Origin of the sequence: Planococcus rifietoensis, from assembly GCF_001465795.2 — a bacterium.
GTDB classification, from domain to species: domain Bacteria; phylum Bacillota; class Bacilli; order Bacillales_A; family Planococcaceae; genus Planococcus; species Planococcus rifietoensis.
On record NZ_CP013659.2, the window covers coordinates 1,566,502 to 1,623,645 of the forward strand.

Consider the following 57,144-nt stretch of genomic DNA (forward strand, 5'->3'; position numbering starts at 1 on the left):
GCCCCGCGGTGCATCGTCCAGCGTGAATGAAGCTGCGGCCAGTCAAAGCTTTTGCCATTATAAGAAAAAATGACCGAATCCTGGGCTTGCCACAAATTCGACTCATAGAGAAAAGCCGCCTCTTGCGACGGATCCGGCATGATCCATTGGGTCATTTCAAAGCCGCCCGGTTTTCGTTCCAATACGCCGATCAGGAAAATATATGCCCCCGTGCCACCAAGCCCTGTCGTTTCCGTATCGAAAAACACCAAAGGAGCCTCTTCCGAAAGTTTGAACGGATGATCATACTCGGTGTTCTGCCATGCTTCAAGCACGCGGTCGAGTTCGCCCAGCACGACATTGCCGTGACGGTAATCAAGCGGATATGCGATTTTCTTCTCAAACACAAAACCGAATTTATTTTCCTTTAAGGTCAATCCGATTTTTTTCCATTGCAGTTCGTGAGACGGCCGTACAGGAGTCGTTTGCGCTTTTCGGGCTGCCGGTTTTTTATTCAGCATGCCTTTCATCTGCATCAACTTGTTTTCAAAAGACATACGCTCACCCCTCTTTCTCCAATTCCACGAGCAATTCGATGACGCGCCCTTTCATATCCATCGCTGCATCCTGAGCGCCGATGCACGACGGACAACCGTCGAAGCATGGGCATTCCGTGACGTGCTGGCGCGCTTTTTCAAGCAGCGGCTGCCATAACTCATAGATGCGCTCGCTGATGCCGATGCCGCCTGGGTAGGAATCGTGAATGAAAAATGACGGCTGATCGTTATGCGGCGATTTCACTTGAGGCACGACATGGACGTCCCTCCGGTCACATTGCACGAATATTGGGATAAAGCTTTCGATTGCATAAGCCGCGCCGGTCATCATATCCGACAAATCCGAATCGCTGAAATCCGCAGGCTTGTCGAAGCTGAGCCAAGTCGATGAAGTATGCAATTCTTCTGCTGGGAGTGAAATTGGCCCAGAGCCGATATTGTCATGCGTATCGAAACGGATTTTCTTGAAAATTGTCGGCATGGCCAGAACCGCCACATCGCCGTAATACACATTGGATTGATGCAGTTTCCGGTGCTTGTCTTCGCTGATCACTTTTAATTCAATCGCGAGATTCGCGTCGGTGAAATAATCGACATCCACTTCGCGCACATACGCTTTTTTTTCTTCCCAGTCCAAAATCTCCACTTGGAACTGAGTGCCTTGGTGAAGGTAGATCGCTTCTTCGTGCAAAAGTGTCATGGCGCTGAAGCGGTCCATCTCGCCGATGACTTTCGTATCGGCCGGAACCGATTGATCGACGATGACGACGTTTTCCTGTGTCGCCGAGCGCAAGGAAATATCGTGCGCCGGGAAACGGTCGCTCATCCAATGCCAACGGTCTGATGTCCGGACGAGAACCCCTTCTTCCTGAAGATATTCAAGCAAGGCCTGGACATCAAATTCCCCGTACATATCATCTGTCGAAAACGGCAGTTCAAACGAGGCGCATTTCAAATGATCCATCAAGATGATGATGTTCTCCGGATGGATGCGCGCTTCTTCCGGTGATTGGTCGAGAAGATATTCCGGATGGTTGATGATGTATTGATCGAGCGCTGTCGACTGGGCAACATAGACGACGAGCGATTCGTCCTGGCGTCTGCCTGCACGGCCTGCCTGCTGCCATGCGCTCGCGATATTGCCTGGATAGCCGGTCATGATGCACGCCTGCAATTGGCCGATGTCGACACCGAGTTCGAGTGCATTAGTCGATACAACACATTGGATGGAACCGTCGCGCAAGCCTTTTTCGATGGCGCGCCGCTCCGAAGGCAAATAACCGCCGCGGTAGCCTTTAATCGATTCGTCCTGCAACTTATATTTCGTAATTTCGTTTAAATAAGTTACCAGCATTTCCACGCGCACGCGGCTTTTGGCAAAAACGATCGTTTGGACACCTTGCTTGACAAGATATGTCGCCAAATCACGCACTTCGAGCACCGCACTGCGCCGGACGCCGAATGTCGGGTGGACGATCGGCGGATTATAAAACAGGATATGCTTTTTGCCCGCTGGCGCGCCATTCTGGTCGATCAATTCATGATCGGTATTGGTCAAACTTTCAGCCAGCTGCTTCGGATTGGCGATGGTCGCCGACGTACAGATAAAGACCGGATCGCTGCCGTAAAAGTTGCAGATGCGTTTCAAGCGGCGGATGACATGCGCCACATGGGTGCCGAACACTCCTTTATAGGTATGGAGCTCATCGATCACTATATAATGAAGGTTCTCGAAAAGAGACACCCATTTCGTGTGATGCGGCAAAATGCCGGAATGGAGCATATCAGGATTAGTCATGACGATTTGTCCGGCTTTCCTTACCTTGGTGCGGATCGACGGGGACGTGTCGCCGTCATAGGTATAAGACAGGATCGACTGCTCGGTCTTTTCGATTAAATCGTGCAAATCACTTTTTTGGTCTTGCGCCAAAGCCTTTGTCGGAAACAAGTACAAGGCGCGTGCATTCGGGTCATTCAATATTTTGTGCAGCACCGGCAAATGATAGCAATACGATTTGCCGGATGCGGTCGGCGTTACGGCTGTAAATGAATTGCCCGCTTGCGCCAAGTCGAACGCCTGCCGCTGATGGGTATACAATTGTTCGATGCCTTTCTTGCGCAATGCCTGTTTCAGGCTATCGTGCATCGCTTCCGGAAAATCGGCATAGCTTGCCGGTTTTTCAGCTTTCGTGTGCCAGTGGTAAATGCGCTCCATCATCTCCGGCTCCACTTTCCACTCTTTAAGGATTTCCGGTATCGTCTTTTTGATTCTCATTGTTTCTCATCGCCCTTTTCATCTATCGCTGTAAGCAAGGTCTGTATCGTGTACTGAGCCGCTTGGATCGTTTGGACAAAACGTTTTTTGCTTGTATCTTTATAGAAACTTTGGACGAATACTTGCCCCATGCCTTCTGCCGCATTGTCGATTTGCAGCTTGTGGACGTATTTCGGCCGTTCGTTCCGGATAAACATAAGCGAAGCATCTTTCCATTCATCTATGGCAGCATGCCATTTGTCGGCATACGGTTTTACATCTTGAAAAAAATCAGGATCTGCATCCAGTTCACGCATTTTCTTAAAGCGCGCGAGACACATATCGCATTCGTGGTAAAGATCGGTTGATAATTGCTTGAGGTCCATTTTTTTCCCCCTCCATAGCCATTAGTTTATCACAATCCGGCAAGCCATATACAGTTTGCCGAACAAGCATTCTTTTCAGTTGGAGATGGCTCAAAAATCCGCTATTATTAGGAATAAAGTTCGGAAACCTTTCATCATATTTGTCGTCTATGTGCGTGTGATATGATAAAGTAAGCGAGGTGTATCACAAATGGCGATCAATTACCCAAACGGAAAGAAATTTTCTCCACCGAAGGATCAACCGGTGCAGAAAAAGAAAAAAGATGTTTCATTCAGCAATCGCGGGAAAACCCTGGAAGATGAACTGAACGAAACGAATAGTTTTTATTTGCAGCGCGGGCTCGCCGTCATCCATAAAAAGCCCGTGCCGGTGCAAATCGTGCGTGTCGAATACCCGTCACGAAGCGCCGCGGTCATCCGGGAAGCTTATTTCCAAGCGCCCTCGACGACCGATTATAACGGCATCTGGCAAGGCCGCTACGTCGATTTCGAAGCGAAAGAAACCGAGATTCGGACCTCCTTTCCGCTAAAGAACATCCACGAACACCAAGTGCATCATATGGCAGACATCATCCGCCACGGGGGCCTGGCCTTTTTGATTATCCGATTCTCTTCCCTCGACCGCTATTTCGTCTTGCCATTCGAAATACTGGAAACCTATTGGAAGCGAATGGCCGCCGGCGGCAGAAAATCGATGACTTTGGCAGAAGTGGAAGAAGCTTCGGTTGAAGTAAAGCCAGGCGCATTTCCGAGAATCGATTATTTATCCGTGCTCCATCAGCTAATGAAATAGCATATACATGAAAGTGAGGAAGCGCTAGTGAGTGATAAGAAAATATCGCGTGAAGAACGCAGAAAATCAATTGAACGGCAACGGAAAAACTCGAACAAACAAAAGAAATCCGGTGCAAAAACGTGGATCAAAAGAGGATTTCTGGCCATTGCCGCATTAGCGGTTGCTGGCTTTCTGTTCGGGGTCGTCCTATTCGCTGTTTATGCGTCCAGTGCGCCTGAACTCGACGAAGAACTGTTGAGAGATCCGATCAGCCCGGTATTCCTGGCAAATGACGGTGAAACCGAAATCCCGTATTTCACCGCCCAAAATCGTGAATATGTGGAATATGACGACATTCCGCAAGTAATGGAAGATGCGATTCTAGCAACTGAAGACAATCGCTTCTACGACCATTCCGGAATCGATTTGATTCGCCTCGGCGGTGCAGTCGTCGCCAACATCACAGGCGGCTTTGGTTCTCAAGGAGCCAGTACCATTACCCAGCAGGTCATCAAGAACTCCTTCCTGTCCAATGAAAAAACTTTGAAGCGTAAAGCACAGGAAGCCTACTTGGCATTCAAGCTTGAACAGGAATATTCCAAAGAAGAAATTTTTGAAATGTATTTCAACAAGATCCTAATGTCAGGCAATACGTACGGCTTCGGTACAGCTGCAGAGCAATTCTTCGGAAAACCAGCGGCTGAACTGGAACTTCACGAAGCTGCCCTCCTTGCCGGCATGCCGCAAAGCCCGAACCGCTACAACCCATTCAAGAACCCGCAAGCCGCTGAAGAGCGCCGCGATGTCGTCTTGAATTTGATGGAACAGCACGGGAAAATCGATGCAGCACAAAAAGAAGAAGCATGGAACACGCCAGTCGAATCGACCCTTGTTCCGGAAGATCAGCGCACCACAACAGAAGAAAGCACCGAATACACGGCATTCATGGAAATGGTCGTCGATGAGCTCGAAGCCCTAGAAGGCGGTTATTCGCTCGATGAAGGCTTGACGATTTACACGACACTTGAGCCGTATGTGCAAGAACGCGTTAATGAGACGATGGAATCAGACCTCTTCTTTGATGACGAAGTCGAATCCGCCATGACGGTCGTTGACACAAAAACCGGCGGCATCAGCGCAGTCGGTGCAGCACGTGAGTACGAAGGCGATGTGCGCAGAAACTTTGCAACATCCAAAGACCGCGTCATCGGCTCGACGATCAAGCCGCTTGTCAGCTACGGACCAGCCATTGAGTATTTGGATTGGTCGACCGGGCAGACATTAGTCGATGAAGAATATTCCTATAGCAGCGGCCAGGAAATCCGCAACGTCGACGGCCAGTTCCTCGGGCCAATGACAGCGCGCGAAGCCCTGTACCGCTCACGCAACATCCCAGCAGTTAAAGCGCTGGCTGAAGTCGGATCTGATAATGCAAAAGACTTTATACAAAAACTCGGTTTAGATTTAGATAATGTATATGAATCTACGGCACTCGGCGCAGACAATATTTCCTCTGTCGAACTAGCCGGCGCTTTTGCGGCTTTCGGCAATAATGGAGTATTCACTGAACCGCACACGATCAAGAAAATCGTCTTCCGCGACGGTTCAACTGAAGAAATTGTCGCCCCTGAACCTGTGACGGCAATGAAAGACAGCACTGCCTATATGGTGACAGACATGCTGCGTGATGCAGTCGATACAAGCATCGCCGGAGCGACCGGCAAAGAAGCTGCTATCAGCGGATTGGATATGGCCGGTAAAACTGGTACATCCAATTATTCTGAAGAAAATCTTCAGGAATACGGACTCGATGCAAGCTCTGCACGAGATGTTTGGTTTGCAGGGTATACAACAGATTATTCCATCTCTGTGTGGAGCGGTTACCCTGATGTTCGAACACCAATCGACACCGCTTCGAACGAACGCCTGCTTGCACAGCGTTTGTTCAAGCAAGTGATGAGCCAGATCTCTTCACCGGAAACGGCGAGCTTCCAACAGCCGGATTCAGTTTCACAAGAAGTCATCGAAGTCGGCACTGAACCGCTTCGCTTGGCGAGCCCGTTCACCCCATGGAGCATGCGCAGTGAAGAATTATTTGCAAGGGGGACGGAGCCCAGTACAGTATCAGAGCGATTTGTGGCAGACCCTGACCGACCTTCTGGACTAAGAGCAGACGTCAGCGGCAATACCGCGAACTTGAGCTGGAGCCATGGTTCGGATGATGTTTCATTCGAAGTCTCCGTCAACGGCGAAGTACTGACAACGACAGATGACACCAACTATTCTTATGATGGCCTGGAAGAAGGCGTCACATACACATTCCGTGTCGTTGCCACGCAAAATGGCAGACGCAGTGACCCTGCTTCCACGACCATCGAGATCACGCCTCCTCCTGAAGAAGAGCCTGAGGAAGAGCCGGAAGAAGAACCGGTTGAAGAAGAACCAGTAGAAGAAGAACCGGCTGAAGAAGAGCCGGTTGAAGAAGAGCCAGCTGAAGAACAACCGGCCGAAGAACAACCAGCTGAAGAACAACCGGCTGAAGAACAACCGGCTGAAGAACAACCGGCTGAAGAAGAGCCAGCTGAAGAAGAAGCCGTTGAAACTCCGGATGAGCCCGTGGACACTCCTGAGCAGCCGGAAGAACCGGAAGAAGCAGACCAAGAAGGATCAGGCAGCAATGCCTCCTCTTCCAATGAAAATGGCAACGGGAACAGCAACGATAATGAGAACGGCAACAATGATGGAAATAATAACGGAAACAACTCAAACAGCGAGGACGATGAAGACGCTTCTTGATCTTTCATCCCCTTTTAAATCGTCTGCCCTAGATTTTAGGGCAGGCTTTTTTTGTATAAAAAACCCCGGACAGAAGTGGATTCTGTCCGGGGTTCAATCCTTCACTCAGCTGGATAGCCGATCTTTATGCGTGCAATTTTCTTTTTGAGCTCTCCAAATAATTGCTCCAGCTGGCGAGAAGCTGCATGTGCACTTTTAGAATTTCGCACAAATTCAAGCCGTTCGTTTTCATTTAATGGAGACGGCGCAGTGTTTCCAAACATTTCATCCAGCGTTGTTCGCAATGCTTCGTAAATCTGATAGCCGTGTTCAATGAGCTCGCGGCAATCACCTGCTTGCCGCTGAAAACAGGATTGAATTTCATGTCCTACGTTCGCCCAATCTTCATAGAATGGCGAAACGGCCTGATCAATGGATTTCCGTGACAGCATCATGTTTCACTAGACCTTTTTTATCGCGTTTTTTTCCTTCTCGGCAACGGTCAAATAACGGGCACACGTGACAGCCGGGGTTTTGCGCTTTGCAATGATAGCGGCCGAAAAAAATGATCTGGTGATGCGTTTTCGACCAATCCTCTGCAGGGGTTTTTTTCATGATGGCCTCTTCAACTTGCAAGGGAGAGTCTTTCCAACGGCATAAGCCGAGCCGTTTCGAGACGCGTTCGACATGGGTATCGACGGCCAGCGCCGGCTTATTGAATGCAACGGAAACAACCACATTGGCGGTCTTTCTCCCGACGCCCGGCAAAGTCATGAGCAGGTCGCGGTCTTCCGGCACCCGCCCGCCGTGCTGCTCGATCAGTATCCGACTAAGCGCCTGGATGTTCTTCGCTTTATTGCGGAACAAGCCGATTGAACGGATATCCAGTTGCAATTCTTCCAAAGGAACTGAAAGATAATCTTCCGGCGTATGGTATTTTTCAAACAGATTTGCTGTCACTTTATTGACGAGCTTGTCAGTGCATTGTGCAGACAATAATACCGCAATGACCAAATCGAACGGATTGCGGTGGATCAATTCACAATGAGCATCCGGAAACATATAGTCCATTTCCTCCAGGCAAGCGAGCCATTCTTTTTTCGTCATCATCCTATCACCTGCTAATTCCGTTCTTCCAGCCAATTATAGAATTGCACTTTTTTTGCGGTGCTTTCCTGCGGCTGGATGCGGATGTTTTTTTCCCGGAACGAATTCGCATGCCGTGACACTTGGCTCGACGTCCGGATATTCTTTTTTTTCCACTCGAACAAAATACGGTCAACATAGCGCAAGCTGATCTTCTGCGCGATGACAGCTTCTTTCAATGCCATACGGATAACTTCCGGGGTATGGCCGTCCTGGTCCATCCACATGGAAATCGTCTCGATCTCCATCGGCGATAGAAAGCGGCCGAACTCTTGCTCAAACAGTTGGAAGATCTCGCCTTCCTGTTCTTTTTGCGTATGCTCTTTTTCGGTTTGCGCTTGAAGTTCTAAGCAATCCACGAGTTTGTCCCATAGAGGCTGGAGAGAAATCGTCTCGGTCAGCATGCCATCAACCGTTTCCTGGCGTATCGATAAATAGCCCTGCTGCATCAATTTCTGCAACATCGTCGTCACGCCATTCTGGCTAGCCGACATCCGGGAGGCGATTTCATCCGGCGTCGGGAACACGTTCCCTGCCTGTTGGAAGGAATGAATTTGCAATAGCATGATCGCTTCCTCGTCACTGATCTTCAAGCGCCGGTAAAACTGAAAAAAAAGCTGGGAAATGGTCACATTTCCCTGCTCAATCCATTGTTGCAATCGGTCAGACTGTTTCATATCCCAACCACCTTTCTGTATGCAAATTTCTAGCTGTCTAAATCTATTAGGATATTTCAGGTACTGCTCCAGAAATCTCGTATAAAGGATTTCTGGAGCAGTTGTTTAACTTTTTAAGGGTACAGACGGTTCAACAAACGCGGGAATGGAATGGATTCGCGGACATGTTCTGCCCCGCTGATCCAAGCGACGGTGCGTTCAAGGCCTAAACCGAATCCTGAATGCGGTACCGCTCCGTATTTGCTGAGATCCAAATACCATTCGTAGGCAGCTTCGTCCAGGTTATGCTCTTGGATGCGCTGTTTCATTAGCTCATAATCATGGATGCGTTCAGATCCGCCAATGATTTCACCATAGCCTTCAGGTGCGATCATGTCAGCGCATAGCACGACGTCGTCGCGGTCTGGATGCGGCTGCATATAGAACGGTTTGATGCCGATCGGGTAATGCGTGATGAAGATCGGCATATCGTAGCTTTCAGCCAACGCAGTCTCGTGGGGCGCCCCGAAATCTTCGCCCCATTTGATATCGTCAAAGCCGTTGTCGTTCAGCCATTTGATCGCTTCGTCATATGTGACACGCGGGAACGGTGCTTGGATTTTTTCCAACTTCGTTGTGTCGCGGCCAAGACGCTCGAGTTCAAGCTGGCAATTCTTCAAGACGGATTGCACAATATGCGCCACATACTGCTCTTGGACTTCCAAGCTCTCAGCATGTTCCACAAAGGCCATTTCCGGTTCAATCATCCAGAATTCAATCAAGTGGCGGCGGGTTTTCGATTTTTCAGCACGGAAAGTCGGGCCGAACGAGAACACTTTACCTAATGCCATCGCAGCCGCTTCCATATAAAGCTGGCCGGATTGTGATAGATACGCATCTTCATCGAAGTATTTCGTCGCAAACAATTCCGATGTGCCTTCCGGCGACGATCCCGTCAGAATCGGCGGGTCTACTTTGACGAATCCATTGTCATTGAAGAATTCGTAAGTGGCACGGATGATTTCGTTGCGGATTTTCATGATGGCGTGTTGTTTTCTTGAACGCAGCCATAGATGGCGGTTGTCCATCAAGAATTCAGTGCCGTGTTCTTTCGGCGTAATCGGGAAATCTTTCGCTTCCTGGATCACTTCGATCTCTGAAATGGCCAGCTCGTAACCGAACGCAGAGCGCTCGTCTTCTTTTACTTCACCAGTCACATACAATGAAGTTTCTTGCGTCAATGCTTTCGCTTTGGCAAAGATTTCTTCGCCTACTTCTGCTTTAACGACGACGCCTTGCACGAAGCCGGAACCGTCGCGCAATTGAAGAAAGGCGATTTTGCCGCTTGAGCGTTTATTGGCGACCCATGCGCCAAGCTTGATGGTTTGTCCGTTATATTTTGCCATTTCGGCGATAGTGATTTTTTTCATCTATTAAATAGCCTCCAAATGTATAGTGCTTATTCTTTCCAATGCTTGTGAACAAATTGGCTGATGCGTTCGACTGCTTGTTCCAATAGCTCGAGTGATGTGGCATAGGACAAACGGATCGTCGAATGCGCGCCAAAGCCAGATCCTGGAATTACTGCCACGTTTGCTTCTTCGAGCAGTGCTTTCGCAAAATCATCAACAGATGAAAAGCCGGTTTTCGCTGCAGCTTCTGAAACGTCCGGCAGCAAATAGAATGCCCCTTGAGGACGCAAAACGGTGAATCCTGGAATTTCTTGCACTTTCGGAAAAATAGCTTCCAAGCGGCTTTCAAATGCCTGGCGCATTTCTTCCACTGCATCTTGCGGGCCGTTATAAGCTTCGATTGCAGCGTATTGTGATGTAGTCGTCGGGTTTGACGTCGAATGGCTCGCAAGGTCGGTCATTGCTTTGATTAATTCCTTATCACCAGCTGCATAGCCGATGCGCCATCCGGTCATCGAATGCGATTTCGATACGCCATTGATGATGACCGTGCGGCTTTTCGCATCTTCTGACAGCTCTGCTACGGAAATATGGGTGGCATCTCCGTAGATCAATTTTTCGTAAATTTCATCGGAAACGATGAGGATATCCGCTTCGCGGCATACTTCAGCGAGTGCTTCAAGCTCTTCTTTCGAGTACAACATGCCCGTTGGATTGCTTGGCGAGTTGATGATGACGGCTTTTGTGCGGTCTGTAATCGCTTCGCGCAATTGTTGGGGAGTGATTTTATACGATTGTCCGGCAGTCGCTTCTATGTAAACCGGGACGCCCCCTGCCAATTTCACCTGCTCCGGATAGCTGACCCAGTAAGGGATCGGGATAATGACTTCATCGTCTTCGTTCAACAATACTTGGAACAGCGTATAAAGTACATGTTTTGCCCCGACACCGACAAGGATTTCATTTTTTTCGTAGCTCAGTCCTTGGTCGCGCTGCAGTTTATCCTGGATCGCTTGCTTTAGCGCTGGCAACCCGCCAGCAGGCGTATATTTCGTCTTGCCTTCTTCCATGGAGCGCTCGGCAGCATCGAGAATGTTTTGAGGTGTATTGTAATCCGGTTCTCCTGCCCCAAGCCCGATGACGTCGACGCCTTGTGCTTTTAGTTCATTCGCTTTTGCCGTAATCGCCAATGTCGTGGATGGCGTTAAGGTCTGTACGCGGTTTGCTAATTTCAACAAATTGATCAACCCTTTCACAAATTCAATATGCGCTTCCACCAAGTGCCGTCTTCCGCCAAGAGATAGACGTAGTTCAAGCGCCCAGCTTCATTCAAAAAGGCGATTTCCCATACAGCCCCGGCCTCTTCCATGCCGAGCTTCGTATGAAGGATTTCCTCGACTTCCATATCTTCCTGAACGATTTCGCGCGCTTGTTGAGCGGTTACTTGGTCTTCAAGCATCAATGCTTCCATGTCCCCTTCTTCAGGAACGAAGGCGGCTTTTATCTGTCCTTCCCCGTCCGTTCCAAGCACTGTAACGGATTGGGTCGAGCTCGAATAGACGTATGCCCGCTCCACTTCATCGAGCAGCCCTTCCGCCTCCACTTTTTCTGCGGCTGCTTGTTCAGCTTCCGAGAACGGTTTATTGCCGAGGAATAAAATGACCAGCACAATGGCTACAGCCAAAAAAGACAGAAAAACGATGATGAATTTCATCCATTCTTTCATATGATCACCTAGGTTTTATAAATTGTGAAAACCGCTTTTGACTGATCGTCTTTATCGAGCGCCAGTCCAAACATCAAATCGCGGTCTTTCAATGTCCGGTTCAATGCATCGACCACTTTGTACAGGTCGGATTGATACTCGACTTGCACAGTATTTAATACTTCGATCTTGGATTCCATTGTTCGGCACTTCCTTTCGATTGAAGGAACCATTCTTCCCTCTTTATCCTTGCTTATTATACCAATGTTCAATATCGGTTACCATCTTTTCCAAAGACACTTTGGCGACCGGCACATCCGGCAAGGCATGCAAGAATTCCTCACCGTATGATTTCGTTTCAATACGGCGGTCCAGCACGATAAACAAGCCCTTATCCTTTTTCGAGCGGATCAGCCGCCCGAACCCTTGGCGCAAACGCAGCACGGCTTCTGGCAAAGCATAATGCATAAATGGATTAATGCCTTCTTTCGAGATGATCCGTGATTTCGCTTTAAAAACAGGCTCTTCGGGTGATGTAAAAGGGAGCCTTACTACAACGACAGCGCGCAGCGCATCCCCAGGCACATCCACGCCTTCCCAAAAACTATTCGTCCCGAACAATACCGATTTCTGGAATCGCTGAAACGATTTCAATAATTTCATGCGGCTGCCTGAAGACATGCCTTGCGCAAACAGCATGTAATCGTCGAGCAGCTGTGAATCCTGGATCAAATCGACGGTTTTCCTCAGCATATCCTGTGACGTGAACAACACAAAACAGCGCCCTTCGGTAACAAGCACCGTCTGGGTGACCGCGTCCGCTACGGATTCGATGTATTCCTGCTGGGACACTTGCTGGATATCCGGCATGTCTTCAACGATATAGACTTTAGCGCCGCTGTAAAATTGATCAGCAGGTTCAAACTTTTCGATCGGCACCTGATTCGGTATACCGAGCTGGTTGACGATAAAGCGTTCATTCGACGGAACGCTCATCGTGCCCGACAGCCAAATGACTGCTTTTTCGCCTCTCGCCTGGCCGATGACTTTATCGACGAGCGACGCGACTTCGTAAGGCCGTTTGTATAGCGATAAGCTCGTCGGCATGCTGCGCAAATCGCCTTCGATCCAGGAAACTTCATCTTCTTTCGGGAACAGGAAAATCTCACTGAACTCCACCGATTTCAGCATCAACTCTTCAGTCCAATAACGGAAATCCGCGAGCACAAGCCGTTCATTCATCGTCAGTTCCGTGAAGCGTTCAGCTTTTTGCAGAATGGTCTGGGCGATGTCGATCCAACTGTTCAAGAATCTCAGAAAATCCATGAAACTTTCCCGTTCGAAATCCAATTCATCCAATAAAGATGCACATTTTCGTGTGCGGCTATTATGGAATCTATTCTGGAAGGCCTGTGCAAGATAAAGCGTCACTTCATCGAATAAACTGGTGTACTTTAAATACAAGGATTCCATTTGCAATAGCTCGGGCACTCTGGCAAAACCGTGCGATTCGGCAACGCGGTAGAATTTTGAAAACAGCTGGTTTTCATCAAAGCTTCCCAATTGGCCGAATACATAGCGCCATTGCGTGTAGACGAAAGTTTTCTCTTTATGGGCAACTGCCGCTTGTACGACTTGATGCGCTTCATCCCATATATAGGCATCGACGTTTTTCAATATTGTCCGCTTTTGGTTATGTGGATTCAACAGGAATGCATGATTGGTCACAATGACATCGGCATGTTCAGCTTCTGTCAGTGCATGTTCATAGAAATCGACGGTTTTTTCTAGCTTTGTCAATTTCCTTAAATGCGAACGGCGTACTTTATCGACCAGCAACTGGCCGCCGCTCGACACATTCAATTCGTTTAAATCGCCGGTCTTGGTCGAAGTCAACCAGACCATGATCTGCATGATCGTGAACGTTTCATCATAAGACTCATCATCACCGTGAAGCAACTCGAAAAAGCGGCCCAAATCGATATAATGCGACAGCCCTTTGATGAGCGCAACGTGGATATTTGAACCAAGAAATTCTTCTGCGAGCTTGACTTCCTTGGAAACGAGCTGATCCTGCAAGTGGGTCGTATACGTACTGATGACCACTTGTTTGCCCGAGTCTTTGGCATAAGCCGCTGCTGGCAATAGATAGCCCAGTGTCTTGCCCATGCCTGTCGATGCTTCAATTACCAATTCACTTCGCTCATGGATTGCCCGCTCCACCGCTTGCATCATCGCGACTTGGCTCGGCCGCTGTTCGTATTCCGGCTTGACCATCTCCAGCCCTTTTCGCCAAGCCGACTGCTGCGGCGAATCGTCGGAGACTTGCGCGCGCTCCGCTTTCGGGACGATCGGAATGCCGCGGAAACGGCCATATCGATCGGCTTGGCCATTGCGTTTTTGCTGCGTAATTTCAAACAGCAAGCGCGATAGGTCCGATTTTAATTGGAAAGAGCGCTTATGCAAAAGGACAAGCGTATCATAAGGAAGTTCAGCCAGTTCCTGTTTCGCCCGTAAAAACAGTTCAGCTGTCGCCAAGGCATCATCATCAGCGCGATGCGCATTGTTCAAGCGAATGCCTTGTTCTGCAGCAATGTCCTGTAATTTGTAACTGAAGGCCGTCGGATAAATAAGGCGTGAAAGCTCCACAGTATCCATGGCCAGCCCCTGCCATTTCGGCATGCCGGCACGGCTCAGTTCCGCTTGCAAAAACGGTAAATCAAAATGGATATTATGGGCAATGAAAATAGCGCCTTCCAATTGCCTGTAGATTTCCTCGGCGTACGCTTCAAAAGGCTCTGCATTTTCCACGTCCCGCTCCGTAATATTGGTCAGATCCTGTATAAACGCCGGAATTTTCCGTTGCGGATTGATGAATTTCGTATATGTATCAACGATTTCTCCTTGTTCGATCGCCACCATCGCCAATTGGATGATCCGGTCACCTTTTGCAGGGGAATGGCCCGTTGTTTCGATATCGACAACGACATATTTTTGGGAATTCATGATAACCCCTCTTTCTCAGGTGATTCTCTCAGGAAAAATTGTAACATATTCGCCCGCTGTTCGCCGGCGGGAACACGCCAAAAAAAGAAACACTCCAAAAGGGGGAACTTTTCCCTTTTGGAGTGTTCAAGGATCGATCCCTACATGACCGTCGCTTCCGGTTCGTAATGGATGATTTCTTTGATGGAATTGTCTGCGTCCATAATCGCCACAGTCGGTTTATGGCTGCGCGCATCTTTGTCCATGACATAGCCGTAAGACAAGATGATGACGATGTCCCCGCGCTGCACGAGACGCGCTGCTGCCCCGTTGACACAGATAACGCCGCTTCCGCGTTCTCCCGCAATGATATACGTCTCGAAGCGTGCGCCATTATTATTATTGACGATATGGACTTTCTCATTCGGCAGCATGCCGACTGCATCCAATAGATCCTGGTCAATCGTGATGCTGCCGACATAATTCAAATCGGCTTCAGTTACCGTTGCACGGTGAATTTTGGAATTGAGCATCATTCTAAGCATAGGTCAGTTCTCCTTTAAATTGAAAATAATATTGTCAATGAGGCGGGCTTTTTGGAATTGGACAGCGAGCGCGAGGATCGCTTGCCCGTTCGGCGCTTTGGTCAAGTCCGGGTAAGACAGCAGCTCGATGTAATCGATTTTGCCGGAAGTTTCCGACTGGATAAACCGGGTCATTTCCGGAATTGGGTCTTTGCCGTCGCGAGCGGCCGTCACTCCCCGTTGCAAGGATTGATAAAGTTTTGGCGCTTCGGCGCGTTCTGTTTCACTCAGATAGACATTGCGCGAGCTTTTGGCAAGCCCGTCCTGTTCTCGGACTGTTGCGATGCGGTGGATTTCCAGCGGGAAATCGAAATCCCGCACAAGCGACTCAATGATCGCCAGCTGCTGTGCATCCTTCTGGCCGAAATAGGCCGTATCGGGTTGAACAAGATGGAATAATTTCGTCACCACTTTCAGCACACCATCAAAATGTCCCGGGCGGCTTTTTCCGCATAAGACATCCGCAAGCGTTCCCGCTCCCATCGTGATTTGCGATTTGCGCGGGTACATCTCTTCTACAGGCGGGGAGAATATCACATCGACGCCCGCTTGTTCAGCGAGCAGGCTGTCCCGTTCGAAATCGCGTGGATAGCGGTCAAAATCTTCATTCGGGCCGAATTGCGCCGGGTTGACGAAAATGCTCATGACGACCACGTCGTTTTCCGATTTCGCGGATTCAACAAGTGCCAGATGCCCTTCGTGCAAAAAGCCCATCGTCGGCACCAATCCAATCGACTGCCCGTTTTCTTTTGTGCTCAGTACCCAGTCTCTTAAGTCCTTCACCGTGTTTACGACTTGCATGTTTTCCTCTCCTTTTTAGGAGAAAACCATATAAAAAACCTTCTGTCAGAAGACAGAAGGACAGAAAATTCCAATTCGGTTTCCTCCGTCCCTGTCATGTAATGATCAAGGCAGAATCGTATTCAGTTATTGCTTGCTGTTGCGTGCCACGGTGCAGTTCGCATCGGATACTGCCCGTTATTTTCACTATAGCAGAATTTCTGGAAAATGCCTATATGCTTTACTTTAGCTCGATATCTGCGGAATAAATGCCATGAAGCTTGCCGTCTGCCGTACGCAGCTGCAAGACGCCGTCTTCTGTAATGCCTTCCGCTATGCCTTCTAAGGTTTCACGCGACATGCGTGCGCGAATGGCTTTGCCGATTGTCGCGGAATGCCCTTCCCATAATATTTTTAGCGGGGCAAAACCTTTTTCAATATAGAGCTCTGTATAAACTTCAAGGAAGTGCAGAATTTCCTGCACTAATTCCCTGCGGTTTATCGGCTGGCCAGACTCAAGGCGCAAAGAAGTGGCGATGTCCTGCACGGCAGCATCAAAATCTTCCCGTTCTTGATTGACGTTGACCCCGATGCCGATGATCAAAGCTTGGATGCCATCAGCATCCGATTGCAGCTCTGTCAGGATGCCTGTCGCTTTTTTCGTGCCGAACAGGATATCGTTCGGCCATTTGATAGATGCTTCTAAACCCGTCACCGATTGAATCGCCCGGACGATCGCTACCGCAGCGACTAATGTAAACTGTGGCGCTTTATGGGGCGGGACGTCCGGACGCAAGATGATGCTCATCCAGATTCCTTGGCCCTTCGCCGAATCCCATTTTCTCATCAAACGGCCTCTGCCTTCTGTCTGAAGCTCCGCAATGACCACCGTTCCATCCGGCGCGCCTTCTTGTGCCAATTGGTGCGCAACAATTTGAGTTGATGCACATTGTTCCATATACTCGATGCGCTTGCCGATTTTTTTCGTCTTGAGATCGGCTTGGACAAGAAAAGCTTCCAGGCTGTCCGGGCTTTTTTGGATGCGGTAGCCTTTTTTCCGTACCGATTCGATTCCATAGCCCATTTCCTCAAGTTCTTTCATATGTTTCCAAATCGCCGTTCTGGAAACTCCGAACTCATCTGCCAATTGCTGGCCTGACACCGGTTCAGATCCCGCTTCCAAAAGCCGTGTCGCCAATTTATGTGTGACGGTGATATTCATCTATGAACCAGTCCTTTATCCGTTCTTTGTCATTGGCCAAGCGGCGTTCGACCACTGCTTTTTCAATATGCAAGGTCCACTCTTTCAGCCATGCCCCTGCCTTTTTTCCAGTCCATTCCATCAAATCACGCCCATTGGCCGCAAGTTCTGATTTCGATTGGATTGGCAACGCCTGTTGCCGCTCTTTCACCGCTTGCGTTTTATGCGATGCGGCCTGTGCAATCATCAATTGGCGTTCGGTGAAGCTATAATAAACCCAGTCGTCCCAAAACGGCAGCCGGCTCGCTTCAAGCGCCCGCTGAAGGTCTTTTTTGTCCTGGTTGGAGAAACGGTATTCACGTATCGCACCGAAAGTCTCGCCATTTTGATGCAATAGGTAAAACCAGCCCGACAATGGATCTTTGCTGGTTGTGTAGCCAGACCAGTCCAGCTCAAAAAGTCCGCCGGATGGCAAAAACCGGTTCAGGCAGGTTTCGTTTAAATAACGCATGCTGATGTCCGGAGCTGCAGAAACCATGACTTTGTCCAATTCCGCCTTGATGCGCTCCATGGCGACGGACTGGATCTTCTCTGCGTGTTCGATAATGGCTTGTTTGGTCGCGGGCTCGATATGGAAATTCAACTGCCCTGAAAAGCGGATCGCCCGCAGCATGCGCAAAGCATCTTCTGCGAAACGCTCTTGTGGAACACCGACTGCCCGAATGATGCCTGCACTTAGATCTTCCTTGCCGCCGAAAGGATCGATGATTTCCATTTGTTCAGTCATGGCCATTGAATTGATGGTGAAATCACGGCGTTTTAGATCTTCTTGCAATGAATTGACGAATTCCACTTTATCCGGCCTCCGATTATCCGAATAGCCGCTTTCTGTTCGGAATGTCGTGACTTCGGTTCCTTGTCCTTCGATGAGGATCATAACCGTTCCATGCTCAATTCCTGTATCGATCGACCGTTCGAATAGGGCTTTCACTTGTTCGGGTGAAGCGGAAGTCGCCACATCGATATCATGAGGCACAGATCCGCGCAAATAATCCCGCACTGCACCGCCAACCATATAGGCTTCAAATCCCGCTTCTTTCAAACGCGCGATAATCTGCTTGGCCTGTTTCATTGCTTGTCGGCCTTTTTCAGCAAGCGAGCGTATAGCATTTCGTATTCGGCGAGGATTTTCTCTGAGCTGAAGCGTTTGGTCGCGGTTTTCAAAGCAGTCGACGACATTTTTTCATGGAGCATATCGTCGGTTAATATACGGATTGCTGCATCAGCTGCAGCATCGATATCGCCAAGTTTAACCAAAAAGCCGTTTTCCTCCGGTTCGATGATTTCCGGGATGCCACCGATTTGTGTTCCGATTGCCGGCACGCCGCAAGCCATTGCCTCAAGCAATACAAGGCCAAATGCCTCTTTTTCCGACATCAGCAATTTCACATCGCTCATGCTGTAAAGTTCCGATAGATTGTCGCGCTTGCCGAGAAACAAGACTTGCTGCTCGATATGGAGATCTTTCACTTGCTGGTGGATGCGGCTCATTTCAGGGCCGTCGCCGACCAGCAATAATTTGGCGCCGATAGCGCTTTGCACTTTCGCAAAAGTGGAGACGACATCTTCCACGCGTTTCACTTTGCGGAAATTCGACACATGGATCAATACTTTTTCATGCGCTTCAATGCCCAGTTCTTCTTTCAACTTGGCTGAATCGCGCTGGTGGTACTCCCGTTCATCGACAAAATTATGGACGGTTTCAATCTCTTTATCCGGTGCGATCATGTCATAGGTTTGCTGTTTCAATGAATCCGACACTGCCGTCACGATATCGGATTTCTCGATGCCGTAGCGGATTGCATCTTTCAATGAACTATCTGTACCGAGGACAGTGATATCCGTTCCGTGCAAAGTCGTGACGATGCCAATATCGGATCCTGCCATATCGCGTCCTAATATCGCACAAACGGCATGAGGGATCGCATAATGCACATGCAGCAGGTCAAGTTCTTCGTTTTTGATCACTTCTGCAATCTTGGTGGCCAGCGCTATGTCATACGGTGCATATTGAAACACTGAATAGCTGTTAACATCCACTTGATGGCTAAATATATTCGCATACAGCCGGTTTAGCCGGAACGGCGTACTCGAGGTGATAAAATGGATTTCATGGCCTTTTTCAGCCAGCATTTTTCCCAGTTCCGTCGCCACTACGCCAGATCCGCCGACTGTCGGGTAACATGTAATTCCGATCTTCATTTTTCGCAAAATCTCTCCTCCTATTTCCGGCGGTCGCTGAGGAGCCGCCAATCGACCAATCCATTTTCCAAACCTTTTAGGAGGACTTCAGCTGTTCCCATATTGGTCGCAAGCGGGATTTGGTATACATCACAAAGGCGGATTAAAGCCGTAACATCCGGCTCGTGCGGCTGGGCTGTCAGCGGATCGCGGAAAAAGATAATCATATCCATTTCATTCTGGGCTATCATCGCCCCGATCTGCTGGTCTCCCCCAAGCGGCCCGGATTGAAAACGATGGACCGATAGGCCAGTTCCTTCAACCAAGCGGGAGCCGGTCGTTCCTGTTGCGTACAACTGATGCTTCGCCAAAATCGGCTTATAAGCTAGTGCAAATTGTATCAAGTCATCTTTTTTCCGATCGTGCGCAACCAATGCGATATTCATCCAATCGCCTCCATTATTTTAGCCTATGATATGTTCCAGGCCGTAAATTAATTCTTTACGTTCTACCACTTCGCGAATCGACAAACTGACTCCAGACATGAATGAACCACGGTTGAACGAATCGTGGCGCAATGTCAAAAGCTGTCCTTCGCCGCCAAGCAGTACTTGCTGATGTGCAACTAATCCCGGCAGACGGACACTGTGGATGCGCATGCCTTCGTAATCTGCGCCGCGAGCGCCTGGTAATGTTTCCTTTTCATCAAGATGCCCTTGCCGATGTACTTGCCGCGTTTCGCTCATCATATGGGCCGTCTTCATTGCGGTGCCTGACGGGGCATCCAGTTTTTGGTCATGATGCATTTCGATGATTTCCACATCCGGCAAATATTTCGCCGCCTGTTCTGCGAATTTCATCATCAATACCGCTCCAACCGCAAAGTTCGGCGCGATGATGCAGCCGAGAGCTGAAGTTTTTGCGAGTTCCGTCAATTCCTTCAATTCCTCTGTAGAAAATCCGGTCGTTCCGACAACTGGGCGAATGCCGAGCTGCAATGCTTGTTTTGTATGGGCATAAACATGCTCGGGCGTCGTCAAATCGACGAGGACATCGGGTGCATGCTGGCCGTGAAGCTTTTCTAGATCGGTAAAGACCGGCACTTGAAAACTTTCAGGAAACAAGCCCGTCTCTGCTAACGTTGCGCCGATGTCTTTATAATCCAGAGCTGCCACCAATTCCATATCGGCATTTTCCATTACAGTATGTACAGCTTCTTTGCCCATTTTCCCACGTGCTCCGGCAATCGCTACTTTTATCGTCATTATTGTTCTTCCTTTCTCGTCCAGCGGTCTTTATCACGGGTCCGGAATTTTTCCATGACCCCGTCGTGAGCTTCCTGCAAGTCGATTTCCATGGAGTTGGCCATGCAAATCAAGACAAATAGTACATCGCCCATTTCCTCTTCGATCAGCTTTTCTGCCTCTGTCTCTTTTTTCTTTTTCGGCCCGTAAACATGATTGACTTCACGCGCCAATTCCCCAAGCTCTTCGGTCATTCGTGCAAGCATTTCCATCGGTGCAAAATATCCTTCTTTAAACTGACCGATATGGCGGTCCACTTCTTGCTGTAATTGCCTCATGCTTTTATCTGCGTTCACTGTCATCACACTCCCATTCAATCGTAAAGAAAACAGGGGGTGTTGTCAAAAACGGCATCATGGCAGATAATACAGAAGTTAATGACAAAAAAGGGAGGCTGCTTTTTTATGAAAGATCTTCAGTTGAAAAACATTTTTTTCATCCTACTCGGTTCAGCTATCTATAGTTTCGGCTTTGTTCATTTTAATATTCAAAATGAGCTGGGGGAAGGCGGCTTCGCAGGCATCACTTTGATCCTTTATTTTCTTTGGAACTGGGACCCGGCTTTGATGAACCTGTTATTGAATATTCCCTTATTCTTTATCGGATGGAAACTGCTCGGGCGCAAGGTGTTTCTTTATACGATCATCGGCACGGTCGCTGTTTCCGTCTTCTTGAAAATCTTCCTTGTCTACGAAGTCCAAATCCCTTTGCGCGACGACTTATTCCTTGCCGCTTTGTTTGCCGGCGTCTTTGTCGGGGTGGGGCTTGGCATCATCTTCCGCTACGGGGGAACGACTGGCGGGGTTGACATCATTGCCAGGCTCGTTCAGAAATATCTCGGCTGGAGCATGGGCAAAACGATGTTCCTGTTCGATGCATTGGTCATCATGCTGTCGTGGCTGACATTTCTCGACTACCGCTCCATGATGTATACGCTCGTCGCGGTCTTCGTCGGCGCCCGCGTCATCGACTTTGTCCAAGAAGGGGCATACTCCGGACGCGGCGCCTTGATCATTTCCAATTCGCAAGAAGAGATTGCAAGCCGCATTGCCATCGAAATGGATCGCGGCATCACGATTCTCCGCGGCTATGGCCATTTCACTAAAGAAGAGCGCGAAGTCCTTTACTGCGTCGTAGCGCGCAATGAGCTTGTGCGGCTGAAGAACATCGTCAATTCCGTCGATCCCCACGCATTCGTCTCGTTGATCGAAGTGCACGACGTCATGGGTGAAGGGTTTACGCTCGATGAACAAAAACAACCTCTATAATGAAATCGGACCACATAAAAAACGGGCGGGAAAAGCAAATGCTTTTCCCGCCCGTTTCGTTTTATTATGAACGGTCCATGCTTGTGTAGATCAAGATCAGACGAGCAAGTTCGATCACTGCAACAGCAGTGGCTGCTACATAAGTCATCGCCGCTGCGTTCAATACTTTTTTCGCATGTCTCTCTTCATCGTTGCGGATGATGTTATGCGACAACAGCTGGTCCATCGCACGGTTTGAAGCGTTAAACTCCACAGGCAAAGTGACCAATTGGAACAACACACCGACCGCAAGAAGCGCGATACCGATCAACAAGGCGCCGCTCATCTGTGCGAATATGCCGATCATGATGAAGACCCACGACATGTTCGATGAAATATTGACCATCGGCACTAGGCGGTGGCGGAAGCGCAAGAACGAATAATCCGTTGCATCCTGGATGGCGTGCCCCACTTCGTGCGCTGCGACAGCCGTGCCGGCAACCGATGGCTCATGGTAGTTATGGCTGCTGAGCGCAACCGTTTTCGTCATCGGGTTGTAATGGTCGCTGAGCATGCCGCGGCTTTCGACGACTTTGACATTATTCAAGCCGTTTTGGTCGAGAATGATGCGAGCCACTTCGGCCCCTGTATGCCCGGAAGTCGACCGGACTTTGGAATATTTCTTATACGTGCTTTTCAATTTCATTTGAGCCCAAATCGGCACAATCAACAAGACGATAAAATAAATCAAATAGCCGCCCAATCCCATTTTATTGATCAACCTCTCTTTTTGTTTCTATATGTCTATTTTACTTGTTTTTCTGACTTTTGGTCAACTGATACGCCGCGGTTCTAGGTGGCGGTTCTGTGACGCCGTAAACCACGCGAACGCGATGCAGGCAATTGACAGCCAGAATGTGAAATAGCCGATTTGTGCGCTGAATTCACTTAAGCTCGAATAGATCGGCATCTGCCCGAACACATAATCGATGACATCGTTATGTAACGTCCAAATAGCGGTGAGTGCCACAGACAAATACCCAAAACGGTAATGCTCGAAATAAAGCACAGCTTGCAGCGCCATGGCGAAATGCGATGCGACGAGCATCCAACCCAACCAGCCGATCGACCCGGTTTGCAGGAGCGTCAACAAATTCATGACGACTGCCCACAAACCATATTTGATCAAGGTGACAAAAGCGAGTGCTTCAATTAACGGGCTGTGCTTGCCGATAATCCAGAGGCCGAGCACTATCGTGAAGAATAAGCTTGCGGTCGGGCTATCCGGCACGAATATGAGAAATATCGGTTCGGTGATGCGCAATTGCCAGCCATACCAAATGTATCCGTATATCGTGCCTCCTAAGTTGACGAAGAACAGCAATATCAAAAACGGCCTGAACATCAGCCAAGCAGAGATTTTCGCTGTAAATTCCACCATCCAATCGTCCTTTCCTGTGCAGAAAAAAAGAGCCGGTTTCCCGGCTCTTTTTCTGTAAGTTTATTCAGCTTCAAGTCCAGCAATGAACTCTGTCATGACTTGAAGGTCTTCATCAGTTCCATCCCAAGAAGGTGGCATCAATTGAGTACCTCCATCTTCGATACCGTTCACAGCAATTTCAGCAATTTCTTCAGCTGACAAGCCAGTTCCGATCAAGCTCGGCCCGACTGCCCCTTCCAAATTGTCGCCGTGACAGCTGATACAAGCCGCTGCTGAATAGATTTCATATCCAGGATCTGCTGTATCGATTTCAACTTCTTCTGTGATTTCCCCTTGGCGAGCCGCTGCTTCCCAGTCATGGTTAGCTACTGATTCCCAAGTCAAGAAGACGATGGACGCGATTGCCAAAAGCATAAAGCCAGTCGGCAATGGGCGTTTTGACGGACGGCGTTCCGGTCCTCGGTCGAGGAACGGGGCAAGCATCAAAGCACCGAACGCAAGGCCCGGAATGATGATTGCGCCGACAACGTTAAACGGTCCGGACGCGAATTCATATTTCAATAATTGGTATAAGAACAAGAAATACCAGTCTGGCAGTGGAATATATGCCGTGTCTGTCGGATCAGCCTGGCCTTCAAGAGGCGAAGGGTGGGCGACAGTCAAGAGCAAATAGCCAATTAAGAAGACGGAACCAATCATCCATTCTTTTAGAAGGAAGTTCGGCCAAAAGGCTTCTGTTTTGCCAGGATATTCGGAGTAATCTTTCGGGATATTCGGTTTCCGAAACTCCATGCTCGGAACACGTGAATCCCCTACAAATTTCATCCCTTTTCCGCGGTGCATAGTGTCCCCTCCTTAAAATCCTTGATCAAGGATGAATTACAATGGTCCTGAAATACCTTGTCTTCTGATCATGATAAAGTGTGCTGCAAGCAACCCAAGCAAAGCAGCGGGCAAGAAGAAGACGTGGATCGCGAAGAAGCGTGTCAAAGTTTGTGCCCCGAGAATTGTTGAATCCCCTGCAAGCAAAATTTTAATCGTTTCACCGATCACCGGTACAGAAGCTGCAATTTCAATCCCAACTTTTGTTGCGAACAATGCTTTCATATCCCATGGAAGCAAATAACCTGTGAAAGATAGGCCGAGGATTACGCCAAATAGCATAACGCCGACTACCCAGTTGAGCTCACGAGGTTTCTTATAAGACCCTGTGAAGAATACACGTAGCGTATGAAGGAAAATCATAACTACTACTAAAGAAGCTCCCCAGTGGTGCATCCCACGCACGATTTCTCCAAAAGCGACTTCATTCTGGAGATAATAAACCGACTGCCAAGCATTCTCAATATCTGGCACGTAATACATGGTAAGGAACATGCCAGACAGGATTTGGATGACTGTAATGAAAAATGTCAGTCCTCCGAAACAATAGACAAATGCTGAAAAGTGGTGTGCGGGGTTAACGTGTTCCGGTACTTCATGGTCTGCAATATCGCGCCAGATCGGCGTGATGTCCAATCGCTCATCTACCCAATCATATAACTTGTTTAGCACTGGTGTCGTACCCCCTAACTATTAAACTAAAGTGTTTTCTCTTACTGCTCCGATGGCTACAAAACCATCTTGTTCTTGAACTTGATACTCATCAAGAGGTCCGAGCGGCGGTGTACCTGCGATGTTCTGGCCATTCTTCTCATAGCGTCCAGCGTGGCAAGGGCAGAAGAACTGTGTTGGGTTTTCTGGATCCCCACCCCAGTTGACTGTGCATCCCAAGTGTTTGCAGACAGGTGAAAGTGCGATTAGTTTATCGCCTTCTTTGTAAACCCATGCAGAATTCGTGACTTCGGATGTATACCATGCGTCCACTTGTTCAAATGTAAAGTCGACACGTACAGGCTCTTCTGTGATATCGGCAACAGCTTGGTCAGTCAAAACATAGTCACCGGCGTCATGTTGCTGCAGAATTGGATCGACTGCAAAACGCACCATCGGCATTAACATTCCTGCTGCCATGAAACCACCTACACCAGTCAGTGTGTAACCTAAAAATTGGCGTCGTGATACACGATTATTACTCATTCTTTTCCCCCCTCTAACATTCAAGGTCAGTCCAATGGACATACTCATTCAAATATAATTACTAGGACAACCTAATGATATATCAATCAAAACTTAAGGTCAATATCGCATTCAGTCTAATGGAACAGTTTGTGAACATTTCATGAATGATGTGTCCATTCTTTGGTAAACAGCGGCAGCACTTGCCGCAGCTGGTCTTCCATGACCGATTTCTTGAACGATTGGTCCATATCTCCCGTTGGAATAGCCGGCAGCCACAGAACATTGTCAAGTTCTTCGACAGAGCGCCATTTCGGGTCAGTCGTCAGGTAAAAAATATGCTTGAATCCTGTTTCCGACAGCTCTTTTTTCAATTGTTCGCCCAGCTCTGTTCGGTCTGCCGCACGGACATAAGAAATAGGCGGAAGCAAAAGAATCCGCCCTTTGAATTGCTTTTCCAGTATAACAGTTAGCGATTGCAAATATTCTGAAGCCCCAGCGCTCGCCTTCATGCCCGATGCGCTTAAGTCCAATTCGATCAGCGGCACGACCGCCGTATCGACATAATCTTTTTGGCTTGCGTATAAATCGATGTCTTTGCTGTTGAAATGCATGTATTCAGTCACTCTCCATTTTTTTGGCCGATTTCACTACGGACAGCAAGGCAGACAGTTCAAAGAACCGCTCTTTATCTCCTGCGTCCAGTGCTTCGTCGATTTTTTTGAGGATTGTTTCTTCCTGGTAAGACGACAAACTCTCATTCAGTACCTTTTCTGCAATCAAGCGGTCCTGTTCGCTGACCGATGCCCCTTTTGGCATATGCGGATTCTCTTCTAACACCGCCAAGTAAAGCGGCGCAGGCGGAATGCTCGGGAAATTCAATTGCACATATAAAGGCTCATCGGGATGGAGCCTAAGGTCGTGAAAAGACTTTTCAGCATCGGCGGTCATGAGCTTGCCTTTATAGAACTGGAACGGGATGTCCTTCGATTCAGTTGTCGACATGACCATGGCACGGGGACAATAATGCGCTTCTTCGACAAAATGTGTTTTCTCTAGCAATTCATCATTGCTCAACAGATAGTTGAGGATCCAGATGCATTCGCGCCTTTTCATCTTATAAGAACCGAGGAACCAACGGACAAATTGTTTTTTCTCGCCTACAGAAACGGATGCAGTCATATCGTCTCCCCCTTTCATTCAAACGATTGCAGCCAATCGAACCATTGCGGGTTTTCCGGCTCCAGCGCTTGAAGCTGTTTGATTATTTCGAGAGCGCGATCGCGTTTCCCTTCCTCGACCAAAAATAAGGCGTAGGATTCGAGGAATTCGGGATCGTCGGAAAAGGCCGGATAGGCTTTCTCGTAGTACTCCAGAGCTTTGTCGAATTGTTCGGTCCGGTCGTAAGCTTTCGCAATCAGCGGATAAAGCGCATGCCAGTCATTGCCGCTTTCCACAGCCATCGAGGCAAGTTCAAGCAATTCGTCGTCGCGCTCTTCATTATGGAAATAGGAGATTAATGCATATAGAGCCTCCATGTATTCAGGATCGAGCGCAATTGCCTGGCGCAGCATTTCCACGCCTTCTTCACCTTTGCCGAGCTTCAGCGCAAGTTTCCCTGCAAACAAATACAATTCCTTGTCAAACTCATCACGCGCAAGCCCTTCTTTGATGGCATCGTAAGCACGTTTATAATCTTCCATCATATTGAAGCATTGCGCTTTCAATAAATAAGCAGAGAAATAATCGGGATCGGCATTCAAAAGTTCATCGAGGCGCTTCACCGACAATTCATATTGTTTCGCTTGGAAGGCGGCAAATGCAGCTCCGAATAATACATCAGGCTGTGCTTCGTCTTCCAGAGCACGTTCATAATAAGGCAAAGCTTCCTCGTAAGCCGCACCGGCGCTATAGACTTCCGCCAAGCGTTCGCTCAGGTTAACGCCATCAATTTTGACATTGCGGCTTTCCAATTCCTGATAGATGCGTGCAGATTCCAGGTAGCGTCCCGAGTCGAGCAAAAGTTCCGCTTTTGCCTGCTGCAGCAGCGGTTCGTCAGGCATCAGGCCGATTGCTTCGTCCAGCCGCAGTTCCGCTGCCTCGAGAAGCCCCTGCAGCTGAAACAGGTCGGCTAATGTGACGAGTGCCTGAGGATATAATTCATCGTCTTTCGGGATCGCCATCAGCTCATTGAGCGCCTCATCTTCACGGTCGGCATCAATCAGCAGTTTGGAACGGTCGACACGCAATTGCGCCTCTTCCGGAAACATGTACTGAAGATGCTCCACCACGCGGAGCGCTTCTTCGATAAAGCCGATTTCCTGCAGCCATTCCATGACCGCGTATTGTTCATCGGGATCGCCTTTGAGCAAATATTGTTCGAGTAATGTATCGAGTGCAGCCGTGTCTCCAGCTTGCACCGCTTCTTGGATCTTTTGTAAAGTTGCCATTTGCATCACCTATTCCTTGCCGTTATATAGTTATCGTACACGAAACCATCATGCTAGCATAATAAAAACTCCCCCGAAGGAGAGTTATTGTGTCAGCTTATCCAGATGGTCAAAAAAGTTCGGGTAAGAGATCGAAATACAGCCCGGGTCGTCAATCGTTACTGGGCCATCTGCGATGAGCGCAGCAACTGCGGCCATCATGCCGAGGCGGTGATCGCCGTAACTATTCATCGCTGCGCCAGTCAGTGGAGTCGGTCCTTGTATGACCATTCCGTCTTCTGTCGCTTCGATATCGGCGCCGAGTTTTTTCAACTCGGTGACGACCGCCTGTATGCGGTCGGTTTCTTTGACGCGCAATTCTTCCGCATCGCGGATGACGGTCTTTCCTTGCGCCTGGGTCGCCACAAGTGCAATCAACGGGATCTCATCGATCAATCGTGGAATGACATCGCCGCCGATGTCCGTGCCCGTCAAGAGAGTGCTGCGGACCGTCAAATCTGCAGCTTCTTCCCCTTCGGATTTATGGCCGCTTGCTTGGATGTCCGCGCCCATGGCTTTGAACACATCAAGCAAGCCTGTACGCGTTGGGTTGACGCCAACGTTTTTCAATTGGATTTCGCTGCCTTCAGCAATGAGCGCCGCACCGATCATAAAAGCAGCGGAGGAGATATCGCCTGGCACTTGGACATGCGCAGCATGCAGCTCCTGTCCGCCAGTCAATGAAATGATGTCGCCGTTGCGGGAGATGTCCGCTCCGAAATGCTTCAGCATAATTTCCGTATGGTCGCGCGACGGAACCGGTTCGTGGATGGTCGTGGTCCCTTGCGCCGACAGACCTGCAAGCAGCACTGCCGATTTCACCTGTGCGCTTGCAACAGGCATCGTATAGTCGATTGCCTGAAGAGCTGTCCCTTGAACGGCAAGCGGCGTGAAATGCCCATTGGCGCGCCCGCGGATATCCGCACCCATCAAACGCAGCGGTTCAACGATGCGTTTCATTGGGCGGCGTGCGATGGATTCGTCCCCTGCCATGACCGAATGGAAATCAGTACCTGCGAGCAAACCGAGCATCAAGCGCGTCGTCGTGCCGGAATTTCCGGTATCCAATACGACATCTGGCTCTTTCCAGGCTTTCCTGCCACCGCTTGTCACTGTCACGTGTTCGCCATCTATTTGGATATCGATTCCCAGAGAACGGAAACAGCTGATGGTACTTAAGCAGTCGTCTCCCATCAAGAAACCTTCGATGGTCGTCGTTCCCTGTGCCAGTGCGCCGAACATGATTGCCCGGTGTGAGATGGACTTATCGCCGGGCACTTGAACGCTGCCCGTTAGCACAGGTTTTGCGTAACTGATCGTTTTGGACATGATTTTCATTCCTTTCAGGAGATATACGTATCATAAGCGGTTCGTTCGGAAAAGACGCGTTGCGCACTTTCCCGGTCTTCCGCTGTCTGGAAACTAAGGACAAGAATCCCGAAGACATCTTCACGCGTCTCCAAAATCCTCAAATTGACGATGCTGATGCCGGCTTCTGCCAGATAGCCCGTCATTTCTGAGATGATTCCCGGCACATCGGGGATATCGATATACAAATCAAATACCGAATACATGGCACCGTGCCCTGCAACCGGCAGTTCATCACGTGTCTCCTTCGCTTTCGCGAAAAAGCGGTGAATCGGTTCGGGCTCGTTCTTCTGCAAGATCTCGCGCAAATGCGTCATCTGGTCCATCCAGTGGTCCAGCTGTTCGACAATCATCTCATTATTTTGCGTCGTGATGTCACGCCACATATCCGGGTTCGCCGAAGCGATTCGCGTCGTATCGCGGAATCCACCCGCTGCGAGCTGGCGCGCGAACGGAAATTGCTCTTCACGGTCCAGTTGATGAACCAGAGCAGCAGCGATCAAGTGAGGGAAATGGCTGACGATCGCCGTCATATGATCGTGTTCTTTTGCTTCGAGTACTTTGATCTTCGCTTTGGTGACCGACAATAGCCCCACCAGTTTCTCAACGTCTTCCTCAGCCGTCTCTTTGCCGGGCGTCAAGATATAGAAGGCATTTTCAAAAAGCACTTCTTTGGCGGCTTCGACACCGCTTTTATGGGAACCGGCCATCGGGTGGCCGCCGATAAAGGTATGCGCCAACTTTTCTGCAGCTTCCATAATTTGGACTTTGGTGCTGCCAGTGTCTGTCAAAATGACATTTTCCTTTAAATCCCAGTATTTACTTCGTTCCATTAATTTCACAGTTGCTCCGACCGGCGTAGCAAAAACGATGACATCAGCCGCAGCCGCTGCCTGCTCAAGAGAAGGCGGCGAGCTTTGGATGATGCCCATTTTGAAAGCTTTTCTGGCAGTCAATGCGTCCGCATCATAGCCCGATACGTGAACATTTTCATTACGCTGCAATGCTTTTGCTAACGATCCGCCAATCAATCCGAGGCCGATAATGAGGACTTCTGTTTTCACGCTTGGCTCACCTGGCTTTTCTGAGATAGATCAGGACGCAATTTCACAGCATCATTCATGTAGATGTGCTGGATTTTATCCTGTGCAAGTTTCGTATTGACGTGCATCATCACGCGAATGCATAGCGGCATGCTGCCGGGTATATCCATTTCGTGTGTGCACATGACCGGCACATACGTCCAACCTTCGATAGTGCGCACGGCTTTTGCAGGAAAAGCTGCAGAAATATCCGTCGTCGTCGATACGATGACCGAAGCCACTTCATCCGGTTCGATGCCGTTTTCTTTGGCCATTTCCAAGACCAGGCGTCGCGTTTGCTCCAAAATTTCGGGCGCTTCATCTTTCGTGATGGTGATGGCGCCTCTGACTCCTCGAATCATCAGATCATCTCCTTGATCGTTTTTCTCAGCTTGTCGTAAGCCGCTTGTGCTCGTTGTTCTGGAATCGTTTCAATATACGGTCGGCCTACTGCGCCAAGCAACACGAAGTTAAGTGCAGCAGCGGTCGATTTTTTGTCTTTTTTCATATAGGGCAATAATTCATCGAATGGCATATTAACCAGTAGCGTTATTGGATAACCGTTCACTTTCGTCCAGTTCAAGAAGCGTGGCAACTCGGGGCTTTCGGACAATTCAAGTGCATAGGCCATGCCAAGCACGACAGCTTCTCCATGCGTCAGTTTGCCATAGCCCAAATGTGCTTCGATGGCATGGGCCAGCGTATGGCCGAAATTGAGGAATTTGCGGACGCCGCCTTCAAACTCATCTTCTTCAACAATCGCCGATTTGACGGCAATCCCTTTTTCCAGATGCCCTTCGAGTTCCTGTCCGGACATCGTGCTGAAATCTTGATACGCCATCAGTTCATCCAGCCAGCCTTCATTCGAAATGAATGCATGCTTGATCACTTCAGCCATCCCTGAACGAATTTCATTTTCAGGCAAGGTCTGGAGAAAGTCGCTGTCGTAAATGACCGCACGCGGCTGATAGAAGGTACCGATCATGTTCTTGCCGAGCGGATGGTTGATGGCGGTTTTGCCCCCCACAGCACTGTCATGGGCCAAGATCGTTGTCGGTACTTGGATAAAAGGCACTCCGCGCATGAAAGTCGATGCGACAAAGCCAGCCAGATCCCCGACTGCGCCTCCCCCAAATGCGAGAATGACCGTATTTCGTGAGCAATTCTCCGAAAGCAAAAAGCTATGGCAATCCATAAAACTTTCGGCTGATTTCGCTCCTTCACCTGCTGGTACGCGGAAAACTTTCGGCTGAAAATCCTCAAGCGCCCCGAGCAGCTGCGGCAAATGCAGTTCAGCCACTTGGCTGTCTGCGATTACAACAACTTGGTCGGCTGCAGCGAGCAAATCACGATAGTGTTTTACCAGCAGCTTGACCGCCCCTTGTCCGATATGCACCGTATATGGATGTTCAGTCTCGACCCGCAACTCCCTCATGGATTAAAACTCCTTTGTATAGGCTTTATAGCTTTCGATGTTCTCTTTCAGCCGCGGCAATTGATCCGCGTCGAATTGTTCAAGCAATGCATTTGCCGCTTCAAAAGCGACGACATGTTCCGCCACAATCGAGGCTGCCGGAACTGCACAGCTGTCTGAACGTTCGATGCTCGCCTGGAACGGCTCTTTCGTTTCAATGTCAACGCTCTTCAAAGGCTTATAGAGCGTTGGGATCGGCTTCATAACGCCACGCACGATGATCGGCATGCCTGTCGTCATCCCGCCCTCAAAGCCGCCGAGGTTGTTCGTGCTGCGGGTATATCCCGCTTCTTCACTCCAAATGATTTCATCATGGACTTCACTGCCCGGGCGGCGCGCCATTTCGAATCCAAGACCGAATTCCACGCCCTTAAATGCGTTGATGCTCATGACAGAAGCCGCAATTTTAGCATCCAGTTTGCGGTCATAATGCACATAACTGCCGATTCCAGCTGGCATGCCTTCCACGATGACTTCTACAGTACCGCCGATCGAGTCGCCGTTTTTCTTCGTGGCATCGATCAAATCAGTCATTTCTTTCGTTTTTGATGAGTCTGCGCAATAAACGGCATCCTGTTCAACAATGTCGCGGATTTCATCTGCGGATTTTCCAATATAGCTTGCCGGGTCGACTTTAATGCCGCCGATTTCTGTCACGTGCGATACGATCTTGACGCCGAGTTCTGAGAGAAGCTGTTTAGCCACTGCGCCGACCGCAACGCGCACGGTCGTTTCACGTGCAGAAGAACGTTCTAATACGTTCCGAAGGTCACGGTGGCCATATTTCATGCCGCCGTTCAAATCAGCATGCCCAGGCCGCGGGCGTGTCAATTGACGTTTCACTTCATCGGTTTCTTCGATCGGTTCGATGCCCATGACATTTGTCCAGTGCTTCCAATCGTCATTTTTGACGACCAATGCGACAGGAGAGCCCAAAGTCTTCCCGTGGCGGACGCCTGAAACGATTTCCACCGTATCTGTCTCGATTTGCATGCGGCGGCCGCGGCCATGGCCTCCCTGGCGCCGTTTCAACTCTTTATTGATCATTTCCGCCGTCAAAGGCAATTGCGCTGGCAACCCTTCAATAATGGCGGTCAATTGTGGACCGTGAGATTCTCCTGCTGTTAAGTAACGCATGTACGCTTTCTCCCTTCAACGTGCTAAAGTATTTAAGTAACACTATACCATATGGCATTTGTTCAATTCTATCCTAAATATGAAGAAAACTAAACATTCGAATAGCAACAAACCCGCGCCACCAAAAGAAACCGCTTTCATTTATTCGGTTACCCGCCTGCTTTAGGTGATTCCAATCGCTTCGTGAAATTAAAAAAATGCGGCCGATTGCGCGGCCGCATTTTCAATAGTTGGATCAGTTGACCCAGCTGTTCATAGTTTTTTCGTAAGATACCAATTCTTCTTCTTTAAAGAACAAGCCGATTTCGCGCTCAGCGCTTTCAGCAGAATCAGAACCGTGGATCATGTTTTTGCCGACAGTAACTGCGAAGTCACCGCGGATTGTTCCTGGAGCTGCATCTTTCGGGTTCGTAGCTCCCATCATTTGACGGGCAGTCAAGATGACGTTTTCGCCTTCCCAAACCATTGCGAAAACTGGTCCAGAAGTGATGAAGTCTACTAGTTCGCCAAAGAATGGGCGCTCTTTGTGCTCGCCGTAATGCTGTTCAGCTAGCTCAGTTGGGATTTGCATCAATTTAGCGCCTGCCAAATGATAGCCTTTTTTCTCGAAACGGGAAACGATTTCACCGATGACATTGCGTTGGACACCATCAGGTTTTACCATCAAAAATGTTTTTTCCATTATAGAACACTCCTCTGTTAAAAAGCTCGGGCACTTTGCCCACCTTAAAAAATACTATCATTGTCCGATCATTTGTCAACTGGAAACTAAAACTTTCGCTTGCCGATGAAAAAGGCGATTTTTCGCATCGTTTTCGTCGCTGGGCCTTTCGGCAAATAGTCCAGTTCTTTCAGCGCCTTTTCCAAATAACGTTCACTCACCCGCTTCGCTTCATCGACCGCACTGCTTGTACGGATCGTACGGACGATTTCCAGGCGTTTTTCATCGGAAATGTCCTGGTTCAAATTGTCACGGAGCATCTGATAAATCTGCGGATTCCGGCGCGCGTATAAAATCGGCAACGTGATATTGCCTTGGATAAAATCACTGCCGGCCGGCTTGCCCAATTCTTGATCGCTTGCTGTGAAATCAAGGATATCGTCGATAATTTGGAACGACATGCCGATAAAATAACCAAATCGGCGCAAATGCGCTGCAGTTTTCTCATCGGTTCCTGCCACTAAGGCACCCAATTCACAGCTGGAAGAAATCAATAACGCGGTTTTGCGTTTGATGCGGCGCAAATAATCCCGCAAGCTTTGGTCAAGCCTATACTTGTCTTCGATCTGAATAATTTCGCCGCGGCACACTTCGATCAATGTCTTCGACAGGATGTCATGGATTCTTGGTGATTCGATTTCCGTAATGCGCTCCAGTGCCCTGGCCAGGATGAAGTCGCCGGTATACATCGCCACGCTATTATTCCATTCCGATTTCACGGTCGGGCGACCCCGGCGGATCTCTGAATCATCTATGACATCATCATGGACCAAAGACGCCATATGTATAAGCTCCAAAGGCACAGCGACACGCTTCAGCAATTCGATATCGTAATCCCCGAATTTTCCGGCAAGCAAAACAAAAACAGGGCGGATTCGTTTTCCTCCGGCCTGCAATAAATGAAGAGAAGCATCATTTAATAGAAGGGATTCGGAATCCACTGCCTGTTCCAATTCTTTTTCAATCAGTTCCAGCTCCGGTTTCAGGTCGGAATAGAGCAATTTCAACTTCATCTTTTCCACTTAATAACCTTCTCCCGCTTGTTTACTTTTTCAATCCCATATGAAGGGCAGCAGCCCCTCCTGAGTACGGTTTGTATTTGACTTTGTCGAAGCCGACCTTGCTGAACAGTTTCGCAAGCTCTTTCATACCTGGGAATGTTTTTGCTGATTCCTGAAGCCATGAATACTCCTTATAGCTTTTCGCAAAAAGCTTGCCGAATACTGGCATGACAAAACGGAAATACATCCGGAAAAACGGCTTGAATACAAAGCTTTCAGGCTGCGAAGTCTCCAAGCAGGCAATCATGCCCCCAGGTTTCAAGACTCTGTGCATTTCTGATAGCACCTGTTCGTAATCCGGAACATTGCGCAGCCCAAAACCGATTGTTGCAAAATCGAATGAGTTGTCAGGGTAAGGCAAAGACATCGCGTTTCCTTGCACCAATTCGACTTGAGGCATATGGGCTGTTTTTTGATGACCGACATTCAGCATGTTCTGGCTGAAGTCCAATCCGACCACACGACCGGTAGGCCCTGCAGCTTCTCCAAGCGCAATGGTCCAGTCCGCCGTGCCACAGCAGACATCGATGCAAGACGCGCCTTTTGCTACTTGCATTTTGTGCATCGTGTCGTTGCGCCATTTATTGTGTTGCTGAAAGCTGATGACCGAATTCATCTGGTCATAGTTTTCGGAAATTTTTTCAAACACTTCGTGAACTCGTTGTTCTTTCGTTTTCTGCATCATCGTCATCCTTCTCGCGTCAGCGGTTCAGCGCTATGCCGATGCGGAATAATTTGGTGGAGCAATATATTCTTGAGTTCAAAATCCAGTTCGCAATCATTAATGGACTCCAGGATTTCATTGCCCAAAGCCTCCAGGCGGTCAACGAGCCAGCGCTCGATAAATGTCGAATGAATCAATGATCCGCTGAGCAATTTCAGAAGATAACTGAACTCGCCTTTCTTCAGCGCTTCCAGCTCTTCTGTGTAGCGGATATACAATAAAGATTGTTCCATGAGCTGCTTATAATGCCCAAAGCCATTTTCCACATAAAACGCATTCAGCAGAGCAGTTTCGATCACTGTCGCCGTCTCTTCCACTTGCTCCGGCTGCTGGAGCGCAAGTTCGTGGAAAGAGGCTTTCTTTTCGCTCACCTGGATAATTGCAGTAGCAAGCTTTTGAACCATTTCGATATTCTTTCCTTCAGCCAGCAATTGGTAATAGATGCCGCTGTAAAAATCTCCGGCAAGTACTGTCAGCTGCTGTTCTTTGCTGATGGGCATTTCTTCTTTCACCCGGTCGTGTGCGTGCAGCGCAGCGTAGACAATTGCCACTGTCCGGGCGCTTGTCTCCATTTTATCCGACCATTGCTCTCCGTTAAAAAACGGCAGCAGCAAGAAAAACAGGCGCGCCTCTTTAACAAAAGGCCCTTCCGTCAACTGGTCTAACGTTCGTTGGCGAACTGCTTTTAGTACGTCGATTTCCATGGAGATGATTTTGGATTGTATTTGTTGTCCGTTCATACTGCCTGCTCCATTCATAGGTTAGCCATAGCTCATATTATAGCATAATGCCCTTATGGCCTTCACCATTAACGCTTATTTTTTCGCGTCGCTTTCAATGATGCCGTGCGCGGAATGGATTTCCGCTTTGCCGCGAATTTTCATCGCCGATGTATGCTCGGTGAATTGGGCGATCATCACTTCGCCGCGATCAAGCTTTTCCGTATGATGGAATTTTGTATCGTTGCCGCGGGTCAGCCCGATGACGTTAACGCCGTCTTCTTGTGCACGAATCACTACATATTCAGTTTGTGCCATTGTTTACACCTGCTTTTCCATAGTTTTAGTTCATATTGATATAGGTAATGACTTCCGAACGCTTGATGTCGTCTGTCTCCAATACCCCTCTTGACACAGCCGTGACGGTCTTTGAGCCCGGCTTCTTGATGCCCCGCATCGTCATGCACATATGTTCAGCTTCGACCATGACGTACACGCCGTGAGGGTTCAAGGTTTCCATCATCGAGTCAGCAATGGTAGAAGTGATCCGTTCCTGCAGCTGAGGGCGTTTGGCGACTGTTTCGACCGCTCTCGCCAATTTGCTGAGCCCTGTGACCACTCCGTCGCGCGGGATATAGGCAATATGCGCTTTTCCAAAGAACGGCACTAAATGATGCTCGCACATCGAATAGAACGGAATATCTTTAACCAATACGAGTTCTTCGTGATTTTCATGAAACACGGTGCGGAAATATTCTTTTGGGTCTTCCTTCAACCCCGCAAAAACTTCCGCATACATTTTCGCGACGCGTTTTGGGGTATCCTGTAGCCCTTCACGGCCCACATCTTCTCCGACTGCCTCCAAAATCATGCCGACAGCTTGCTCTATTTTATCCAGATCTACGTTATGGCTCTTCATATCTATCACATTGTTTCCTCCTGTAGAAAAATCACTCTATTTGGGGCAGCGGTTGAAAACAGCCATGGATCATTGCAGTTTCACGCGCCTATTTCTGCTGAGCCGAGAGACAACTCCGCTTTTCTCACCTGAATTGTAGCATTTACGGGGGGTATTGGCAAAAACGGGGCCGAAAAAAAGAATGGCCTTTGCGAGATTAGATCTCGCAAAAGCCATTCTATGTACAGTAGCCGAAGCTTATTTCACTGCGTCTTTAAGTGCTTTACCTGGCTTAAAGGCAGGAACCTTGCTTGCGGCGATCTCGATTTCAGCACCTGTTTGTGGGTTGCGTCCTTTACGGGCCGCGCGCTCACGAACTTCAAAGTTACCGAATCCGATCAATTGTACTTTGTCACCTTTAGTTAGAGCATCTTGAATCGCTTCAAATGCAGCGTCAACTGCTTTCGCAGCATCTTTACGAGAAAGTTCAGCCGCTTCTGCAACAGAGTTCACTAATTCTGTTTTGTTCATGCTATTCACCTCCTCTCAAAGGGGATGCTTGCCATCAATCCTGTAAAAAGAGTATCACAACGAAAATCGCATAGCAACAACAAATAGGCCGCATTTCAAAGAAAACCACCAAATACTCCCAATATTTTCAAAAACATGTGGATTTCGGGCAAATCCGTGCTGTATCAGGCTTTTTCATCGGTCAGAAAAATAGGTTCGCCATTTTCATCGATGGTGTACGGAAGCGAATATGCAGGCACTACGGGGCTGTTTTCGTAGAGGATAAAACGGATATCCTGCCCTTGCTCGAGTTCGCCTTCATAGTTTTGGATCGCTTCATACAAATCAATGGAATAATCGATATACACATCGCCTTGTCCAGTGATGACCATCGGCAGCATCTTGCCGCTGTATGGGCTTTCGACCATGGGCTCCTCATTGAAGCCCATTGCCTCGTGATTGAATTTATAGACATTATCGGCAATGATTTCAGAAATTGGTGCCCTTCCGCCATTCGCGCTCTTTCTGACATTGACAGAACGGATGCCTTCCGCTACCCGAAGGTCGACGAGCTTGACGGTCGGATTTTCCTCAACATCCATCAAGACATACTGGTAAATTCCGCCGACTTCAAACGCATTGCTCGGGATTTCAGCTGTAAAATCCGGCACAACTTTGGAAAAGTCGACAGGATACTTAATGAATTGATCGACGTCCATATCTCGCGTCTTGATCGGCAATAAGCCACCATTGGCCTCTTGGTAGCGTTCAACCGCTTGTTGCGCAGTGGCCAACTGATCTTCATAGGGAATCTGATTTTCCGCCCGCTCGCTGCTGGGATACGCACAAGCTGTAAGCAAGCTTGCCGTCAGCAGGACGAGCAGCAACGCTGTTGTTTTTTTCATTATGTCCATCCCCTCAGGCGCCACCGGTCGGTCCGCTGAATACAGTGAAAACCATAATAAAGAAGCCCAGGATCAGCAGAACGTACGCGATCAGCGCAAATAGAAATTTCAGGATGCCGTTTTGCAATTTGTACCGGCTCAAATAAATCATTCCCATGGAAATGATCAAAAAAGCGATGCCTGCAAAAGATACCCACATTTTATCCAAAGAACTCATGAATAAGCCGCCTTTCGTGGAGTTTCAGTCCATAGTATAGCATAAAAAAAGAAGGGGCAGCAGCAAGCAGCCCCTCCGTTTGTGACAATTACAGCAAGTCGATTAAATCTTCCATCTCATTTTTCTTCATGCGTCCCATCAACTCTTCCACGGCATTCTCCGGCTTGACGCCTTCAAACAACACCGCATACAAGGCTTCCGTTATCGGCATGGGCACTTTGTACTCAGCGGCCAATTGATGGGCAGCTTTCGTAGTCCGGATCCCTTCGACGACCATGCCCATCTCGTCCAACACCTCTTCGACATTTTTGCCTTTGCCGAGCATATTGCCAGCCCGCCAGTTGCGCGAATGGACGCTTGTGCATGTAACAATCAAGTCGCCGACGCCCGATAAGCCCGAGAAGGTCAGCGGCGTTGCGCCCATCTTGACGCCGAGGCGTGCAATTTCAGCAAGGCCGCGCGTCATGATCGCAGCTTTCGCATTATCGCCATAGCCTAGGCCATCTGTAATTCCGACCGCTAAAGCAATGATATTCTTTAATGCCCCGCCAATTTCCACTCCGATGACATCGGTATTCGTGTAGACACGGAAATAGGAGTTCATGAACAGATCCTGGACACGGTTTGCCGCTTGCGTATTTTCACATGCTGCGGTGACCGTTGTCGGATGCTCCTGGACAACTTCTTCTGCATGGCTTGGCCCAGATAAAATAACGACTTCCTCGATCAGATCAGCGGGGATTTCTTCGCGGATCATCTCGCTGATGCGTTTGAGTGAATCCGGTTCGATGCCTTTAGAAACATGGACGAACAAGCCTTTTTTCGTCATCCGTTCACGAATATCCCGTGAAACTTCACGAATGGCTTTTGTGGGTACGGCCAATACGAAAATATCGGCGTGCGCCACCGCTTCATCGAGATTTGCTGTCGCTTTCAATGAATCCGGCAAGCGCACCCCTTTCAAATAGCGTTCGTTCGAATGCTGATTGATCTCATCCGACTGGTCTTGGCGATGGGTCCATAATAGAAGATCATGGCCGTTTTGCGCTAGTACATAACTAAGCGCTGTTCCCCAACTCCCTGCACCAAATACAGTAACTTTTTCCATCTTTATCTCTCCTTTATCCTGCTTTAGCAGAAAACCAAACTCCCACCTCTTCAAGTGGGAGCCATGATATTCCGTAAAGTCCGATTGGATCAATTAACATCAGCAGGAAAGTGAAAACACCCGCTGCTTGTATTTAAGTACGTGCACGCGTAATCAAACGCAGCGGCGTGCCTTCGAAATCAAAGCTTTCCCGGATGCGGTTCTGCAAGAAGCGTTCGTAACTGAAGTGCATCATTTCCGGTTCGTTGACGAACACAACGAAAGTCGGCGGCTTGACTGCCACTTGCGTCACATAATAAAGACGCAGGCGTCGCCCTTTATCAGACGGAGCTGGGTTCATCGCCACAGCATCTTCGATCACTTCATTAAGAATGCTCGACTGAATGCGGCGTGAATGGTTGTCATTGACACGGTTTATGATGTCGAGAATGTTGTGCACACGTTGTCCGCTGACTGCAGAAACGAAAATAATCGGGGCATAATCCAAGAACAGGAAATGTTCGCGGATTTGCTGCGTGAATTTGTTCAAGGTTTTGTCGTCTTTTTTCACAGCATCCCACTTATTGACGACGATAACGATCGCTTTTCCTGCTTCGTGAGCATATCCGGCAATTTTCTTGTCTTGTTCCTGGATGCCTTCTTCTGCATTCAAGACGACCAGAACAACGTCTGAACGTTCAATCGCGCGCAAAGCGCGAAGCACGCTGTATTTTTCAGTGCTTTCATAGACTTTCCCTTTTTTGCGCATGCCGGCCGTATCGATGATGACATACGGCTGTTCATCGTATTCATATTGCGTATCGACAGCGTCGCGTGTCGTTCCTGCCACTTCGCTGACAATGACGCGGTCTTCGCCAAGGAATGAGTTGACCAATGAAGATTTCCCGACATTCGGGCGCCCGATCAATGAAAACTTGATGACATTGTCTGGATATTCCTCTTCGTCCTCTTTCGGGAAGTGCTTCGCCACTTCATCCAAAAGGTCGCCCAAGCCAAGCCCGTGCGATCCGGAAACCGGGTAAGGTTCGCCGATTCCAAGGGAATAGAAATCGTAAATCATGTGGCGCATATCGGGATTGTCAATTTTATTGACAGCCAGCACCACAGGTTTTTTCGTACGGTACAGGATTCTCGCTACTTGCTCGTCCTGTTCTGTCACTCCGTCACGCCCGTTGACGAGAAAGATGATGACATCCGCTTCATCCATCGCCACTTCTGCCTGGCTGCGGATCTGTTCAAGGAACGGCTCGTCGCTAAGGTCGATGCCTCCTGTATCAATGATATTGAATTCGTGCGTCAGCCAATCTGCCGAGCTGTAGATGCGGTCACGCGTAACCCCTGGAATATCTTCCACGATGGAGACACGTTCTCCTACCACGCGATTAAAAATCGTGGATTTCCCTACATTCGGCCGGCCAACAATTGCTACTACCGGTTTTGACATAATTAATTCATCCTTCCACTTCTGATAAGCCTATTATACACGAAAAAGAGGATGGCATCTGAATAATGTCCATCCCCTTAAATTGTCCAATATTCAGTTTTTCAAAGGAACTGCAAAATGTTCCGTCTCAAAGCCTCTTTGCTTCAAATGGGAAAGCAATTCCCCGTTGATGACAGCAGGGGCGGAGCGGATATCTTCAATTGTACAGGCCCCGAGTGCGGTCATCAGCATGCGCACATCTTCATGTAGCCCATTGATCTCGTCGATCAAGCCCGCCTCTCCAAGGCTTACTGCATGCTTCAGGAAACTGCCTGCAATGCCGGCAGCATCTGCACCGAGCCGCAATGCCCGGACCACGTCTCCTGCATCTTGAAGCCCGCCTGAGGCCAATACGGTGCGGCTGAAGCCATTTCTGCATTCAACGATTGCAGCAGCTGTCGGGATGCCCCAGTCCTCGAAATAAGCCAGCTTGCGTTTTCTGCGTTCATTTTCGATACTCGCAAAATTGGTGCCGCCGAAGCCACTCGCATCGATCGCCGCTACTTGGGTGTTGTCGAGCGCTACTGCAGTTTCCTGTGAAATGCCAAAGCCGGTTTCTTTGACGATAACCGGCACATGTAATGCTTCTGCTATCCTGGCGATGCGATCAAGCGCCCCGCGAAACTGTCGGTCGCCTTCTGGCATCGTTAATTCCTGGACGACATTCAAGTGGATTTGCAGCGCATCCGCTTCGATCATCTCGACCGCTTCGAGCGCCTGCTCAACAGTCGCTTCGCTCCCGAGATTGCCGAAGATGGTTCCGTTCGGATTTTCTTTCCGGACGATTTGATAGCTTTCGCGCTCCTGCTTGTCTTTCAGCGCGGCCATTTGTGAACCGACCGCCATGGCGATTCCCGTTTCTTTTGCAGCCCGCGCAAGCATCGCATTCAGCTGCAGCGTTTCAGAACCACCGCCTCCGGTCATGGCATTAATAAAAACAGGTGATTTTAGTTTCAAATCACCTGTTTTGGGTTCCAACGATACATCAGCGACGCCGATTCCCGGCAGCGCCTGGTGGACAAAACGGACGCAGTCGAGCCAAGTAGCCCGGCATTGCCCGGTGGACAATGCGTAATTGATATGATCCATCTTTCTTTTTGCCCGTGACATTTATTCGGATTTGAACCCTTTTAATTTATCTCCGATGACATCACTAATCGAGAATCCAGATGCTTCTTCCGGCATATCGTATTGTGAGAAATCCTGTTCCGCTTCTTTTTCCTGAAGCTCTTTGATGCTGAGGGACAAGCGCTTGTCTTCTTTATTGACTTCCAGCACTTTCACTTCAACTTCCTGGCCTTCCTGAAGCACTTCATGAGGCGTAGCGATGTGCTTATGCGCGATTTGGGAGATGTGCACAAGTCCCTCTACTCCCGGGAGCACTTCAACAAACGCGCCGTAGCTGACAAGGCGTTTCACTGTCCCTTGATGAACAGAGCCTTTCGGTGCTTTCTCATCGATAGCATCCCATGGTCCAGGCAAAGTATCCTTGATCGACAGCGAAATGCGTTCAGAGTCGCGGTCAACAGAAAGAACTTTGACTTTCACTTCCTGGCCTTCCGTCACAACGTCCGACACTTTGTCGACATGCTCGTGTGACAATTGGGAAATATGGACAAGCCCATCCACTCCACCGATATCGACGAAGGCACCGAATGATGCGATGCGCTGAACTTTGCCATCAAGCACGTCTCCTGCATTGATCGAATCCATCACTTGTTCTTTCTTGGATTCTTTCTCGCCTTCCACGACAGCGCGGTGGGAGAGGATCAAGCGGTTGTTCTCTTTTTCCATTTCAACAATCTTAAAGGTCATGACGCGGCCTTTATAATCCTCAAAAGATTCGACGAAATAATCTTCAACAAGTGAAGCCGGCACAAAACCGCGCACGCCAAGGTCAATGACCAAGCCGCCTTTGACGACATCCTTCACTTCCGCTTCGATGATTTCGCCAGATTCGAATTTCTTCTCGAGATCGTCCCAAGCGGATTCGGCATCGACTTTGCGTTTCGACAACACAAAGTTCTCATCTTCCACTTTGGTGATGATCAATTCAAGCTCGTCTCCTTCTTGGACCGAGTCTGAAGCTTTTTCGATATGGAGGCTCGATAACTCGCTGATCGGGATGATCCCGTCGAACGGCGCTCCATCAATTGTCACCGTCACCGCTTTTTCCTCGATTTTGGCGACTATTCCTTTTACGCGATCTCCTGTTTGGAAGTCACGGTTTTCCATCAAATTCATATCCTCTGACATAAGTAGCCCTCCTTCACAAACTATCCATCTTCTATTTTATTCGAATTCTCTAATAAAAACAAAAATAATCACTTATTTTCAGCGTTTTCATCCAGAATTTTTTGAATACTGGCCATGATGGCTTCTGTCACTTCTTCTGCGGAAGCTTTTCGTTCGCGATAAGGGTCCATCAAAATCGGATCGCCGTAAACTACTTTCACTTTGCCAAATGGCTTATACGGCCCGATAATGGCACACGGCATGACGTCTGCATTGCCGCGAAGTGCAAAGAACCCGGCGCCGCTCAAACCTTTTTTCAATACACCATCAGTCGAACGTGTGCCTTCTGGAAACAGCCCGACGACTTCCCCGCCTTTCAGCAATTTCAACGCCGTCCGCAGCGCTTCCCTGTCGCTCATCCCGCGCTTCACCGGAAAGGCATTGACCTTCGGCAGGATCGAACCGAGCACAGGTGCTTTGAACAATTCTTCTTTCGCCATGAAATGAACGGTTCTCGGCGCGGTCATGCCGACTACTGGCGGGTCGAGTGCATGGATGTGGTTACTGCAAAGAAGCACTCCGCCTGTTTTCGGGAACTTTTCAGTGCCGCTGACCTGGAAACGGTATAGTGGGCTCAGCGCAGTCTTTACGAGCGTTTTCCCTACTGCATACAAATTCATGATGCCATCAGCCTCTCTTCCGCTAATTTCAAGATGGCTTCCGCCGCTTCTGTAATCGTTAAAGGAGTGGTGTCTAGAAACACAGCATCATGTGCTTGCTTTAAAGGCGCCACTTCGCGCTCGGAATCCATCTTGTCACGCATGGCGATTTCCTCCTGCAGCTCGACAAGCGGTGTCAGGATATCGCGTTTTTTATTTTCCTCGAAGCGGCGTCTTGCGCGTTCTTCGACTGTCGCGGACATAAATACTTTAAGTGCAGCGCTTGGCAAGACATGTGTGCCGATGTCACGGCCATCCATGACGACGCCTCGGTCTTCCGCCAGCTTTTGCTGCAGCTCGACCATGCGCTTTCTGACCAGCTCATGGGCAGCCATTTCCGATACTGCCTTTGTCACGTATTGGGAACGGATCGCTTCCGAAACATCTTCTCCGTCAAGCAGCACCTTTTGCCCGCCTTCTACAGGGATCAAATCGATTTCAGTCGCCGTGAGCAAAGCCCCGGCTTCCTCATTGCTCGCCAGGTTGATGCCTGCGTTCAATGCCTTCAACGTGATGGCGCGGTACATCGCGCCAGTGTCGATATAAATATAGCCTAATTTTTCTGCCACTATTTTAGCGATCGTGCTCTTGCCCGCAGCAGCCGGACCGTCGATCGCGATTTGTATAGCTTTCGTCAAAACTGTCACCTCATCTTATGTAATGATTTCATTTTATCACAATATCCTAAAGGTTTCGGGCAAAATCAAAGCGTCCGCTGAATAGTTCCGAAGCCAAAGCAGTATAAAAAGAAAAAGCCCCGCAGTGCAAGGCTTTTGGTTTAATCGATTGGGGTGTGCTTGTGATAATGGCTGACCGATAATTGGTGAGCTTGGCGTACTTTCCGTAAACCGAACCACCATAAGAACAGCATGAATGGGACGGCGCCGTACAATAGATTATCGTAGGCATAGAGAGAAGCATTATAGGCGATGTGCAAAAGCGCCCCAGCAAATAGAGCTGCCACAAGCCACCATTTGCTTTCTCTTTTTTCGGTGAATTTCGCTTTCCCGAAATAAAAACCCATGACCACTCCAAATAAGGCATGGCTCGATACAGGAAGAAATGCCCTTAGAAAAGCAGCCCCTAGCCCGAACTCCAGTAGATACAAAATATTTTCGACTGTGGCGAACCCGAGAGATAAACTCGCGCCGTATAAAATTCCATCATACGGGTCTTCAAAATCGATATGGCGAAATACTGCCGCGAGAAGGACGATCCATTTGAAAAACTCTTCCAATAAACTCGAGAATAAGACGGACTTCACGAAGGTATTCTGGAAGACATTTTCGGCTTCAAACACATATTGGATAAACAGTATCGGGAATGTAAGAAGAGCGCCGTATAAAAAGCAGTGGAAGATCAGTTTCGACGGTTCTCCTGCAAATTGATCACGCAAATAAAAATAACTGAACAATGCGAGCCCGGGCGCAATAGCCACCGTCAACAGCTCTAACATAAGACGCCCTCCTTCATTCCATTCAGCCGGTGCTGTTAAATTTCAAATGCTTCCTTGTCGATCGGTTCATTGCCAGACAGCAGGATTGCCAGCTTGATGCGCGCTTTCTTGCTATCGTAATCACTTCCCAAAATAACGCCGCGCGTCAGCAAATCGTGTGCACTGCCTGGATAGCTGTATGCTGGATAGGCATTGCCTTCTTCGGCGCTCGTTGTCAACACGACGGTAATGCCGGATTTCACGGCGCGCTCAACCGCTTCCACCATGTGGGGGGAAATTTGACCGCGGCCAGCCGCTTCTAGGACGATGCCTTTCGACCCACTTTCAGCCAGCATATCGACAATCGACCCTCCCTGGCCTGAATAGCATTTGACGATATCGACAGTCGGCATACCGCCAGGCACCCGGTGCACCTCACGCAGCACCGGCTTTTGATAGATGCGGACCTTATCGTTATCGATGATGCCCAAATAGCCATGGCCGAATGAATCAAAGCCCTGTAAATTGCTGGCATGCACTTTCTTGACGTATTTCGCGCTGTAGATCCGCTCATTGAAGACGACGACCGTCCCAACGCCTTTGATCACCGGATCGACAGCAACGTAAATCGAGTTGCGTAAATTGGAGTAAACATCCGTCCCGACTGCTTCTGGCGCACGCTGGCTTCCCGTCACTACGACCGTCCGTTCATCGCCAACAGTCAAGTCCAGGAAATAGGCGGTTTCTTCCAATGTATCAGTGCCATGTGTAACGACGACGCCCTCTACTTCTGGATCTTCCAATTCTTTCACAATCGCTTCCTTGACGATGTTCATTTCATCGAAGCCGATGTGCATGCTTGGCAATTGATAAACATCGATCACTTTCACTTCGATCTCAGACGGCAATTGGCAAAGTTCCGCCAGGTCTTTTCCCGAAATGGCACCGGATTTCAGCAAACCGTCGTCGGAAATGGCTTTACTTGCAATGGTGCCCCCTGTCGTAATTAGCGATACTTTCTTTTTCATAATGCACCTCTTTTAAATAATCTAGTCTGTTGAATTTCTCAGCGCCTGCTTTTCCGCAATCGCCGCTGCGATTTGCCGGCCATGAAAACGGCCATTCTCGATAAAGATTTCATTGGCATTGTTCCCTGCCGCGATGACGCCAGCGATAAATAGATCCTCGACATTGGTCTCCATCGTTTCTTCATGGAAAGATGGCCTGCCGCTTGCCGCATCGATGTCGATTCCCATCTGACGGAGGAATTGGTGATCCGGATGATAGCCGATCATGGCGAAGACAAAATCATTCGCGAAGGTTTCTTTCGTATCGTTGACTGTCAGTTCCACTTCATCTTCACGGATTTCATCGACGATTGAGTCGAACAGCATAGTAATTTCGCCTTGGCGCACGAGCCCATCGAACTCCGGTAAAATCCAGGGCTTGACACTTTTCGAATAGCTGGTGCCGTGATAGGACACAGTCACCCGGCTGCCGGCTTTATGCAGTTCAAGCGCTGCGTCTACTGCCGAATTTTTGCCGCCGATCACCAACACGTCACGGTCGAAATAAGGATGCCCTTCCTTGAAATAATGCATCACTTTCGGCAAGTCCGCACCGGGCACTGAGAGCTTGTTTGGATGGTCATAATAGCCTGTCGCCACTACGACATATGTTGCCTTATAGTCATTTTTCGTTGTCTTCACAAGAAAACCGTCCGATTGTTCGATCGATAACGCCGTTTCGAAAGCCCGCACATCCAGCTCGTGCCGCTTCACCACTTCACGGTAATAGACTAGTGCTTGATTGCGCTTTGGCTTTCGGTCTTCGGTAATGAACGGCACATCCCCGATCGATAATTTTTCGCTGCTGCTGAAAAACGTCTGGTGCGTCGGGTAATGATAGATTGCATTGACGATATTCCCTTTTTCGAGAATGATAGGGTGCAGGCCCATTCTCTGTATTTCGATGGCGGCCGATAAACCGCACGGCCCGCCTCCTATGATGATGACATCTGCATGTTCCATTTCAACCACTCCTGTAATAATGTCCATATCCATCTTAGCCGATTGAAGAGCTTTGTGCCAAATGCTTCATGCCCGGTGCAGGATGAATTTCAAGGACATGGTATTGCGCTTTCGCGCCAAACCTTAACGGCAACGTAGTCGTACCGAATCCGTTGCTGACAAGTTCGGTAATTCCATCTGTAATCCTCAAAGAACCCTGTTCGAATATCCCGAATCGCCCCAACCTGATCTGACCTCCGTGGGTATGGCCGGCAATCATCAAGCTGACTGGATAATGTTGTTTTACGTGTTTGAAGACAAAAGGCGTATGGGAGATGAAAATGACAGAATCTCTTTCTCCGACAGTGCGGAAAGCATCTTCTACACTGTGTTCCCGAAAAGCAAAATAATCGATTCCTGTTAATTTTAGTTTATCATTTCCGAACAATTCAACAGTTTCATCATCAAGAATAGTGGCGCCTTGTTCTTCGAGCAACGCCCTCAATCGTTGTTCGCCGATTTCCCTGTCGTTGTTTCCAAATACGTAATAAACCGGAGCAAGTTCAGTTAGAATCCGTAAGTTTTCACGGATGCGTTGTTCTGGGACCCCGCGTTCGACAAAATCACCGCCGATGACGATGAGATCCACTGGATCGTTGAATATATCACGCCGAAGCTTACGCCGGTGAACATCGGAGATAAAAAGCAACTTAAAAGGAGAAAACCTAGCCTCTCCCGACAAGCGGACGATTGCCGTTTCCTTGTTTTCGCTGTGGGCGGCACGGAACATCCATGCCAGTATAGCCAAGCCCGCTAATCCAATCCGTAAAATCCATTTCATCGTGTACATCCTTTCCGAAGCAACAAAAAAACATAAGCTGCGCTTATGTTTTCCTGTTCAAGCCGCTATTCAATCTTCAGTGATATCAAGAATACGGAAGCCTGATTTTTCCAGTTCCTTCGTGAACTTGTCGATATTGTTCTTTTTCTTCACTTTAAGGACGATGCGGCGCACCATTTTATCGGTTTCATCGAATGTAACGAGTGAAACGACGGATTCCTTATGTTTTTCGATGATTTCACCAAGTCGGCCAATGCGGCCTTCTGATTCTACCGATGTAACAGTGATGCGGACCCCTGCTTGCTTCATGCCGAATGCACTTTGCAATTGGTTGACGACATCAAAACGGGTGACGATTCCGAGGAATTTTCCTTCATCGACGACAGCGATGATCGGGAAATCACGCAATTCCACTAAAGCTTTTTCATATACATCATCGATATTCAAGTACACATCCTGGTTGACCATGATATCTTTCACCTTTGTCGAACGCACAAACTCATCTTTCTGGGCGTTCGAGTAGAAAAACGCACGGTATGCATGGTACCAGGTAAAGATCCCTTTGAATTCATCGCCATCCACGACTGGCAATGCATCAATGGAATGCTGCTCCAATAACTTGAGCCCTTTTTCCATCGTATCTTCCGGTGTGACCGTAAAACATCTTTCTTTTTTCACCAATGCACTTTTGACAAACATTCGCTCACCTCTTTTTAGATTCTTCTTATCTTTTCCCTAACAGGAGGCATTTAATCCCACCTTATGGCAAAATCAATGTTTGTCCAGGGCTGATATCGTTAGATGCCAATCCATTGGCCTGTTTGATTTTCTCAACAGCGGCCGCTGCACCGCTCGCGCCGTAATTATTGACGGCAATGCGGTAAAGCGTTTCACTCGATTGAACGGTTACTGTCTTGCCGCCGGCAGTCGGTGTTTCTTCCTGCTCTTCTTGCTGTTCTTTTTCTTTTTCTTTTTCTTCGGCTTGTGCACGTTGTTCAGCTTCAGCTTTTGCTTTTGCTTTTGCTTCAGCTTCTTCACGCGCTTGTTGTGCTGCCAGTGCTGCTTCCTGGGCTTTCTTCTCTGCTTGCTGTTCCGCGGCCGCCTGCTCTTGTTCTTCCTCTTTCGCTTTGGCAGCTGCCTCTTCTTCACGCTCACGCGCTTTTTCTTTCAGTTCTTTTTGTTCTTCCGCTTCTTTTGCTTTAGCGTTTTTCTTCTCTTCATCTTCGTCTTTCTCCTGGTCGTCTGCAGCAGCAAGTACCGTGCTGTCAGAAGGCGGCTGGGAGTTCAGTTCGAAGCTCACTTCATTTTCATTTGTTTTGGCAGTTAGCGTGTCATCCGGTTCATAGTAAAACGCAACATAGATCAACAAAGTGACCGGAATCAAGATAAAGATAAAAAACAAAGAAGGCAATAATAAACCCCTGCTTTTCGGCTTGGGCATTTGGCGTGCGCGCCTCGTCAATTCTGCCATGCGTTCCTGTGACAATTCCTGGCGATTCTTTTCCATTGATTCATGATAATTATCGTTTCCCATTTCACGACTACCCCTATCTGTACTAATATATCTATTATGACGAAAAAAGGCTTATTTGTAAATAATAGAAATAGAGATTTTCATATAGGGAGAAGGACCTTCAAACGCTCTTTCCAAGAGCCTTGTGGAGTTGCTTTTTGTTCGCTTTGACTGCCTTTGAACAGGCTGTGGTCGATTCCGTGAAAACTGCAGCAATTAGTTGGTATAGCAGGGTTTTCTTGATCGAAACTTGTACTGATATATTGCCGGATGCAACCGCTCGCATGGACCAGCCCACGGACGGATTCAGCTTGACGTTGTTTTTCTTTTTTCAGTTGCTCGATCTGGTTCAATGTGCCTTCAAGGGGCAGACGCTCGCGCCAATAGGAAATGATGCGATACGCCGTTTCCCTTATCATCCCCTGCTCAATCAATTGTTTCGCTTTTTCGCCCTGCTCATAGATTAGTTCGATTTCATGTTTCTCGGGTAAATCGTCCATGATCAAACTCTCCACGAGCCGCTCATCCCCAGCTGTATACAATAAAGTTGCCAGTGAAGGCAAAGAATCCCGGCCAGCACGCCCCACTTCCTGGACATATCCTTCTATAGAAGAAGGTAATTGGAAATGGATGACATGGCGAATATCGGGAATATGGACCCCCATGCCGAATGCATTGGTCGCACATACCCACTCGAGCTCCTTATTGGCAAACTGCTGCTGCACAAATATACGATCCTGCTGCTCCATGCCGCCATGATAAAAAGCCGCCCGGCCCCCAAGTGTGAGCAAGCGCCCAGCCAACTCCTGCGATTTGCGCCGTGTGCCGGCATAAATGATCCCTGGCCCGCCGTATTCTGACACCAAGTTCATCAGCGCGTCCAGCTTGTCGTGATCGTTTTCAAATTTTCGGATATCATAACTGATGTTCTTTCGGTCCATCGGATGTGAATAGACGAAAGGGTCACTCAATTTAAGATAACGCTTGATTTCATCTGTTACTTTGTCGGTTGCCGTTGCGGTCAATGCCAAAGTTTGCGGGTTGCCAAGCTGGGGCAGAACCTCTGCAATGCGCAAATAATCCGGACGGAAATCAAAGCCCCATTGAGAAATGCAATGCGCTTCATCCGCGACAAGCAATGAGATGCCAAGCACTTTTAATTTTCCAAGCACATATGGCTGTACAAGCATTTCGGGGGCTACGAAGATGAATTTATAAGTGCCAAGCGTATTCCACGCCCTTTCGCGATCTTCCGGTTTCATGAAGGAATTGATAGCAATAACCGATTTTTCCCCCATCTTTTTCAATTGGGCAACTTGATCTTGCATCAACGATAAAAGCGGCGAGACAATGACGACAGCGCCCGGTAAGACTTTCCCAGGCAGCTGATAACATAGAGATTTACCCATTCCGGTCGGAAGCAGCGCCAAGACGTCGCGCCCTGCCAGCACTTGCTCGATTACTTGTTTTTGGCCGGGGCGGAATTCCGTGTAGCCATAAAACTCGTACAATAGTTTTTCGAGATTCATGATTCGCCTCCTCTCATGGCCAGTGCCAGCCGGATCTGAAAATAGCTGGCTTCGGGCAAACGCTCTTTAATATCCCGCAAGCGCATTGACTTCAACTCTTTGCTGATGCGATGGATCGATTGAAACAAATGCTCATCCATAAAGGGCACAAAGCTGAACGCCGGGTCGTTCATGGCCATCTCCACGAAATGATCCTCGATCGTACTGGTTTTCAGTTGCCGGAGCTCGGCAATCTGCTGGAGTGAAAATCCGCGCTCGGACAGATTTTGTGTTCGTTTCGCCGATTCCGTCAAGGCGGATTGTTGGATGATGCCTTCAAGCATGCCCGTTAGCAAAGGATATTCCATGCCTTCAATCACGTCCAGCCAAGCGTGTACAGCTTCAACAGCTGCAACTTTCACATCTATCGGCATGAGGTTCTGCTGCATAGCTAATTGATCCCAGGTGAGCCCGCCGACTCCATAGCCCGACAATCGCTCCACCAGGATTTGTTTATGCGCTTCCGTTGTTTTTGCCAAAGCCAAGCTGGTTTCGATTTGATTTTTGAAAGCCTCTTGAACAGCAGCAGAACGAAAATCGATGCGGTTCAAATAAGCCTTTGCCCATGCCTGCACCGTTTCATCGGCAACAACTGGATCAAAGCGCTTATGGCCTTGCATGAAATTGGACATCGTCTGCACTACTAGTGACAAACGCGCAAAAAACCGATGTTCATTGCCCCTGTATTTCCAGCCGTTCAACGGCGTAGCCGGAATGTCCAAATCGAATGCGGAGCGATCGAGCCGGACGCTGCTGTCATCCGGGATCAGTAAGCCTTGAGCTTGCAGCCTGTCGATGGACGCGAGGTATTCTTGCTTGTCCAGTTTCGGGAGTACGGCAAAATAAGGATGCAGTCCAAAATAGCCGATGTCCTGAATCGTTTGCCCTGATTTCTTTCCTTTAATTAAATGATAAGGGGAAGATACGGTCCGTTGACCGTCTACCGCTTTCATGATTGCTAAAACGACTTCATCGAATCGCACTGAATTACCCTCCTGGCGGTTTTGGGTTGAAAAAATCATGAAATATCTATAGAATAAACACGATAGTATAACTGAACTTGTTCGGAGATAAAGGAGAGGAACTGGAATGGCTAAATATACCATTGTTGATAAAGATACGTGTATCGCATGCGGGGCTTGCGGAGCAGCGGCACCAGACATTTACGATTATGATGATGAGGGCATCGCCTTCGTTATTCTTGATGATAACACGGGGACTGAACAAGTGCCAGATGAGCTGATGGAGGATATGGAAGACGCATTTGAAGGATGCCCGACCGATTCCATTAAAGTGTCAGACGAGCCATTTGAAGGAGATCCACTTAAATACGAAGACTGACCAAATTTTGGTCAATAGAAAAAGCGGCCGGAAGAATCATCTTCCAGCCGCTTCTTTTTATGATAAATAATAGGAACGTTGTTTTTCAATCCACGTATGCATGCTGCCGAAGATCAATAAAACGACGGTCGTAAGTGCTAAGCCTTTGATCAAGTTGAACGGCAGGATTCCGAGGACAATGGTCGTGTACAATGCGTTCCCTGTCTGTTCAGGCATGTTCAGGAAATACGTGTACATCGGCAAAAAGACGAAATAATTGAGCAAGCTCATGCCGATTGCCATCGAGAATGTCCCGATCACCAAACCGAATGCGATGCCTTTTTTTGTGGAAACTTTACGGTAAATGGCATAGACCGGCAAAATGAACAATAGGCTCGTCGCGAAATTCGCCATGTGCCCTACAGGTACGCCAGTCGGGCTTCCCGAAAAGATCCAGTCCAATACGTTCTTAAAGAATGCTACCAAAATGCCTGCTACAGGCCCCATCGTAATCGCCGCGATCAACGCGGGCACATCACTGAAATCCACTTTCAAAAATGCTGGCAATGCCGGCAGCGGAAAATTGAATAGCATCAATACAAATGAGATGCTGCTTAGCATACCGATGACGATCATCGATTGCAATTTCTTGTTCTTCATGTTCCTCTCTCCTTGTCGTGATTCACCAGAAGAAAGGTTCGGAACGCATGCTGCCTAAAAAATCCCTTAAGCAAGGTTTGCTTAAGGGAGAGTCAGGCACACTGAAATAAACGGTCCGTTATTAACAAACGGCATGCGTCCGTACCTTCACCTTCTCCCATCCAGACTATACTGTCGGCTTTGGAATCTCACCAAATCCTGCTTTTTACGGCTCGCGGGCTGATGGACCATGATGTCCAATTACCGCCGGTAGGGAATTGCACCCTGCCCCGAAGATGAATCGATATTTTTTTATACAACTTAATCTTATAAAAAAAAGACAGCAATGTAAACCATACTGCTTACATCACTGCCTTTTTTTATTTTTTTGGCCAGTCGATCCGGTTGGGTGAAACCGGCAGTTCCAATTCTCTAGTGAAATCGAAGCCTGCCCATTCCGTTTGTTCTGTATTGGATAGCGTAAGTGCAGAGCCATAGGATTGCGCAGTCAGCGCCATGCTTTCGACCATCTGCATCGCTTCCGCTTCATCAAGCGCATCCAAATCCAACGGCTCTTCGAATATCAAGTCGGCATTTGTCCCGTCCACTTCGACGCGATAATTGATCTCTTCCGGAACCGGTGAACGGTAGTCGTCATTCGGCGATTGCTGAAGTGACAATAGCGCTTCTTTCACGTTCCCTGGCGACATGCCGTAAGCGGGAGCCAAATGCCAGTCACCCGTTGACGAAGCAAGCAAGTAAAAGCTTTGCCCTTGTTCGCCCGGAACGAGCGGTTCCACCGTCCCCACATGAGATAATTGCGCTGCCTCCCCGTCTTCATTCAATACACGGATTTCCTGCTGATCCATGAACGTTTCCTTTAAACTATTCAGATACAGCAAAGTGGAAGACGAACCTTGATCATAAGTTTGCCCGTCCGGCAGGAAATGGCTGATTGTTGAATCGTTTTGCTGGAGCTCTCCTTCATAAGGGTGGTACTCATCAAAACCCAATCCGGTTTCATCAATTTGCCCGGCGAATGCTTCGTATAATTCAAGTGCAGCCGGTTCTTCCATGTCTTGACTTGGAATGACAAAACTGATCGGTACGACATAGCCATTGTAAGCAAGCCCGATACGAAACACATGCGCACCATCTATCTCACTCTCATAAACTGCACTCCGCTGTACTTGCGGGTCTTCCGCAGCCAAACTCGCTGCCCCTTCAGACTCTTGTGTTTCCCTTTCCGCTTGTTCAGTTTGTTCTGTCTGCGCTTCATCTGTCGACATGGTCGACTCCGCGTCGCTGCTTTCACTACTGCTGCTGCTAGAGTCGGTTCCGTTCTGCTGCAGCAAGGAAACCACAAGTACTGAGATGCTCAAAAATGCGACGATGGCAACCAGCAGCGGCAGCCAGCGCTTCGGCTGCTTGGGTGTTTGCTCTTTATGGGAAAGCTTTTTATACACTTCGGCTTTTGGCCGCCTGTCTTGTATTTTGGGGAAATCCCGCAACAAATTTTCGATTTCTTCATCGTTCCATTTGTCATTCGGCATATTCTCCTCCCCCTTCTGCTTCTAGTAATTTTTGGCGGAGGGACCGGATCGCCCGGTGCTGTGTCGTCTTGACTTTGCCTTCCGACCACTCCAGGACTTCAGCAGTTTCCGCAATGGAGAGATCTTGGAAATAGCGCATGATGATGACGAGCTTTTGGTCCCCTGTACACAAATCGAGCATTTGGTACAAGCGGATCTTGTCTTCATTAAGCAATGAAACTTCTTCCGGTATGCGTTCAGTCGACACCAATTGTTGGGTTTCCCAGTCGAAGAAATCCATCGAATGCTTTTTCCTCACTGCGGTCTTGCGGAAATGGTCGATGGCGACATTTTTGGCGATCGAAAAGAGCCAGGTCTTTTCCGAACTCTTTCCTTGGAACCGGTCATAAGCGCGCAGCACCCTCACATAAACTTCATGCATCAAATCTTCTGCCACATGCCGGTCCTTTACTAAATACACCAAAAACTGAAAGACATCCTGATGGTATTGATCGTATAGCCGATGAAACACGGAGTCATTCACGCAACTCCCCCCGTTCCTTGGATTAGTCGTCACGACAACAAAAAAGTTACATCGCCTTCAGCGGCAATGTGAAGATGAACGAAGTGCCTTCGCCGAATTTGCTTTCGGCGCGGATTTCTCCCGAATGCGCTTTGATGATATTGCTGGCAATCGCGAGACCGAGCCCTGTGCCGCCTTTGCCGAGCGTCCTTGCCTTATCGGCTTTATAGAAACGCTCAAAGACGAATTCCAGGTCTTTCTCTGTAATTCCCGCCCCGGTATCGTTGATCGAAACTTTTGCGTAGTCTCCCATGTTTTCGACATGCACATGCACTTGCCCTCCCTGAGGAGTATGTCGAAGTGCATTATCGATCAAATTCGTCATGACCTGTTCGATGCGGTCTTCATCCAGTTCGGCTGCTGCCCAGTCGTCGAGCTCTGTCGTGAAGCTCAGTTCGATGCCTTTTTCTTTCGCGGCTTGGCTGAATTTCAAGCTCATCCGCTCGATGGCATTATTGAACTGCACTAATTCTTTGTAGAGGCGCATATGGCCTGATTCCAATCGCGCCAAATTCAAGAGGTCAGTCACGAGTCGGCCCATTCGCTGGGATTCCTCGTAGATGATCTTGGTCATTTCATTGCGTTCTTCCTCGCTTGCGCCGACGTCATCAAGCAGTGCTTCGCTATAGCCTTGTAGCATGGCGATCGGCGTCCGCAATTCGTGTGATACATTGGCAATGAAATCTTCGCGCAGCTTCTCGAGGCGATGCTGTTCTGTCATATTGTGGAGCACAGCCACCGCGCCGCGCACGCTTTCGCCGCTGTAAAGCGGGCTGAAATTGACTGCATAATAGGCGCCTTCGATTTCAAGCTCTTCCTCTATTTCCTCTTGGAACGTCAAGACGTGGTCGAGCATATGGAGCATTTCCGATGGCAGCGCATTGGCATCAGTCGTCCCGTCTTTGAAGAGCCATTGCTGCAGCAGCTTCTGCGCCGGCGGATTGCTCAACAGGATCGTCTTGTCTTGGTTGAACGTAATTACGGCATCCGCCATTGAAGTCAAGATGCTCGATAATTGCTCTTTTTCCTGATTGATCACTTCTAAATGATGCTTTAGTTGGCGTCCCATCTGGTTAAAGGCGATCGCCAATTGGCCGATTTCGTCTCCAGAAGAGACTTTCACTTTCGTATCAAAATTCCCTTTCGCTAATTCAAATGCCCCTTCGCGCATGTTGCGCAGCGGGGAAGTGATGCGGGTCGAGAGGAAAAATGCGAAAAATGTCGTCAATAATAATGCGATGAATGCGGACAGGAACACAATATTCGTCGTCCTTTCCGCTGTGCGGTCCATCACTTCCAATGATTGATAAATAAAAACCGTTCCGTGAAGCTCATCGCTTGTTTGAAGAGGCGAGGCCATGACAATAT

At 48.7% G+C, this 57,144-nt stretch carries 63 protein-coding genes and 1 riboswitch (2 of these 64 cut by a window edge); of the genes, 4 read left to right on the plus strand and 59 right to left on the minus strand.

Annotated features, from left to right (window positions below):
* The 3 genes in view from AUC31_RS07760 to AUC31_RS07770 are tightly spaced (at most 4 nt apart) and all read right to left on the minus strand, a layout consistent with a single transcriptional unit that may run on beyond the window.
* Positions 1 to 536, minus strand: the start of a protein-coding gene (locus AUC31_RS07760) for a ribonuclease H-like domain-containing protein (RefSeq protein ID WP_058380591.1). The gene continues 721 nt to the left of window position 1, outside the view; 536 of the gene's 1,257 nt are visible here — the first part of the coding sequence; the start codon lies at positions 534 to 536; its stop codon lies off the left edge, out of view.
* A gap of 4 nt (positions 537 to 540) precedes the next feature.
* Positions 541 to 2,811, minus strand: a complete 2,271-nt coding sequence (locus tag AUC31_RS07765) for a DEAD/DEAH box helicase (RefSeq protein ID WP_058380590.1) — start codon at positions 2,809 to 2,811, stop codon at positions 541 to 543.
* A complete protein-coding gene (locus AUC31_RS07770) occupies positions 2,808 to 3,176 on the minus strand; it encodes a YppE family protein (protein WP_058380589.1) in 369 nt (122 codons plus the stop codon). Before AUC31_RS07770 ends, AUC31_RS07765 begins: the two co-directional genes overlap by 4 nt.
* Positions 3,177 to 3,366: 190 nt before the next feature.
* Between AUC31_RS07770 and recU the strand changes: the two genes are divergently transcribed.
* Positions 3,367 to 3,969, plus strand: coding sequence for a Holliday junction resolvase RecU (recU, locus tag AUC31_RS07775; protein ID WP_058380588.1), 603 nt, complete (start codon positions 3,367 to 3,369; stop codon positions 3,967 to 3,969).
* Between the two features lie 27 nt (positions 3,970 to 3,996).
* On the plus strand, positions 3,997 to 6,747 hold the full coding sequence (locus AUC31_RS07780; RefSeq protein ID WP_083509143.1) for a penicillin-binding protein 1A: 2,751 nt from the start codon (positions 3,997 to 3,999) through the stop codon (positions 6,745 to 6,747).
* 101 nt (positions 6,748 to 6,848) lie between these two features.
* Here AUC31_RS07780 and AUC31_RS07785 read toward each other — a convergent pair whose 3' ends face one another.
* From AUC31_RS07785 to AUC31_RS07855, 16 genes are all read right to left on the minus strand, one after another.
* Entirely contained in the window at positions 6,849 to 7,181 is a 333-nt protein-coding gene (locus AUC31_RS07785; protein ID WP_058380587.1) for a YpoC family protein, read from the minus strand.
* Positions 7,156 to 7,836: an endonuclease III gene (gene nth / locus AUC31_RS07790; RefSeq protein ID WP_058380586.1), complete on the minus strand. Its 681-nt coding sequence runs from the start codon at positions 7,834 to 7,836 to the stop codon at positions 7,156 to 7,158. The genes AUC31_RS07785 and nth overlap by 26 nt, the downstream gene beginning before the upstream one ends.
* An 11-nt stretch (positions 7,837 to 7,847) precedes the next feature.
* Entirely contained in the window at positions 7,848 to 8,549 is a 702-nt protein-coding gene (locus AUC31_RS07795) for a DnaD domain-containing protein (protein ID WP_058380585.1), read from the minus strand.
* A 113-nt stretch (positions 8,550 to 8,662) separates the two neighbouring features.
* Positions 8,663 to 9,958 (minus strand): asparagine--tRNA ligase, encoded by a 1,296-nt coding sequence (gene asnS, locus AUC31_RS07800; RefSeq protein ID WP_058380584.1) that lies wholly within the window; start codon positions 9,956 to 9,958, stop codon positions 8,663 to 8,665.
* Positions 9,959 to 9,987: 29 nt separating this feature from the next.
* Positions 9,988 to 11,178 carry a pyridoxal phosphate-dependent aminotransferase gene (locus AUC31_RS07805; RefSeq protein ID WP_058383629.1) on the minus strand — a complete coding sequence of 397 codons (1,191 nt, stop codon included), beginning with the start codon at positions 11,176 to 11,178 and terminating at the stop codon, positions 9,988 to 9,990.
* A gap of 14 nt (positions 11,179 to 11,192) precedes the next feature.
* Complete coding sequence (locus tag AUC31_RS07810; protein WP_058380583.1) at positions 11,193 to 11,666, minus strand: hypothetical protein; 474 nt, start codon at positions 11,664 to 11,666, stop codon at positions 11,193 to 11,195.
* Between the two features lie 8 nt (positions 11,667 to 11,674).
* Positions 11,675 to 11,845, minus strand: a complete 171-nt coding sequence (locus tag AUC31_RS17575; protein ID WP_068869277.1) for a YpmA family protein — start codon at positions 11,843 to 11,845, stop codon at positions 11,675 to 11,677.
* 43 nt (positions 11,846 to 11,888) lie between these two features.
* Positions 11,889 to 14,651 carry an ATP-dependent DNA helicase DinG gene (dinG, locus tag AUC31_RS07815; RefSeq protein ID WP_058380582.1) on the minus strand — a complete coding sequence of 921 codons (2,763 nt, stop codon included), beginning with the start codon at positions 14,649 to 14,651 and terminating at the stop codon, positions 11,889 to 11,891.
* A 140-nt stretch (positions 14,652 to 14,791) separates the two neighbouring features.
* A complete protein-coding gene (gene panD / locus AUC31_RS07820; RefSeq protein ID WP_058380581.1) occupies positions 14,792 to 15,175 on the minus strand; it encodes an aspartate 1-decarboxylase in 384 nt (127 codons plus the stop codon).
* Between the two features lie 3 nt (positions 15,176 to 15,178).
* Positions 15,179 to 16,015: a pantoate--beta-alanine ligase gene (gene panC / locus AUC31_RS07825; RefSeq protein WP_058380580.1), complete on the minus strand. Its 837-nt coding sequence runs from the start codon at positions 16,013 to 16,015 to the stop codon at positions 15,179 to 15,181.
* 220 nt (positions 16,016 to 16,235) lie between these two features.
* Positions 16,236 to 17,216, minus strand: coding sequence for a biotin--[acetyl-CoA-carboxylase] ligase (locus AUC31_RS07830; protein WP_058380579.1), 981 nt, complete (start codon positions 17,214 to 17,216; stop codon positions 16,236 to 16,238).
* On the minus strand, positions 17,194 to 18,327 hold the full coding sequence (locus AUC31_RS07835) for a CCA tRNA nucleotidyltransferase (RefSeq protein WP_058380578.1): 1,134 nt from the start codon (positions 18,325 to 18,327) through the stop codon (positions 17,194 to 17,196). Before AUC31_RS07835 ends, AUC31_RS07830 begins: the two co-directional genes overlap by 23 nt.
* Positions 18,324 to 19,466 (minus strand): N-acetyl-alpha-D-glucosaminyl L-malate synthase BshA, encoded by a 1,143-nt coding sequence (bshA, locus tag AUC31_RS07840; RefSeq protein ID WP_237150730.1) that lies wholly within the window; start codon positions 19,464 to 19,466, stop codon positions 18,324 to 18,326. The genes AUC31_RS07835 and bshA overlap by 4 nt, the downstream gene beginning before the upstream one ends.
* Positions 19,467 to 19,477: 11 nt before the next feature.
* A complete protein-coding gene (gene mgsA / locus AUC31_RS07845) occupies positions 19,478 to 19,882 on the minus strand; it encodes a methylglyoxal synthase (protein WP_058380577.1) in 405 nt (134 codons plus the stop codon).
* 18 nt (positions 19,883 to 19,900) lie between these two features.
* Positions 19,901 to 20,701, minus strand: coding sequence for a 4-hydroxy-tetrahydrodipicolinate reductase (gene dapB / locus AUC31_RS07850; protein ID WP_058380576.1), 801 nt, complete (start codon positions 20,699 to 20,701; stop codon positions 19,901 to 19,903).
* Positions 20,701 to 21,042, minus strand: coding sequence for a nucleotide pyrophosphohydrolase (locus AUC31_RS07855; protein WP_058380575.1), 342 nt, complete (start codon positions 21,040 to 21,042; stop codon positions 20,701 to 20,703). Before AUC31_RS07855 ends, dapB begins: the two co-directional genes overlap by 1 nt.
* Before the next feature lie 102 nt (positions 21,043 to 21,144).
* Here AUC31_RS07855 and AUC31_RS07860 point away from each other — a divergent pair, with 102 nt between their 5' ends.
* A complete protein-coding gene (locus AUC31_RS07860) occupies positions 21,145 to 22,008 on the plus strand; it encodes a YitT family protein (RefSeq protein ID WP_058380574.1) in 864 nt (287 codons plus the stop codon).
* Between the two features lie 64 nt (positions 22,009 to 22,072).
* Here AUC31_RS07860 and AUC31_RS07865 read toward each other — a convergent pair whose 3' ends face one another.
* The 36 genes from AUC31_RS07865 to AUC31_RS08040 form a co-directional block, all read right to left on the minus strand.
* Entirely contained in the window at positions 22,073 to 22,756 is a 684-nt protein-coding gene (locus AUC31_RS07865) for a zinc metallopeptidase (protein ID WP_058380573.1), read from the minus strand.
* A gap of 63 nt (positions 22,757 to 22,819) precedes the next feature.
* Positions 22,820 to 23,428, minus strand: coding sequence for a lipoprotein heptaprenylglyceryl N-acetyltransferase LhaT (lhaT, locus tag AUC31_RS07870; RefSeq protein WP_058380572.1), 609 nt, complete (start codon positions 23,426 to 23,428; stop codon positions 22,820 to 22,822).
* A gap of 60 nt (positions 23,429 to 23,488) precedes the next feature.
* Positions 23,489 to 24,271, minus strand: coding sequence for a menaquinol-cytochrome c reductase cytochrome b/c subunit (locus AUC31_RS07875; protein WP_058380571.1), 783 nt, complete (start codon positions 24,269 to 24,271; stop codon positions 23,489 to 23,491).
* 36 nt (positions 24,272 to 24,307) lie between these two features.
* Positions 24,308 to 24,982: a menaquinol-cytochrome c reductase cytochrome b subunit gene (gene qcrB / locus AUC31_RS07880; protein WP_058380570.1), complete on the minus strand. Its 675-nt coding sequence runs from the start codon at positions 24,980 to 24,982 to the stop codon at positions 24,308 to 24,310.
* A 21-nt stretch (positions 24,983 to 25,003) separates the two neighbouring features.
* Entirely contained in the window at positions 25,004 to 25,507 is a 504-nt protein-coding gene (locus AUC31_RS07885; protein ID WP_058380569.1) for a QcrA and Rieske domain-containing protein, read from the minus strand.
* A 140-nt stretch (positions 25,508 to 25,647) separates the two neighbouring features.
* Positions 25,648 to 26,112 (minus strand): YpiF family protein, encoded by a 465-nt coding sequence (locus AUC31_RS07890; RefSeq protein ID WP_237150731.1) that lies wholly within the window; start codon positions 26,110 to 26,112, stop codon positions 25,648 to 25,650.
* Positions 26,105 to 26,668, minus strand: a complete 564-nt coding sequence (locus tag AUC31_RS07895; RefSeq protein ID WP_058380567.1) for a ReoY family proteolytic degradation factor — start codon at positions 26,666 to 26,668, stop codon at positions 26,105 to 26,107. The genes AUC31_RS07890 and AUC31_RS07895 overlap by 8 nt, the downstream gene beginning before the upstream one ends.
* 14 nt (positions 26,669 to 26,682) lie before the next feature.
* Positions 26,683 to 27,936: a tetratricopeptide repeat protein gene (locus AUC31_RS07900; RefSeq protein WP_058383627.1), complete on the minus strand. Its 1,254-nt coding sequence runs from the start codon at positions 27,934 to 27,936 to the stop codon at positions 26,683 to 26,685.
* An 84-nt stretch (positions 27,937 to 28,020) separates the two neighbouring features.
* Positions 28,021 to 29,304 carry a 3-phosphoshikimate 1-carboxyvinyltransferase gene (aroA, locus tag AUC31_RS07905; protein WP_058380566.1) on the minus strand — a complete coding sequence of 428 codons (1,284 nt, stop codon included), beginning with the start codon at positions 29,302 to 29,304 and terminating at the stop codon, positions 28,021 to 28,023.
* A gap of 14 nt (positions 29,305 to 29,318) precedes the next feature.
* Positions 29,319 to 30,407, minus strand: a complete 1,089-nt coding sequence (locus AUC31_RS07910) for a prephenate dehydrogenase (protein ID WP_058380565.1) — start codon at positions 30,405 to 30,407, stop codon at positions 29,319 to 29,321.
* Positions 30,404 to 30,787: a chorismate mutase gene (aroH, locus tag AUC31_RS07915; protein WP_058380564.1), complete on the minus strand. Its 384-nt coding sequence runs from the start codon at positions 30,785 to 30,787 to the stop codon at positions 30,404 to 30,406. Before aroH ends, AUC31_RS07910 begins: the two co-directional genes overlap by 4 nt.
* Entirely contained in the window at positions 30,787 to 31,860 is a 1,074-nt protein-coding gene (gene aroB / locus AUC31_RS07920) for a 3-dehydroquinate synthase (RefSeq protein WP_058380563.1), read from the minus strand. The genes aroH and aroB overlap by 1 nt, the downstream gene beginning before the upstream one ends.
* Before the next feature lie 3 nt (positions 31,861 to 31,863).
* The gene (gene aroC, locus AUC31_RS07925) at positions 31,864 to 33,036 is read right to left on the minus strand and encodes a chorismate synthase (RefSeq protein ID WP_058380562.1); all 1,173 of its coding nucleotides are present in this window, start codon (positions 33,034 to 33,036) and stop codon (positions 31,864 to 31,866) included.
* 235 nt (positions 33,037 to 33,271) lie between these two features.
* Positions 33,272 to 33,718, minus strand: a complete 447-nt coding sequence (gene ndk / locus AUC31_RS07930) for a nucleoside-diphosphate kinase (RefSeq protein WP_058380561.1) — start codon at positions 33,716 to 33,718, stop codon at positions 33,272 to 33,274.
* An 86-nt stretch (positions 33,719 to 33,804) separates the two neighbouring features.
* Entirely contained in the window at positions 33,805 to 34,779 is a 975-nt protein-coding gene (gene hepT / locus AUC31_RS07935) for a heptaprenyl diphosphate synthase component II (protein WP_083509144.1), read from the minus strand.
* Positions 34,780 to 34,801: 22 nt separating this feature from the next.
* On the minus strand, positions 34,802 to 35,500 hold the full coding sequence (locus AUC31_RS07940) for a demethylmenaquinone methyltransferase (protein ID WP_058383625.1): 699 nt from the start codon (positions 35,498 to 35,500) through the stop codon (positions 34,802 to 34,804).
* A 5-nt stretch (positions 35,501 to 35,505) separates the two neighbouring features.
* Positions 35,506 to 36,282 carry a heptaprenyl diphosphate synthase component 1 gene (locus AUC31_RS07945; protein ID WP_058380560.1) on the minus strand — a complete coding sequence of 259 codons (777 nt, stop codon included), beginning with the start codon at positions 36,280 to 36,282 and terminating at the stop codon, positions 35,506 to 35,508.
* Positions 36,283 to 36,357: 75 nt separating this feature from the next.
* On the minus strand, positions 36,358 to 36,579 hold the full coding sequence (gene mtrB, locus AUC31_RS07950) for a trp RNA-binding attenuation protein MtrB (protein ID WP_058380559.1): 222 nt from the start codon (positions 36,577 to 36,579) through the stop codon (positions 36,358 to 36,360).
* A 25-nt stretch (positions 36,580 to 36,604) separates the two neighbouring features.
* The gene (gene folE / locus AUC31_RS07955) at positions 36,605 to 37,180 is read right to left on the minus strand and encodes a GTP cyclohydrolase I FolE (protein ID WP_058383624.1); all 576 of its coding nucleotides are present in this window, start codon (positions 37,178 to 37,180) and stop codon (positions 36,605 to 36,607) included.
* A gap of 237 nt (positions 37,181 to 37,417) precedes the next feature.
* Entirely contained in the window at positions 37,418 to 37,690 is a 273-nt protein-coding gene (locus AUC31_RS07960; RefSeq protein ID WP_052651392.1) for an HU family DNA-binding protein, read from the minus strand.
* Between the two features lie 164 nt (positions 37,691 to 37,854).
* A complete protein-coding gene (locus AUC31_RS07965; protein WP_058380558.1) occupies positions 37,855 to 38,574 on the minus strand; it encodes a hypothetical protein in 720 nt (239 codons plus the stop codon).
* A 13-nt stretch (positions 38,575 to 38,587) separates the two neighbouring features.
* On the minus strand, positions 38,588 to 38,791 hold the full coding sequence (locus tag AUC31_RS07970) for a DUF2768 domain-containing protein (protein WP_058380557.1): 204 nt from the start codon (positions 38,789 to 38,791) through the stop codon (positions 38,588 to 38,590).
* Between the two features lie 88 nt (positions 38,792 to 38,879).
* On the minus strand, positions 38,880 to 39,899 hold the full coding sequence (locus AUC31_RS07975) for an NAD(P)H-dependent glycerol-3-phosphate dehydrogenase (RefSeq protein ID WP_058380556.1): 1,020 nt from the start codon (positions 39,897 to 39,899) through the stop codon (positions 38,880 to 38,882).
* Positions 39,900 to 40,032: 133 nt separating this feature from the next.
* Positions 40,033 to 41,343 (minus strand): ribosome biogenesis GTPase Der, encoded by a 1,311-nt coding sequence (der, locus tag AUC31_RS07980; protein WP_058380555.1) that lies wholly within the window; start codon positions 41,341 to 41,343, stop codon positions 40,033 to 40,035.
* Positions 41,344 to 41,436: 93 nt separating this feature from the next.
* Entirely contained in the window at positions 41,437 to 42,471 is a 1,035-nt protein-coding gene (fni, locus tag AUC31_RS07985) for a type 2 isopentenyl-diphosphate Delta-isomerase (RefSeq protein ID WP_269465272.1), read from the minus strand.
* 21 nt (positions 42,472 to 42,492) lie between these two features.
* Positions 42,493 to 43,638: a 30S ribosomal protein S1 gene (gene rpsA, locus AUC31_RS07990; protein ID WP_058380553.1), complete on the minus strand. Its 1,146-nt coding sequence runs from the start codon at positions 43,636 to 43,638 to the stop codon at positions 42,493 to 42,495.
* Positions 43,639 to 43,706: 68 nt separating this feature from the next.
* Positions 43,707 to 44,297, minus strand: coding sequence for a lysophospholipid acyltransferase family protein (locus tag AUC31_RS07995; protein WP_058380552.1), 591 nt, complete (start codon positions 44,295 to 44,297; stop codon positions 43,707 to 43,709).
* Entirely contained in the window at positions 44,294 to 44,974 is a 681-nt protein-coding gene (gene cmk, locus AUC31_RS08000) for a (d)CMP kinase (protein ID WP_058380551.1), read from the minus strand. Before cmk ends, AUC31_RS07995 begins: the two co-directional genes overlap by 4 nt.
* Positions 44,975 to 45,114: 140 nt before the next feature.
* A complete protein-coding gene (gene prsW, locus AUC31_RS08005) occupies positions 45,115 to 45,792 on the minus strand; it encodes a glutamic-type intramembrane protease PrsW (RefSeq protein ID WP_058380550.1) in 678 nt (225 codons plus the stop codon).
* 35 nt (positions 45,793 to 45,827) lie between these two features.
* On the minus strand, positions 45,828 to 46,799 hold the full coding sequence (locus tag AUC31_RS08010) for an asparaginase (RefSeq protein WP_058380549.1): 972 nt from the start codon (positions 46,797 to 46,799) through the stop codon (positions 45,828 to 45,830).
* Positions 46,800 to 46,820: 21 nt separating this feature from the next.
* Positions 46,821 to 47,801, minus strand: a complete 981-nt coding sequence (locus AUC31_RS08015) for a YpdA family putative bacillithiol disulfide reductase (RefSeq protein WP_058380548.1) — start codon at positions 47,799 to 47,801, stop codon at positions 46,821 to 46,823.
* Positions 47,802 to 47,835: 34 nt separating this feature from the next.
* Positions 47,836 to 48,621, minus strand: coding sequence for a metallophosphoesterase (locus AUC31_RS08020; RefSeq protein ID WP_058380547.1), 786 nt, complete (start codon positions 48,619 to 48,621; stop codon positions 47,836 to 47,838).
* A 69-nt stretch (positions 48,622 to 48,690) separates the two neighbouring features.
* Positions 48,691 to 49,320, minus strand: coding sequence for a CBS domain-containing protein (locus tag AUC31_RS08025; protein WP_058380546.1), 630 nt, complete (start codon positions 49,318 to 49,320; stop codon positions 48,691 to 48,693).
* 61 nt (positions 49,321 to 49,381) lie between these two features.
* Positions 49,382 to 50,155, minus strand: coding sequence for a LysM peptidoglycan-binding domain-containing protein (locus AUC31_RS08030; protein WP_058380545.1), 774 nt, complete (start codon positions 50,153 to 50,155; stop codon positions 49,382 to 49,384).
* Positions 50,156 to 50,235: 80 nt separating this feature from the next.
* A complete protein-coding gene (locus AUC31_RS08035) occupies positions 50,236 to 51,663 on the minus strand; it encodes a RecQ family ATP-dependent DNA helicase (RefSeq protein ID WP_058380544.1) in 1,428 nt (475 codons plus the stop codon).
* On the minus strand, positions 51,660 to 52,685 hold the full coding sequence (locus AUC31_RS08040) for a YpbB family protein (protein ID WP_058380543.1): 1,026 nt from the start codon (positions 52,683 to 52,685) through the stop codon (positions 51,660 to 51,662). Before AUC31_RS08040 ends, AUC31_RS08035 begins: the two co-directional genes overlap by 4 nt.
* A 106-nt stretch (positions 52,686 to 52,791) precedes the next feature.
* Between AUC31_RS08040 and AUC31_RS08045 the strand changes: the two genes are divergently transcribed.
* Positions 52,792 to 53,043: a ferredoxin gene (locus AUC31_RS08045; protein ID WP_058380542.1), complete on the plus strand. Its 252-nt coding sequence runs from the start codon at positions 52,792 to 52,794 to the stop codon at positions 53,041 to 53,043.
* 57 nt (positions 53,044 to 53,100) lie between these two features.
* Here the strand turns inward: AUC31_RS08045 and AUC31_RS08050 are convergent, their stop codons facing one another.
* From AUC31_RS08050 to AUC31_RS08065, 4 genes are all read right to left on the minus strand, one after another.
* On the minus strand, positions 53,101 to 53,682 hold the full coding sequence (locus AUC31_RS08050) for an ECF transporter S component (protein WP_058380541.1): 582 nt from the start codon (positions 53,680 to 53,682) through the stop codon (positions 53,101 to 53,103).
* A 145-nt stretch (positions 53,683 to 53,827) separates the two neighbouring features.
* Positions 53,828 to 53,963, minus strand: a riboswitch (FMN riboswitch).
* A 78-nt stretch (positions 53,964 to 54,041) separates the two neighbouring features.
* On the minus strand, positions 54,042 to 55,214 hold the full coding sequence (locus AUC31_RS08055; RefSeq protein ID WP_058380540.1) for a hypothetical protein: 1,173 nt from the start codon (positions 55,212 to 55,214) through the stop codon (positions 54,042 to 54,044).
* Positions 55,204 to 55,737, minus strand: a complete 534-nt coding sequence (gene sigX, locus AUC31_RS08060) for an RNA polymerase sigma factor SigX (protein WP_058380539.1) — start codon at positions 55,735 to 55,737, stop codon at positions 55,204 to 55,206. Before sigX ends, AUC31_RS08055 begins: the two co-directional genes overlap by 11 nt.
* A 46-nt stretch (positions 55,738 to 55,783) precedes the next feature.
* Positions 55,784 to 57,144 carry the 3' portion of an ATP-binding protein gene (locus tag AUC31_RS08065; RefSeq protein WP_058380538.1) on the minus strand. The gene runs 418 nt beyond the window's last position, so 1,361 of the gene's 1,779 nt are visible here — the last part of the coding sequence; its start codon lies beyond the right edge, outside the window; its stop codon occupies positions 55,784 to 55,786.

Bases quoted from the DNA above. Each gene is read 5' to 3' on its own strand.
- AUC31_RS07765 (WP_058380590.1), bottom strand. From the start codon at position 2,811: ATGAGAATCAAAAAGACGATACCGGAAATCCTTAAAGAGTGGAAAGTG.
- AUC31_RS07770 (WP_058380589.1), bottom strand. From the start codon at position 3,176: ATGGACCTCAAGCAATTATCAACCGATCTTTACCACGAATGCGATATG.
- recU (WP_058380588.1), top strand. From the start codon at position 3,367: ATGGCGATCAATTACCCAAACGGAAAGAAATTTTCTCCACCGAAGGAT.
- AUC31_RS07785 (WP_058380587.1), bottom strand. From the start codon at position 7,181: ATGATGCTGTCACGGAAATCCATTGATCAGGCCGTTTCGCCATTCTAT.
- nth (WP_058380586.1), bottom strand. From the start codon at position 7,836: ATGATGACGAAAAAAGAATGGCTCGCTTGCCTGGAGGAAATGGACTAT.
- AUC31_RS07795 (WP_058380585.1), bottom strand. From the start codon at position 8,549: ATGAAACAGTCTGACCGATTGCAACAATGGATTGAGCAGGGAAATGTG.
- asnS (WP_058380584.1), bottom strand. From the start codon at position 9,958: ATGAAAAAAATCACTATCGCCGAAATGGCAAAATATAACGGACAAACC.
- AUC31_RS07810 (WP_058380583.1), bottom strand. From the start codon at position 11,666: ATGAAAGAATGGATGAAATTCATCATCGTTTTTCTGTCTTTTTTGGCT.
- AUC31_RS17575 (WP_068869277.1), bottom strand. From the start codon at position 11,845: ATGGAATCCAAGATCGAAGTATTAAATACTGTGCAAGTCGAGTATCAA.
- dinG (WP_058380582.1), bottom strand. From the start codon at position 14,651: ATGAATTCCCAAAAATATGTCGTTGTCGATATCGAAACAACGGGCCAT.
- panD (WP_058380581.1), bottom strand. From the start codon at position 15,175: ATGCTTAGAATGATGCTCAATTCCAAAATTCACCGTGCAACGGTAACT.
- panC (WP_058380580.1), bottom strand. From the start codon at position 16,015: ATGCAAGTCGTAAACACGGTGAAGGACTTAAGAGACTGGGTACTGAGC.
- AUC31_RS07830 (WP_058380579.1), bottom strand. From the start codon at position 17,216: ATGAATATCACCGTCACACATAAATTGGCGACACGGCTTTTGGAAGCG.
- AUC31_RS07835 (WP_058380578.1), bottom strand. From the start codon at position 18,327: ATGAAACAGGCCAAGCAGATTATCGCGCGTTTGAAAGAAGCGGGATTT.
- mgsA (WP_058380577.1), bottom strand. From the start codon at position 19,882: ATGAATATCGCATTGGTTGCGCACGATCGGAAAAAAGATGACTTGATA.
- dapB (WP_058380576.1), bottom strand. From the start codon at position 20,701: ATGACGATAAAAGTAGCGATTGCCGGAGCACGTGGGAAAATGGGCAAA.
- AUC31_RS07855 (WP_058380575.1), bottom strand. From the start codon at position 21,042: ATGACAGTGAACGCAGATAAAAGCATGAGGCAATTACAGCAAGAAGTG.
- AUC31_RS07860 (WP_058380574.1), top strand. From the start codon at position 21,145: ATGAAAGATCTTCAGTTGAAAAACATTTTTTTCATCCTACTCGGTTCA.
- AUC31_RS07865 (WP_058380573.1), bottom strand. From the start codon at position 22,756: ATGGGATTGGGCGGCTATTTGATTTATTTTATCGTCTTGTTGATTGTG.
- lhaT (WP_058380572.1), bottom strand. From the start codon at position 23,428: ATGGTGGAATTTACAGCGAAAATCTCTGCTTGGCTGATGTTCAGGCCG.
- AUC31_RS07875 (WP_058380571.1), bottom strand. From the start codon at position 24,271: ATGCACCGCGGAAAAGGGATGAAATTTGTAGGGGATTCACGTGTTCCG.
- AUC31_RS07885 (WP_058380569.1), bottom strand. From the start codon at position 25,507: ATGAGTAATAATCGTGTATCACGACGCCAATTTTTAGGTTACACACTG.
- AUC31_RS07895 (WP_058380567.1), bottom strand. From the start codon at position 26,668: ATGACTGCATCCGTTTCTGTAGGCGAGAAAAAACAATTTGTCCGTTGG.
- AUC31_RS07900 (WP_058383627.1), bottom strand. From the start codon at position 27,936: ATGGCAACTTTACAAAAGATCCAAGAAGCGGTGCAAGCTGGAGACACG.
- aroA (WP_058380566.1), bottom strand. From the start codon at position 29,304: ATGTCCAAAACGATCAGTTACGCAAAACCTGTGCTAACGGGCAGCGTT.
- aroH (WP_058380564.1), bottom strand. From the start codon at position 30,787: ATGATTCGAGGAGTCAGAGGCGCCATCACCATCACGAAAGATGAAGCG.
- aroB (WP_058380563.1), bottom strand. From the start codon at position 31,860: ATGAGGGAGTTGCGGGTCGAGACTGAACATCCATATACGGTGCATATC.
- aroC (WP_058380562.1), bottom strand. From the start codon at position 33,036: ATGCGTTACTTAACAGCAGGAGAATCTCACGGTCCACAATTGACCGCC.
- ndk (WP_058380561.1), bottom strand. From the start codon at position 33,718: ATGGAAAAAACATTTTTGATGGTAAAACCTGATGGTGTCCAACGCAAT.
- AUC31_RS07940 (WP_058383625.1), bottom strand. From the start codon at position 35,500: ATGCAGAAAACGAAAGAACAACGAGTTCACGAAGTGTTTGAAAAAATT.
- AUC31_RS07945 (WP_058380560.1), bottom strand. From the start codon at position 36,282: ATGAACGGACAACAAATACAATCCAAAATCATCTCCATGGAAATCGAC.
- mtrB (WP_058380559.1), bottom strand. From the start codon at position 36,579: ATGGCACAAACTGAATATGTAGTGATTCGTGCACAAGAAGACGGCGTT.
- folE (WP_058383624.1), bottom strand. From the start codon at position 37,180: ATGAAGAGCCATAACGTAGATCTGGATAAAATAGAGCAAGCTGTCGGC.
- AUC31_RS07960 (WP_052651392.1), bottom strand. From the start codon at position 37,690: ATGAACAAAACAGAATTAGTGAACTCTGTTGCAGAAGCGGCTGAACTT.
- AUC31_RS07965 (WP_058380558.1), bottom strand. From the start codon at position 38,574: ATGAAAAAAACAACAGCGTTGCTGCTCGTCCTGCTGACGGCAAGCTTG.
- AUC31_RS07970 (WP_058380557.1), bottom strand. From the start codon at position 38,791: ATGAGTTCTTTGGATAAAATGTGGGTATCTTTTGCAGGCATCGCTTTT.
- AUC31_RS07975 (WP_058380556.1), bottom strand. From the start codon at position 39,899: ATGGAAAAAGTTACTGTATTTGGTGCAGGGAGTTGGGGAACAGCGCTT.
- der (WP_058380555.1), bottom strand. From the start codon at position 41,343: ATGTCAAAACCGGTAGTAGCAATTGTTGGCCGGCCGAATGTAGGGAAA.
- fni (WP_269465272.1), bottom strand. From the start codon at position 42,471: ATGGATCATATCAATTACGCATTGTCCACCGGGCAATGCCGGGCTACT.
- rpsA (WP_058380553.1), bottom strand. From the start codon at position 43,638: ATGTCAGAGGATATGAATTTGATGGAAAACCGTGACTTCCAAACAGGA.
- AUC31_RS07995 (WP_058380552.1), bottom strand. From the start codon at position 44,297: ATGAATTTGTATGCAGTAGGGAAAACGCTCGTAAAGACTGCGCTGAGC.
- prsW (WP_058380550.1), bottom strand. From the start codon at position 45,792: ATGTTAGAGCTGTTGACGGTGGCTATTGCGCCCGGGCTCGCATTGTTC.
- AUC31_RS08010 (WP_058380549.1), bottom strand. From the start codon at position 46,799: ATGAAAAAGAAAGTATCGCTAATTACGACAGGGGGCACCATTGCAAGT.
- AUC31_RS08015 (WP_058380548.1), bottom strand. From the start codon at position 47,801: ATGGAACATGCAGATGTCATCATCATAGGAGGCGGGCCGTGCGGTTTA.
- AUC31_RS08020 (WP_058380547.1), bottom strand. From the start codon at position 48,621: ATGAAATGGATTTTACGGATTGGATTAGCGGGCTTGGCTATACTGGCA.
- AUC31_RS08025 (WP_058380546.1), bottom strand. From the start codon at position 49,320: ATGTTTGTCAAAAGTGCATTGGTGAAAAAAGAAAGATGTTTTACGGTC.
- AUC31_RS08030 (WP_058380545.1), bottom strand. From the start codon at position 50,155: ATGGGAAACGATAATTATCATGAATCAATGGAAAAGAATCGCCAGGAA.
- AUC31_RS08035 (WP_058380544.1), bottom strand. From the start codon at position 51,663: ATGAATCTCGAAAAACTATTGTACGAGTTTTATGGCTACACGGAATTC.
- AUC31_RS08045 (WP_058380542.1), top strand. From the start codon at position 52,792: ATGGCTAAATATACCATTGTTGATAAAGATACGTGTATCGCATGCGGG.
- AUC31_RS08050 (WP_058380541.1), bottom strand. From the start codon at position 53,682: ATGAAGAACAAGAAATTGCAATCGATGATCGTCATCGGTATGCTAAGC.
- AUC31_RS08055 (WP_058380540.1), bottom strand. From the start codon at position 55,214: ATGCCGAATGACAAATGGAACGATGAAGAAATCGAAAATTTGTTGCGG.